Origin of the sequence: Paraburkholderia acidipaludis NBRC 101816 (assembly GCF_000684975.1) — a bacterium.
Classification (GTDB): domain Bacteria; phylum Pseudomonadota; class Gammaproteobacteria; order Burkholderiales; family Burkholderiaceae; genus Paraburkholderia; species Paraburkholderia acidipaludis.
Genome location: NZ_BAXZ01000003.1, coordinates 283,587 through 339,907 on the forward strand (window position 1 = coordinate 283,587; position 56,321 = coordinate 339,907).

Here is a 56,321-nt window from a genome sequence, read left to right on the forward strand (position 1 = left end):
CATCTGCTGAATCTGTGCGTTGCGCCGGCCGCGCAGGGAGCCGGCGCCGGGCTCACGCTCCTGCGCGAGGCCGTGCGGATTGCGCATGCGGAACGGCTGGAAGGACTGCTGCTCGAAGTGCGGCCTTCGAACTATCGGGCGATACGCCTCTACGAGCAATTCGGCTTCGTGACCATCGGGCGCCGCAAGAACTACTATCCGGCCTGGCATCACACCCGCGAGGACGCGATCGTGATGCGTTTTTCTTTTGCAGAGGAGGGTGCGGATGGCGCTCGATGAGTTCGCGCTGGCAGAACTGGGACTGTCGCCGCGCTGGGTGAGCAAGGGGGCGCGGGCGACGGCCGCCGGCGTGGTGCAGACCGGCGAAGAGACACAGGTGGCCGGGCCGGCTGGCGTGCCGGCGCAGCCGGAAGCGACGCTCGAACCGCCCGAACCGCTCGACCCGCCCGGCGCGGTGGAACCGAACGTCGTTGCGCCGGAGCCGTCCGAAAGCCGCACACCGGAGCGCGTGCCGCCGCGGGCTTCCGCTGCTGCGGTTCGCGACCCGGCCGCGCCTTCCGCCGAGGCTCACGCCGCGCCTGCCCCGCCGACGCTCGACGAACCGCCGCCGCTCACCGAGGACGACTTCGGGTGGTTCGACGCCGCGCCCGTACCGGCCGAGCCGTCCGTCCCGTCACCCGCACCTGGCAACGACGTAGCGACGCTGGACTGGGATACCCTGGCCGAACGCGTTGCGGGTTGCACGCGCTGCCGGCTGTGCGAGAAGCGCACGAACACGGTGTTCGGCGTCGGCAATCGCGAGGCCGACTGGATGGTGATAGGCGAAGCGCCGGGCGAGAACGAGGACCGTCAGGGCGAGCCGTTCGTCGGCCAGGCGGGCAAGCTGCTCGACAACATGCTGCGCGCGCTGTCGCTCTCGCGCGTCGAGAACGTCTACATCGCGAACGTGCTCAAGTGCCGTCCGCCCGGCAACCGCAATCCCGAGCCGGACGAAGTCGCGCGCTGCGAGCCGTACCTCAAGCGTCAGGTCGCGCTCGTCAAGCCGAAGATCATCATTGCCATGGGCCGTTTCGCCGCGCAGAGCCTGCTGAAGTCCGAGGGCAGCATTGCCTCGATGCGCGGGCGCGTGCACGAGTACGAAGGCGTGCCCGTGATCGTGACCTACCATCCCGCGTATCTGCTGCGCAGCCTGCAGGACAAGTCGAAGGCGTGGGCCGATCTCTGTCTCGCGCGCGATACCTGGCGCGCGGCCGGCGGCGGCCAATGAACGTTGCGCCGCTCGCGGACGGCCCCGGCAGCATCGTCGCCGGCCGTCTCGACGGGCTGACCGATCCGGCAGTGCGCGATCTTGCGTGGCTGCTCTTTAGTCCCGGTTTGCTGCGCGAACAGCTCCCGCTCGCACCGCTTGCCACGCCGTGGGCGCATGCCGACGAGGCGCTCGCGGCGGCGCACTGGCTCTCCCGGCTCGACCGCGACCCGGCGCCGTTGCGCGATGCGCTCGAGCGCACCCCTCTCACGCGTCTTGGCCGCTATGCCGAAGCCTTGCTCGGCTGGTTCCTGGCATTCGGCCCGGCAGCGCGGCTCGTCGCGGCAAGTGTGCCGTTGCGGCAAGCGGGGCGCACGCTTGGCGAGTGCGATTTTCTCCTCGAAAGTTCGGACGGACGGCGGCTGCACTGGGAACTGGCGGTCAAGTGCTACCTGCACGCCGGCGGCCCCGACGCGACGCTTGCCGATTTCGTCGGCCCCAATCTGCGCGACCGCTTCGATCGCAAGCGCGCGCATCTCGTGAACCACCAGATGCGGCTTAGCGCCAGCGAGGAATTTGCGTCGCTTGGGTATGCCGGGCCGTGGCTCGCGCAGATGTTCGTTAAAGGCTGGCTCTTCTATCGGGCGGATGTCGGAGCGCAGGTTTTGCAGGGCGAACCGCCCGAACTCGCGCCGGACCATACGCGCGGCTGGTGGGTCACTCGCGCGGACTGGCCGGCATTCGCAGCGCAACAGCGTGCCGTCGGCTGGAGCGTGTTGCCGCGCCTCGCGTGGCTGGCGCCAAGACGGCTTGCCGCGGAGCGGGCCGGGGTGGCGGAAGGAACCGGGGCAGTGCCGCCAGTGGACACGGCGACTGCCGGCTCGGGCGCGCGAGGTGCCATTGCGCCGCCGGTCGATCCGGACATCTTGTTCGACCACGTATTACGTCGCGACGAACCTGTGATGGTCGTCGCATTCGCCGCCGACGGAGCGCATGGCTATGCCGAGCAGTCGCGCGGTTTCATCGTCCCCGACGATTGGCCGGCGCGCGCTCAGGCCTTCGCGCGCGCCTGACGGGCGGCGCCTCGCGCGCCGCCGCTTACCACCAGCGATGGAAGTGATGCACGGGCCCGACGCCGTGGCCGACGTCGAGGCGCTTGCTCGCTTCGAGCGCGCCCGTGAGGTACTGCTTGGCGTCCGCGACGGCCTCGGCGAGGTTCGCGCGCTGCGGCCACAGGGCCGCGATCGCGGAAGACAGCGTGCAGCCGGTGCCGTGCGTATTGGTCACCGGCACGCGCCGGCCGGCAAGGCGCAGCGTGCCGCTCTCCTCGATGAGCCAGTCCGGGCTGTCCGCGCCGCCCAGATGGCCGCCCTTCATGAGCACGGCCCGCGCCCCGAGTGCGCGCAGGGCCTCGCCTTGCTCGACCATCGCCGCTTCGTCGGCGGCCGGCGCGACGCCCAGCAACGCCGCGGCCTCGGGCAGGTTCGGCGTAACGATGCCCGCGAGCGGCAGCAGTTCCTCGCGCAGCGCCGCGACGGCTTCAGGCGCGAGCAGCGCGTGGTTGCTCTTCGAAATCATGACCGTGTCGAGCACGACGCGGTGCGGCCGGTGGCGGCGCAGCGCGTCGGCCACGGCGCGCACGATCGGCGCGTTGGCCAGCATGCCGATCTTCACGGCGTCGATGCGGATGTCCTCGAAGACGGCGTCGAGCTGCGCCGTGACGAATGCCGGATCGGGCGCGTGGATTGCCGTGACGCCGCGCGTGTTCTGCGCGGTGAGCGCGGTGATGACGCTGGCGCCGTACGCGCCGAGCGCCGAGAACGCTTTGAGATCGGCCTGAATGCCGGCGCCGCCGCCCGAATCGGAGCCGGCGATCGTGAGGACGTTGGGAATCGATGAGGTCATGGCAGCGTGAAAGATGGGCACGGCGAGACGGGCACGGCGCGCACCGCGCACGCTCAGAATGGGCAGAGCAGACGAATCGGGGAGTCAGTGCCCGTGATTTTCGCCGATCAGCGCGACCGAGTCGAACGCGCGCTGATTGGCCTGGTGGCGGCGCATCACGAGCCACATCATGAGACAGACGAAGGTGCCGAACAGCACGATCACGATGGTCACCGGCACGTCGAGCCAGACGAGCACGGCATAGAGGCAGAGCATGACGAGCACCGAAAGGTTCTCGTTGAAATTCTGCACGGCGATGGAGTGGCCCGCGGAAAGCAGGACGTGACCGCGGTGCTGCAGGAGCGCATTCATCGGCACGACGAAATAGCCAGAGAGGCCGCCCACCACCATCAGGAAGAGATAGGCGAACAGCAGGTAGCCGGAGACGTGCAGATGGCCGAGACGCAGGCCCCAGTGCGGCGGAAACAGGTTGCGCGTGTAGAAGGCCATGAGCATGACGGCGATGCCCATGATGATGCCGACGGGCAGCACCGAAAGCGACTTCTTGAGCGGCACGCGGGCGGCGGCGATCACCGCTCCCACGGCGACGCCCGCGGCGACGACCGCCTGCAGGATCGCGCCTTCCGAGAGCGACATGCCGAGCGACACCTCGGCCCACTTGAGCACGATGAACTGCAGCGTGGCGCCTGCGCCCCAGAAGAGCGTCGTGACGGCGAGCGAGATCTGGCCGAGCTTGTCGCGCCAGAGGACCTGGAAGCAGTCGGCGAAATCGGTGATGAGGCGGATGGGGCCGTGTTCCTGGCGCGGATAGCGGGCGCCGGTGTCGGGAATGCGCAGATTGAAGAGGGCGGCGACGACGTAGATGCCCATGATGACGAGCATTGCGGCTTCGGCGGGGGTGTTGACCCAGGCGGGCGTATGTTTGATGACGTGCGAGGCGATGTGAGGGCTGATGAGTGCGCCGCCCAGAACCGTACCGAGGATGATCGAGCCGACTGTCGTGCCCTCGATCCAGCCGTTTGCGGCGACCAGCCGCTCCGGCGGTAGCAATTCCGTCAAGATTCCATATTTGGCCGGCGAATAGGCCGCGGCCCCGAAACCCACCACGCCGTAAGCGAACAGCGGATGCGTGCCGGCCAGCATCGTGGCGCAGCCGATTACCTTGATCGTGTTCGTGATGAACATCACGCGGCCCTTGGGGCGCGAATCAGCAAAGGCACCGACAAAAGCGGCTAGAACCACGTAGGAAAGAACGAAAAACAGCTTGAGCAGCGGCGTCATCCAGTTCGGGGCCTGGAGATCTTTCAGCAGTGCAATTGCAGCGATCAGGAGCGCATTGTCGGCCAACGACGAAAAAAACTGCGCGGCCATGATGGTGTAAAAGCCTTTTTTCATCTGATGCGATGCTGTCCTCGCTGCGGTCCGTCCGCCCCGGACGGGTGGGAGGCATCCGGGCTTATTACGTTCGAAATGGGTTGTGCGCAGGGCTTTATATCATGAAAATAGCTGGGTTCGGACTAGCAGATTCCTTGACGGCCCGGCGCGCCCGGCCTTCCAGGTGCTGAAAACGCACTGTAAGCTCCTGATTCGAAAGCGTCTTTACGAAAATCTCCCATGCCTCGCCCCCTTTCCGCCACGATTCACACCGCCGCACTCGCCAACAATCTCGCAGTCGTCCGCCGGTACGCTCCCAAGTCGAAAATCTGGGCCGTGGTCAAGGCCAATGCCTACGGCCACGGGCTCGCTCGCGCGTTCCCCGGCCTGCGCGCCACGGACGGCTTCGGCCTGCTGGACCTGGAAGAGGCGGTGAAGCTGCGCGAGCTGGGCTGGGCGGGGCCGATCCTGCTGCTGGAAGGCTTTTTCCGGCCTACCGATATCGACGTGATCGACCGCTACAGCCTCACCACGGTCGTGCATTCCGACGAGCAGATGCGCATGCTCGAAATGGCGCGCTTGTCGAAGCCGGTCAACGTCCAGCTCAAGATGAACAGCGGCATGAACCGGCTCGGCTATACGCCGGAGAAGTATCGCGCGGCATGGGAGCGGGCGCGCGCCTGTCCCGGCATCGGCCAGATCACGCTGATGACGCATTTCGCGGATGCCGACACGCCGCGCGGCGTCGGCGAGCAGATGGAGGCGTTCGAGCGCGGCGCGCAGGGCATTGCCGGCGCGCGCAGCCTGGCGAATTCGGCGGCGACGCTCTGGCATCCGGCCGCCCATTTCGACTGGGTGCGGCCCGGCATCGTTCTCTACGGCGCCTCGCCTTCGGGCGTGGCTTCCGCCGTCGACGGCGTCGGCCTGCAGCCGGCCATGACGCTTGCGTCCGAACTGATCGGCACGCAAAACGTCGCCGAGGGCCAGACGGTCGGGTACGGTTCGATTTTCACGGCGCGCAAGCCGATGCGCATCGGCGTCGTGGCGTGCGGCTACGCCGACGGCTATCCGCGCATCGCGCCCGAAGGCACGCCCGTGATCGTCGAGGGCGTGCGTACGCGGGTGGTCGGGCGCGTCTCCATGGACATGCTCACCGTCGACCTGACGCCGGTGCCGAACGCGGGCGTCGGCGCGCGCGTGGAGCTCTGGGGGGCGAACCTGCCGATCGACGACGTTGCGCAGGCCTGCGGCACCGTCGGCTACGAGCTGATGTGCGCAGTGGCGCCGCGCGTGCCGGTGCGGGCGGAATAAGCGTGGCGACCCGCAGCATGGCGAAGGTCAAGACACTGTATACGTGTACCGAGTGTGGCGGGCAGGTACCGAAATGGCAGGGGCAATGCCCCGCGTGCGGGGCCTGGAACACGCTCGTGGAGAGCATTGCCGAACCGGCGGGCGGGCATCGCTTCCAGTCGCTTGCGAAGAGCGCGCCGGTGCGCCGTCTCGCCGACATCGAGGCGTCCGACGTGCCGCGCTTCACCACCGGTGTGGGCGAGTTCGACCGCGTGTTGGGCGGGGGGCTCGTCGCGGGCGGCGTCGTGCTGATCGGCGGGGACCCCGGCATCGGCAAATCGACGCTGCTGCTGCAATCGCTGGCGCAGATCGCGGCCGAGCGCCGCGCGCTCTATGTGAGCGGCGAAGAATCGGCGGCGCAGATTGCGCTGCGTGCGCAACGGCTCGCGCTGCTCGATCCCGGTTCGAAGGCGAGCGAGCTGCAGCTGCTTGCCGAGATCCAGCTGGAAAAAATCCAGGCGACCATCGAGGGCGAGAAGCCCGACGTCGCCGTGATCGACTCGATCCAGACCATCTACTCCGAGGCGCTGACTTCGGCGCCCGGCTCCGTTGCGCAGGTGCGCGAGTGCGCGGCGCAGCTCACGCGCATCGCCAAGCAGTCGGGTACGGCCATCATCATGGTCGGGCACGTCACGAAGGAGGGCAACCTCGCCGGGCCGCGCGTGCTCGAACACATCGTGGACACCGTGCTGTACTTCGAAGGCGATACGCACTCGTCGTTCCGCCTCGTGCGGGCTTTCAAGAACCGCTTCGGCGCGGTCAACGAACTGGGCGTGTTCGCCATGACCGAGCGCGGCCTGCGCGGCGTCGCGAATCCTTCGGCGCTGTTTCTCTCGCAGCACGAACAGAGTGTGCCGGGGTCGTGCGTGCTCGTGACCCAGGAGGGCTCGCGGCCGCTGCTGGTCGAAGTGCAGGCGCTCGTGGATACCGCGCACGTGCCCAACCCGCGGCGTCTTGCGGTCGGGCTCGAGCAGAACCGGCTCGCGTTGCTGCTCGCCGTGCTGCATCGGCACGCGGGCATTGCCTGCTTCGATCAGGATGTGTTCCTCAATGCGGTGGGCGGCGTCAAGATCACCGAACCGGCCGCCGACCTCGCCGTGCTGCTGGCGATTCACTCGTCGATGCGTAACAAGCCGTTGCCCAAGGGCCTGATCGTTTTCGGCGAAGTTGGCCTCGCGGGCGAGATCCGACCCTCGCCGCGCGGGCAGGACCGTCTGAAGGAAGCGGCGAAGCTCGGTTTCTCATGCGCGCTGATTCCGCGCGCCAATGCGCCCAAGCAGCCGATCGACGGCTTGCAGGTGGTTGCCGTCGAGCGCATCGAAGAGGCGATCGACAAGGTCCGCACGCTGGAATGAACCGGGGGCGCAGCACGGCGGGAAAAGGCATTTTCCGCGAACTGGCGCGTAATGATTAGTAACAACCCTGGTACACACTGTAACCTGGTCGATTTCCGGATTGCCTATCCTTGGCCGCATGTTCAACCCGCGTCCAGCGGAAAGGATGGCGTCTTGAAACAGACTGAGATGTCCGCCGGCGATCATTCGATCGTCGTACGCGGCTGCCGGGTTTCCGAGCCGCTCATGCAACCTTGGGGCAGCACTTGCCGCATCGTCGAGTGGATCGACAGCGACGGGCGCATTTCGCGCCGCGTGGTGGCCGGCAACGTCACCGCGGCGCAGGTGCGCAGCACCATTGCGCATCACGTGGAAGGCCGCAAGCACGTGCTCTACGATGACGAACGCGCGCCGCGGCAAACACTGCCGCGCCGCTAGCCAAAAAAATGGGCGCCTTGTGCGTCCATTTTCATTTCCATTCCTTATCTTCGTCGGTAGGTCCGGCGTCTAGCCCCATGGGCCATAGGTGAACGGCTTGTTGCCGTCCGGGCTTCCCGCGCCTGCGCCCGACTGTCCCTGGGTGGCCCCCGTCGCTCTCTGGCCGGTATTGTCTTGCTGCGCTTTCGGCATGCCTGAGGGCGCCACGGCGTTCGCCGCCAGAGCCTGTTGCAGCACATGGGGATTGAAGAGCGGGTGCCTCGCCGCTTCGCCGGGCGTGAGAACCGGCGTGGCGCAGCAGTCGATCGGCTCGAGCCGGTCGATCCACACCTGCAACGGCTCCGCTTCGATGATTGCCGCGAGCTCGCGCGTGAGCGCCGCCGCGTCCGTGCCGCCGATCGCCTGCCCCAGGCTCCAGTGCCGCTCGAGCCAGTCCTCGCGCCCGAGTGCTTTGCAGAGCGCTTGCCAGAACTTCAGCTCAAGTGCGCCAATGGCGAGCCAGCGACCGTCACGGGTACGGTAGAGGTTGTAGCAGGGCACGCCGCCATTGAGCAGGCCGCCGCCGGGCTGAAGGGCGGCCGCATCGTCGTTGGCGAGCGCGACCTGGGCGACCACGTTGTATGCGTAGCTGGCGTGCGCCATCGAGACGTCGATGAAGCGGCCGGCGCCGCCCCGCGCGACCTGCCAGAGCGCCGCGAGAATCTGGGTGACCGCGCTGAGCGCGCCGCCCAGCAGGTCGGCGATCTGGAAGTTGGGCAGCGCGGGCGCACCATCGCGTCCCGCCAACTGGTCGAGCACGCCCGCATAGCCGATGTAGTTCAGATCGTGGCCGGCACGGTCGGAGAACGGGCTGTCGGCGCCATAGCCGCTGATCGCGCAATACACGAGCTTCGGGTTGATGGCGCTGAGCGCTTCGTAACCTGCGCCCAGCCGGGTCATCACGCCGGGCCGGAAGCTCTCGACGAGCACGTCGGCGTCGCGCGCCAGCGCGAGCAGCACCGCGCGCCCGGCTTCGGACTTCAGGTCGAGCCGGGTTTCGCGCTTGCCGCGATTGACGAGGCGGTAGAACGCACCGGGGCGCGCGGCCACTTCGTCGGCGGCGCTCTGCATCATCACGCGGGCGGCGTCGCCTGCGCCGGGCGGCTCGATCTTCAGCACGTCCGCGCCCATCTCGGCGAGCCGCAACGTGGCGACCGGACCAGGCAGCAGCATGGTCAGATCAAGGACGCGCAGGCCCTGCAATGCGGCGGGTGACGACACTCATTTCTCCTTGGCGGGGCGCACGCGCGCCGCGGCTAACCGATCTGCTCCAGCTCTTCGTGTGCGTCGAGCCATTCGGCTTCGAGCGTGTCGAGCCTCGATTGAACTTCGGCCTGACGGCGGATCGCTTCGGTCAGGCGCGTCTTCTGATTGGGCTCGTAGCTGGCGGGGTCGGCGACGAAGGTGTCCAGCGTACCCTTTTCCACGTTGAGCGCGTCCATTTCCTTCTCGATCTTGCCGATCTTCGCCTGTAACGGCTTCTTCAGGTGCGCAAGCTTCTGACGCGTTTCCGCTTCCTGGCGGCGTTGTTCTTTGCGGTTGACGCCCGCGTCCGCCGTGCTTTCGCCCGCTGCGTCCTGCTTGAGCGCCGCGCGTTGTTCGGCGGCATGCTGGAGCAGCCAGTCGCGGTAGTCGTCGAGATCGCCGTCGAAGGGCTGCAGGCGATGCTTCGCGACCAGCATGAACTGGTCCGTGGTGGCGCGCAACAGATGCCGGTCGTGCGAGACGAGGATCAGCGTGCCTTCGAACTGCGCGAGCGCCATCGTCAGCGCGTGGCGCGTTTCGAGGTCGAGGTGGTTGGTCGGTTCGTCGAGCAGCAGCAGATTCGGCTTCTGCCAGATGATCAGCGCGAGCGCGAGGCGCGCCTTTTCACCGCCTGAAAACGGCGCGATAGGCGCCGTTGCCATCTCGCCCGGGAAGTTGAAGCCGCCGAGAAAGTCGCGCAGTTCCTGCTCGCGCGTGTCGGGCGCAAGGCGCGCGAGATGCTGGAGCGGGGAGTCGTCCGGGCGCAGCGTTTCGAGCTGGTGCTGCGCGAAATAGCCGATCTGCAGACCCTTGCCCGTGCGCAGCTCACCCGAGAGCGACGCGAGCGTGCCGGCGAGCGTCTTGATGAGCGTGGATTTGCCCTGGCCGTTGGCGCCGAGGAGGCCGATGCGCTGGCCACTCTGGATCGACAGCGAGACCCGTTCGACTATGGGCGTTTCGCCGCCGTTTTCGGCGCGGTAGCCGCAGCGCACGTCTTCCATCACGAGCATCGGGTTCGGCGCGGAGTCGGGCGTGCGGAACTCGAAGGTGAACGGCGAGCTTGCGTGCGCCGGCGCGATCAGCTCCATCTTCTCCAGCGCCTTGACGCGGCTTTGCGCCTGGCGCGCCTTGGTGGCCTTCGCCTTGAAGCGGTCGATGAAGCTTTGCAGATGCGCGACGGTTCTCTGCTGCTTTTCGTAGGCGTTTTGCTGGAGCGCGAGCTGTTGCGCGCGCAGGATTTCGAATTGCGAGTAATTGCCGCCGTAACGCTTGATCTGCTGGTTCTCCAGATGGAGCGTTACGTTGCAGATCGAATCGAGAAATTCGCGGTCGTGCGAGATCACGACGAGCGTGCCCGGGTAGCGATGCAGCCAGTCTTCCAGCCAGACGATTGCGTCGAGGTCGAGGTGGTTCGTGGGTTCGTCGAGCAGCAGCAGGTCGGAGCGGCACATTAGCGCCTGAGCGAGGTTCAGGCGCATGCGCCAGCCGCCCGAGAAGCTCGCGACCGGCGCGCGCGTTTGTTCCAGCGTGAAGCCGAGGCCGAGCAGCAGCGCTTCAGCGCGCGCCGGGGCCGTATAGCCGTCGGCGTCGGCGAAGGCAGCGTGCGCTTCGGCTTCGGCTGCGCCGTCGTGCGCGGCAGCGGCCGAAGCGATGTGCGCTTCGATCTCGCGCAGCGCCGCGTCGCCGTCGAGCGTGTAGTCGAGCGCGCTGCGATCGACCGCGGGTGTTTCCTGCGCCACGTGCGCGATGCGCCAGGACGGCGGCAGCGAGAAGTCTCCCGCGTCGGCGTGCAACTCGCCGCGCAGCACGGCGAAAAGGGTCGATTTGCCCGCGCCGTTCGCGCCGACGAGACCGGCCTTTTCGCCGGGGTTCAGCGTGAACGAGGTCTGGTCGAAAAGCGGCTTGGTGCCGCGGGCAAGACTGAATTGATTGAAGCGGATCACAGCGGCGCCAGCATGGGGAAAACGCTATTTTAGACTGCACGGCCCGTGCGCCGGCATCTGCCGTCAGGCCAGGGTGTGTCGCGCTTTGTTTCTCACGTAGACTGGCGCTTTGCTACGGGAGACCACAGATGCCTTCGATCTATTCGTTTTCGGCCCAGCCCTTGGGCGGCGCCGCGCCGGTGAGCCTCGAAAGCTACGCGGGCAAGGTGCTGCTCATCGTCAACACGGCGAGCGAGTGCGGGTTCACGCCGCAATACACAGGGCTGCAGAAGCTGTACGACGACTACGCCACGCGCGGGCTCGCGGTGCTGGGCTTTCCCTGCAACCAGTTCGGCAAGCAGGAGCCGGGCGATTCGGCACAGATCGGCAGTTTCTGCGAGAAGAACTACGGCGTCACGTTTCCGATGTTCGACAAGATCGACGTGAACGGGGCGAACGCGCATCCGCTCTATCGCTGGCTCACGGGCGAGGCGCCGGGCCTGCTCGGACTCGAGGCGATCAAGTGGAACTTCACGAAATTCCTCGTGGACCGCAACGGCAAAGTGGTGAAGCGCTACGCGCCGGTCACGAAGCCCGAGGTAATCGCGGCAGACATCGAAAAGCTACTGTAGGGCGCGCGGCCGAAGCCGGCGCGGCTAGAGAATCGGCGCGAACAGGCGCGCGAGATGCATCGCGATCTTGCGCCACCAGGGCGCGTTGCGGTATTCGTTGCGGTCGATCTCGATCGTTTCCGCGAAGTCGCGCAGCAGCATCGATTCGACCTCGGCGGCAAAACCGCGGTGGACCGTGAGCACCATGATCTCGAAGTTCAGGCGGAACGAGCGGTTGTCGAGATTCGCGCTGCCGATCGCCGCGGCCATGTCGTCGATCAGCACGACCTTCTGGTGCAGGAAGCCCGGCTGGTAGCGGAAGATGCGGATGCCCGCGCGGATCGCGTCGAAAGCGTAGAGCGTCGAAGCTTCGAACACCACATAGTGGTCGCGCCGGCTCGGGATCATGATGCGCACGTCCACGCCACGCAGCGCGGCAAGCCGCAGCGCCGAGAGCACGGCTTCGTCGGGCACGAGGTAGGGCGTGGTGATCCACAGGCGCCGTTGCGCGGCGTTGATCGCCTCGACGAAAAAGAGCGAGCAGGTTTCCTGGCGGTCGGCCGGGCCGGTCGGCATGACGAGGCAAGGCATGTTGTCGTCCAGCGCCGCGACGCCGGGCGGCTCGCACCCCGGCAACTCCTGGGTGGCCCAGTACCAGTCTTCGGTGAAGACGAACTGGATGTTGGCCACGGCCGGACCGCGCACTTCGATGTGCGTGTCGCGCCACGGCGAGAGCGGCGGCTTCGCGCCCAGATACTCCACGCCCACGTTGTGCCCGCCCACGAACGCGCGCTCGCCGTCCACCACGACGATCTTGCGGTGATTGCGGAAGTTGAGCTGGAAACGGTTGACGAAGTGGCGCTTCGTCGAGAACGGATGCACGACCACACCGGCCGCGCGCAGCTCGTGCACGTAGCTGGCGGGCAGGTCGAAGCTGCCGATGCTGTCGTAGAGGAAGAAGGCGCGCACGCCGCGCGCCGTGCACTGGACGAGCGTGTCCTTCAGCATGTCGCCGAGCGCGTCGTCGCGCACGATGAAGAACTGCACGATGACGTAATGCTTTGCCTGTTCGATGGCGTCGAAGATCGCGCCGAACGTCGCTTCGCCGTTGACCAGCGTGCGCACCGAATTGCCGGGCACGAGCGGCATGCCGCCCAGGTGGGCCATCGTGCGGATCATGCGCGCGCCGGGCTCGTGGTCGGGCGAGGCGCCATCATGGCGCGGCTTGTCCCGCTCCGGGGTGTGGGCGCGCTCGCGCAGGTTCTCGTTGCGCAGCCGCCGCGCATCGACGTAACCCTCGAACTTGCTGCGCCCGAGAAACAGATACGGGATCAACGTGAAATACGGCATGGTCGCGAGCGAGACCGCCCACGCGATCGCACCCTGCGAGGTGCGCGTATTCATGATGGCGTGGCAAGCCGCGGCAAGTCCAAGCAGGTGGATGACCGCGAGCAGGGGGCCGAGTTGTGACCAGTCGAATCGCATAGGGACGCTTGACGGCGGGAAAGCCAGGAGCGCCGGAAGACGCTGAAGCGCGGTAGCGGGGAAACAATCATATTACCGAACCCGCTCGATGCGAGGCTAACGCGCGGCGTGGGACGCGCGCGTGCCGTCAATCCGCGATGGTCAGACCGGCAGATCGGCCGCCTGGATCAGGAATACCTGGTCGTCGCCCGCGCTCGTCGAGAGCCAGACGAGGTCGAGGCCGCCGAATGCCGCCTCGACGTTCGCCCGCTCGTTGCCGATCTCCACCACGAGCACGCCTTCGTCGGTCAGCCAGTTGCGCGCCTGCCCGATGATGCGGCGCACGATGTCCATGCCGTCCGCGCCGCCGGCCAGCGCCATTTCCGGCTCATGGCGGTATTCGGGCGGCAGCGCCTGCATCGACTCGGCGTTCACGTACGGGGGGTTCGTGACGATCACGTCGTAACGACGCTCGGGCAGCGGCGCGAAGAGGTCGCCTTCGAAGAGCGCGATCTGGTCGTCGAGGCCGTGCTCCTCGACGTTGCGACGCGCCACTTCGAGTGCGGGCGCCGACAGATCGACGGCGTCGATGTCGGCGTTCGGGAAGGCATGCGCGGCGAGAATCGCGAGGCTGGCCGACCCCGTGCATAGCTCGAGCACCGCGCCCACTTGTTCGGGGTCCTCGACATAGGGCTGCAGGCCGTCTTCGAGCAGTTCGCCGATGAACGAACGCGGCACGATCACGCGCTCATCCACATAGAAACGCAGGCCGTGCATCCAGGCTTCCTGCGTGATGTACGCGGCCGGCACGCGCTCGGTGGCGCGGCGCTCGATCACGGCGAGCACCGTATCGACTTCTTCGCTCGTCAGGCGGGCGTCGAGGAACGGGTCCAGCAGGTCGAGCGGCAGATGCAGCGTGTGCAGGACCAGGTAGGCCGCTTCGTCGTAGGCGTTGGTGGTGCCGTGGCCGAAGGCCAGCTGGGCGCTCGTGAAACGCGTGACAGCGTAGCGCAGCAGGTCGCGCACGGTCGAGAAGGTGGTCGTCAGCGGATGGGGCATGGTGGAGGGCTCCGGCGGGCGGTTTCAGGCGATCAGTTGTTCGAGCACGCGGCGGTAAACGTTCTTGAGCGGTTCGACATATTTCACTTCGATATGCTCATCGATCTTGTGGATGGTGCCGTTAGGCGGCCCGAACTCCACGACCTGCGGGCAGATGCGCGCGATGAAGCGGCCGTCGGAGGTGCCGCCCGTCGTCGAGAGCTCGGTCGTGACGCCGGTTTCGTCGAAGATCGCCTTTTCGAGCGCATTCGAGAGGTTGCCGCGCGGAGTGAGGAACGGCAGGCCGCTCACGCTCCAGTGCAGTTCGTAGTCGAGGCCGCGCTTGTCGAGGATCGCGTGCACGCGCTGCTGCAGGCCTTCCACCGTGCTCGCGGTCGAGAAGCGGAAGTTGAACTGCACGTCGGCGTGGCCCGGAATCACGTTGCTCGCGCCGGTGCCGCTGTGCAGGTTCGACACCTGCCATGTGGTGGGCGGGAAGTATTCGTTGCCGTCGTCCCATTTTTCGGCGACGAGTTCGGCCAGCGCCGGCGCCAGCAGGTGCACCGGGTTCTTCGCGAGATGCGGATAGGCGATGTGCCCCTGCACGCCCTTGACGATCAGCTTGCCCGACATCGAGCCGCGGCGGCCGTTTTTCACGCAGTCGCCGAGCACGTGAGTCGAGGTCGGTTCGCCGACGATGCAGTAGTCGAGCTTCTCGCCGCGTTGCTGCAGTGCTTCGACGACCTTCACGGTGCCGTCGGTGGCGGGGCCTTCTTCGTCGCTCGTGATCAGGAACGCGATCGCGCCGCGATGCTGCGGGTGGGCGGCGACGAACTCTTCGGTTGCCACGACGAAGGCGGCGAGCGAGGTTTTCATGTCGGCGGCGCCGCGCCCGTAGAGCTTGCCGCCGCGCTGCGTCGGCTCGAACGGCGGCGACCGCCATTGTTCGAGCGGGCCGGTCGGCACGACGTCGGTATGGCCCGCGAACGCGAGCAGCGAACCATCGGTGCCGTCGGTGCCGCGCTTGACGGCCCACAGGTTCGTCACGCCATGCGACTCGATCGTTTCGCACGTGAAACCGAGCGGCGCGAGGCGTTCGGTCATGATGCGCTGGCAGTGCTGGTCGTCGGGCGTCACGGACGCGCGGGCGATCAGGGCTTCGGTAAGGGCGAGGGTGCCGGACATGGTTGGGCCACTTTCAATAAAAATGCCGGCGCCGCTGACGAATCAGGGGCCGGCAACAGCTTGTGATGCCAGTTTGCGCCCGATCCGCGGCAAGCGTGTTTCGGGCGCGCCGCTTTCGGGCAAACAGCGTCAGGCAAACAGTGCTTCGTACTGGTCGGCGGAAAAGCCGAGTGTCTTCACGCGGCCGTTCACCACCACGACGGGGCGCTTGATGATCGAAGGCTTGTGGATCATCAGCGCGATGGCGCCCGCGGTCGTGTCGGCTTCGGCCTTGTGAACCTCGGAAAGCCCGCGCCAGGTCGTGCCGCGCTTGTTGATGAGCTGGTCGAGCGGCACGTCCTTCAGCCAGTCCTGGACCAGCGCATTCGAGACGCCCGCCTTCTTGAAGTCATGGAATTCGAACTCGACGCCGTGCTCCTCGAGCCACACGCGGGCCTTTTTCACGGTGTCGCAGTTCGGAATGCCGTATATGACGGTCTTCGCGGCCTTCGCCATCAGTCGCCTCGCAGCAGCTCGTTCAGGCCGACCTTCGCGCGCGTCTTCGCGTCGACCTTCTTGACGATCACGGCGCAGTAAAGGCTGTGCGAACCGTCCTTGGAGGGCAGGTTGCCCGCCACCACGACCGAGCCTGCCGGAATGCGGCCGTACGAGACTTCGCCGGTTTCGCGGTCGTAAATCTTGGTGCTCTGGCCGAGATACACGCCCATCGAGATGACCGAGTTCTCTTCCACGATCACGCCTTCCACGACTTCCGAGCGCGCGCCGATGAAGCAGTTGTCCTCGATGATGACCGGGTTGGCCTGCAGCGGCTCCAGCACGCCGCCGATGCCCACGCCGCCCGAAAGGTGCACGTTCTTGCCGATCTGCGCGCACGAGCCGACGGTGGCCCACGTGTCGACCATCGTGCCTTCGTCCACATAGGCGCCGATGTTGGTGTACGACGGCATCAGCACGACGTTCTTCGCGATGAACGAGCCGCGGCGCGCGATGGCGGGCGGCACGACGCGAAAGCCGCCCGCGGCGAAGTCTTCGGCCGTGTAGCTGGCGAACTTCGAGGGCACCTTGTCGTAGAACTGGCTGTAGCCGCCGGCCGCCATCGGCACGTTGTCTTCGAGGCGGAACGACAGCAGCACGGCCTTCTTGACCCACTGGTTGACGACCCAGCCGCCGTCCTTCTTTTCGGCGCAGCGCAGGGCGCCACGGTCCAGTTCCGCGATCACGTGGGCGACGGCTTCGCGCACGTCGTTCGGGGCGGACTTCGGCGAAAAGTCGGCCCGGTTTTCCCAGGCGGTGTCGATGATCTGCTGAAGTTGTTGCGACATGATGGTGGTTTCGTGTGAGTTCGGTAGAGGTTAGCGGCAGCACGCGCGACGCGCATGCTGCGATGATCTGGCTTACTGCTTGAGCGAGTGGCAGAAATCGACGATGCGTTGTGCGCCCTCGATGCACTCCTCGACGTCGGCGACGAGCGCCATGCGGATGAAATCCTTGCCCGGATTCGCGCCGTGCGCGGTGCGGGCCAGATACGAGCCCGGCAGAACCGTCACATTATAGTCGGCGTAGAGGCGCTGGGCGAACGCGGTATCCGTGAGGCCCGTGCGCGCGACGTTGGCCCAGAGGTAGAACGCGGCGTCGGGCAGGCGCACGTCGAGCACCTCGGCGAGCATGGGCGTGACTGTTGCAAATTTCCGCACGTATTTCGCGCGGTTTTCGCGCACGTGGGCCTCGTCGTTCCAGGCGGCGATGCTCGCGGCCTGCCAGACCGGCGACAGCGCCGAGCCGTGGTAGGTGCGGTAGAGCAGGAATTGCTTGAGGATCGCGGCGTCGCCCGCCACGAAGCCCGAGCGCATGCCGGGCGCATTCGAGCGCTTCGAGAGACTCGATAGCATGACGAGACGCGTGAAGTCGCGGCCGAGCTGGTGCGCCGCTTCGAGACCGCCTGGCGGCGGCTTCGCTTCGTCGAAATAGATCTCGGAGTAGCACTCGTCGGAGGCGATCACGAAGCCATAGCGGTCGGAGAGCGCGAAAAGCTCGCGCCAGTCGTCGAGCGTGAGCGCGGCGCCGGTCGGATTGCCGGGCGAGCACACGTAGAGCAGCTGCGTGCGCGCCCAGATGTCCTCGGGCACCTGCGAGTAGTCGCACGCGTAGTTGCGCGCCGGATCGCTGTTCACGAAGTACGGCTCGGCGCCCGCGAGCAGCGCGGCGCCTTCGTAGATCTGGTAGAACGGGTTCGGGCAGAGTACGATCGCCCGTCTGGCCGGGTCTTTCACGCCCGCGGCCGGGTCGAGCACCGCCTGGGCGAGCGCGAAGAGCGCCTCGCGCGAGCCGCAGACCGGCAGCACCTCGGTGTTCGCGTCGACGGCCGGCAGGCCGTAGCGCGCCTTCACCCAGTTCGCGATTGATTCGCGCAGCGCCGGGTTGCCGGCCGTCGCGGGATACACCGCAAGGCCGTCGAGCGAAGCCACGATCGCGTCTCGGATCAGCGCGGGCGTCGGGTGTTTCGGCTCGCCGATCCCGAAGCTGATGGGGCGCAGGCCGGCTTTCGGCGTGACGTCCTTGAAGAGGGCGCGCAGCTTTTCGAAGGGGTAGGGCTGGAGGGTATCGAGTAACGGATTCACTTGGCGTCGGACGGGCGTGAGCGAAGGACGGGCGGGCAAGCAGGCAGCGCGCGGGCGAGGCACGGTTCGCGCCGGAGGCGATCCGCCCGGCATGAGCGCCTCGGCGCCGCACGGCGGGCCTGCCGCAAGCGTTTGATTATAACGTGGCGACGTCTGCGCGGTGCCGAGGGGTGCGGCGGGCGTTGCGAGGCCGCGGGGTTCAAACGCCGGGTTCAAAAATAGAGAGACTGAGAGATGACGAATTCGACGTGTCCGGCGAGATGCCGGGCAAGGCGGCCCGGGTGCCGGAGGTCCGGCACATGATCCGGAGTCTGGAGAGTCTGCAAAAGGGCGGTCCGACGCTCGCGATCATGATCGGCGCGTCGGTCTGGGGCTTCGTCTGGTATCCGCTGCGCATGCTCGCGGCGCTAGGCGTGACGGGTACGGCCGCGAGCGCGGCGACGAGCGCCGCCGGTTGCGCCTTCGTCCTGCTCCTGCGCTGGCGCGCGATTGCGACGGTGCGCTGGCACCGGGTGCTGCCGATGCTGGGCCTCGCGGCCGGCGTGACGAATCTGGGCTTTGTCTGGGGCTCGATCCACGGCGAAGTGATGCGGGTGCTGTTGCTCTTCTATCTGACCCCAGCATGGACTGCACTGTTCGCCCACTTCATTCTGGGTGAGCGGTTGACCTGGCCGGGTGCGGCGCTCGCCGCGCTCTCGCTGGCGGGTGCAATGCTGATGCTGTGGTCGCCCGCGCTCGGCGTGCCGTTGCCGGGCAATGCGGCCGAATGGGCGGGGCTTGCGGGCGGCATGGGATTCGCGATGAGCAACGTGCTCGTGCTCAAGACGAGCCGCGTGCTGCCCGACATGAAGCCCGAAATGCGCACGGCCGTGATCTTCGGCGGCGCAGCCTTGTTCGGAGCGGCGGCGACGCTTTTCGAACCGATGACGGTCGTGCCCGCCGGCGGCCTGCTGGTTCGCGCGTTGCTGCTGGCGCTGGTGCTGGGTCTCGTACTCGCATCGAACAATATGCTCGTGCAGTACGGCCTCGCCCGCGTGCCCGCCAACCGGGCTTCGATCATCATGCTGTTCGAGATCGTCGTGACCGCCCTGAGTTCATGGGCGCTGGCAGGCGAGACACCGGGACCCCGCGAATGGGCGGGCGGCGGCTGCATCGTGCTGGCTTCGCTCCTGTCGAGCTGGATGCACCGCTCGCGCGACGTCGCCGAGCCGGCACGCGACGGCGCCGCACAATCCGACGCGTCCGACGAAGACGAAGACGAAGACGAGGGCGAGGGCGAGGGCGAGGACAAGGACGGCGGCGCCGGCGGCGGCTCGTGCGGCAAGCGGAATGCCGCTCGCGCGATGGTATGATTGCCGCTGATTCTCGCCTCACGGCGCACATGGAGAGTGTCGTGTGGCGAGCCGTGGCGGCTGCCTTGTGTGCCCCGCTGCCGTGCCGTACCGTGCGATGAAGCCGGCGCGCGGCATGCGCCACGGGCGGTCCCGTTCACTCTCCCTATTCCAACAGCGATATCGCCGTGCGTCTGACCTCGATTAAACTCGCTGGCTTCAAATCCTTCGTCGATCCCACGCATTTCCAGGTCCCGGGCCAGCTGGTTGGGGTGGTCGGGCCGAATGGCTGTGGCAAATCCAACATCATCGATGCAGTGCGCTGGGTGCTTGGCGAGTCCCGTGCCTCCGAGCTGCGCGGCGAGTCGATGCAGGATGTCATCTTCAACGGCTCGACGGCGCGCAAGCCGGGTAGCCGCGCGAGCGTCGAACTGGTGTTCGACAACGCGGACGGGCGGGCGGCCGGGCAGTGGGGGCAGTATGCCGAGATCGCGGTCAAGCGCGTGCTGACGCGCGACGGCACGTCGAGCTACTACATCAACAACCTGCCGGCGCGCCGCCGCGACATCCAGGACATCTTCCTCGGCACGGGCCTCGGGCCGCGCGCCTACGCGATCATCGGCCAGGGCATGATTGCGCGCATCATCGAAGCGAAGCCCGAAGAGCTGCGCGTGTTCCTCGAAGAGGCCGCAGGCGTTTCGAAGTACAAGGAGCGCCGCCGCGAGACCGAGAACCGCCTGCACGACACGCGCGAGAATCTCACGCGCGTGGAGGACATCGTGCGCGAGCTCTCGACGAACCTCGATAAGCTCGAAGGCCAGGCCGTCGTCGCAACGAAGTTTCGCGAGCTGCAAAGCGAAGGCGAAGAAAAGCAGCGTCTCCTGTGGCTCCTGCGCAAGAACGAGGCGGGGAGCGAGCAGGAGCGTCAGCAGCGCGCCATCGAGCAGGCCCAGATCGATCTCGAGCGCCACACCGCGCAACTGCGCGAAGTGGAGGCGCAGCTGGAAACGCTGCGCGTGGCGCACTATTCGGCGAGCGACGCGATGCAGGGCGCCCAGGGCGCGCTCTACGAAGCGAACGCCGAGGTGAGCCGGCTCGAAGCGGAGATCAAATTCATCGTCGAGTCGCGCAATCGCGTGCAGGCCCAGATCGCCGCGCTCACCGCGCAGCGCGAGCAGTGGCAGTCGCAGGCGCAGAAGGCCCAGGACGACCTCGAAGACGCCGAAGAGCAACTGGCCATCGCCGAGGAAAAGGCGGCCGTGGCCGAAGAAGAGGCGGCGGCGAAGCAGGAAGCGCTGCCGGCACTGGAGACGCGCTGGCGCGACGCGCAAGGCCAGCTCAACGAAGAGCGCGCGGGCATTGCCCGCACCGAGCAGGCGCTGAAGCTCGAGGCCGCGCATCAGCGCAACGCCGACCAGATGCTTCAGCAGCTCCAGCAGCGCGAGGAACGCCTGAAGGCAGAAAAGGGCGGACTCGACGCGCCGGACGAAGCGCAGCTCGAAGAGCAGCGCATGCAGCTCGCGGAACAGGAGGAAGTCCTGCGCGACGCGCAGGATCGTCTTGCCGAGGCTCAGGAGGCGCTGCCTCGTCTCGATGGCGAGCGCCGCGCCGCGCAGGAGCGCGTGCAGGCCGAGAGCGCGCAGATTCACCAGCTCGAAGCGCGCCTTGCAGCGCTCAAGCAGTTGCAGGAAAACGTTCAGACCGAAGGCAAGATCCAGCCGTGGCTCGACAAGCATGAACTCGGCGCGCTGCCGCGTTTGTGGAAGAAGCTGCATGTCGAGGCCGGTTGGGAGACCGCGCTCGAAGCGGTGCTGCGCGAGCGCCTCGCCGCGCTCGAAGTGTCGAACCTCGATTGGGTGAAGGCGTTCGCGAGCGACGCGCCGCCGGCCAAGCTCGCGTTCTACGCGCCGCCGGCTGCGGGCCAGACGGCACCGGTGCCGGCGGGCTTTACGTCGCTGCTTTCGCTCGTGCGTATCGACGATGCCGGCCTGCGCGCCGTGCTGACCGAATGGCTCGGCTCGATCTTCATCGCGACGGATCTGGCCGAGGCGCTGGCGCAGCGCGCGCAGTTGCCGTCGGGCGGCGTATTCGTCGTCAAATCCGGCCATATGGTGACGCGCGTAGGCGTTCAGCTCTATGCCGCCGACTCCGAACAGGCCGGCATGCTGGCGCGTCAACAGGAGATCGAGAACCTCGCACGCCAGGCGCGTGCGCAGGCGCTGCTCGCCGACGAAGCGCGCACTGCCGCCATTCGCGCAGAAGCGGCACATACGCAGGCGGCGCAGGTGCTCACAGAAGTGCGTCAGCAGGCCGAGCGCGCCACGCAGCGCGTGCACGCGCTGCAGATGGAGGTGCTGAAGCTCACGCAGGCGCATGAGCGCTATACGGCGCGCAGCACGCAGATTCGCGAGGAGCTCGAAGAGATCGCCGCGCAGATCGACGAGCAGCGGGCGCTGCGTGCGGATTCCGAAGCGAATTTCGAGCGCCACGATGTCGAGCTGGCCGAGCTGCAGGCGCGTTTCGAGGACAACCAGCTGGCGTTCGAGTCGCTCGACGAGGAGCTGGCCGCCGCGCGCAACGAAGCGCGCGACCTCGAACGCGCCGCGGGCGACGCGCGCTTTGCCGCGCGCAACATGGCCAACCGGATCGAAGAGCTGCGCCGCAATATCCAGGTGGCGCACGACCAGAGCGAGCGCGTGGCCGCGTCGCTCGAAGACGCGCGCGCGGAACTCGAAACGATCAACGAGCAGACGGCCCACACGGGGCTGCAGGATGCACTGGAAGTACGCGCGCAGAAGGAAATGCTGCTGCGTGCCGCACGCGCCGAACTGGACGACCTGAGCGCAAAGCTGCGCCAGGCGGACGAGACGCGTCTCACCGCCGAGCGCGCGCTGCAGCCGCTGCGCGACCGCATCACGGAACTGCAGCTGAAGGAGCAGGCCGCGCGCATCAACGGCGAGCAGTTCGTCGAACAGCTGCAGGCGGCGGGCGTCGACGAAGCGGAGCTGCAGGCCAAGCTCACGGCCGACATGAAGGCCCCGTATCTGCAGGGCGAAGTCACGCGCATCAACAACGCGATCGCGGCGCTCGGCCCGGTGAACATGGCCGCGCTCGACGAGCTGGCCGCGGCGAAGGAGCGCAAGACCTTCCTCGACGCGCAGTCCGCCGACCTCACGAGCGCCATCGAAACGCTCGAGGACGCGATCCGCAAGATCGACCAGGAAACGCGCACGCTGCTGCAGGGCACGTTCGACGAGGTGAACCGCCACTTCGGCGAGCTTTTCCCGCGCCTGTTCGGCGGCGGCCAGGCAAAGCTCATCATGACCGGCGACGAGATTCTCGATGCCGGCGTGCAGGTCATGGCACAGCCTCCCGGCAAGAAGAACTCGACGATTCACCTGCTCTCGGGCGGCGAGAAGGCGCTTACCGCGACGGCGCTCGTGTTCGCGATGTTCCAGTTGAATCCCGCGCCGTTCTGTTTGCTCGACGAGGTGGACGCGCCGCTCGACGACGCGAATACGGAGCGCTTCGCGAACCTCGTGCGGGCGATGTCGGACAAGACGCAGTTCCTGTTCATTTCGCACAACAAGATTGCGATGGAAATGGCCCAGCAACTGATCGGCGTGACGATGCAGGAGCAGGGTGTCTCGCGAATCGTCGCGGTCGACATGGAAACGGCCGCGGGATTCGCACAGAATACGGCTTGAACGAGGGCGCGCGACGCGCGGCCGGTGGCGCCGGAAAAGAGGGCAGCCGCGGCGCGCGTAACGAACGCAACGCATGCGGCGCACGCTTTGATCGCGCGCCGCTGAACAAGAATTGCTGATGGAGCATGCATGGACGAGTTGACTCTCGGGTTGATCGGCGCGGGTGCCGTGGTGGTCGGGGGCGTGGTGGTCTACAACGCGTGGCAGGGCGCGAGGGTGCGCCGGCGCATGCCGCGCCCGATGCCCGAGGAAACGGCCGATCTGCCGTCGCGTGATGATCTCGAGGAGCCTGGCCCGTTCATTGAACCGGCTCGTGCACCATCGCGGCGCGAACCTTCGCTCGCGGGCGGGGCGGCGGAGGAGCGCGTCGAACCGGGTTTCGGCACGGCCGCGCCGCTCGATACGCCGGCCGACATCCAGGCCGAAACCACGACGCCGAACGGCTTTCCTGAAGATCAGGCGCAATCCGGCGCTGAGGCTGCGGAGCCGGCCGCCGAGGGCGCAGGTGCCGACCGGACCGACGAGACCGAACGCGTCGAACCGGTGCTGCCCGCCGCGACGACGATCTCGGCGGCGCCGCCCGCGGTGGTCGATCGCCGTATCGACTGCATCGTGCCTGTTCGGCTTGGCGCGCCGCTGGCCGGCGAGCGTGTGATCCCGTATGCACAGCGCCTGCGCCGCGCGGGCAGCAAGCCCGTGCATATCGAAGGCAAGCCCGAAAACGGCGACGGCTGGGAACTGCTGCAAAACGGCGTGCGCTACGAAGAACTGCGTGCTGCGGCGCAGCTTGCCAATCGCAATGGTCCGCTCAACGAGCTGGAGTTTTCGGAGTTCGTGACAGGCGTGCAGCAGTTCGCCGACGCGATCGACGCCTCGCCCGAGTTCCCGGACATGATGGAGACCGTCGCGATGGCGCGCGAACTCGACGGCTTCGCCGCGCAATGCGACGCGCAGCTCTCGATCAACGTGTTGTCGGACGGTGCACCGTGGTCGGCGAACTACGTGCAGGCCGTGGCGGCGCAGGACGGCCTGCTGCTTTCGCGCGACGGCACGCGCTTCGTGAAGCTCGACGCCAAACAGAGCCCGGTGTTCATGCTGCAGTTCGGCGACACCAACTTCCTGCGCGACGACCTCACGTACAAGGGCGGTCAGATGATCACCCTCGTTCTCGACGTGCCGGTGGCTGACGAGGACATCCTGCCGTTCAGGCTCATGTGCGATTACGCGAAGTCGCTGGCCGAGCGTATTGGCGGGCGCGTGGTGGACGACCAGCGCCGCCCGCTGCCGGAAGCGGTGCTGCAGTCCATCGACAAGCAGCTCATGACCCTTTACGCGAAGCTCGAGGAGGCCGGCATTCCGGCAGGCTCCCCGGCCACGCGCCGGCTCTTCAGCCAGTAACGCGCGAGCGTGCCGCGCGGCGCCGCAAGGGTGTTGCGCGCGAAGTGCGGTGACGGAGCCGGCGCTTCGGCCGGTTTCGGTTCGGACTGGAAAATACATGGCGGGAATGCTTCGTGCGCAATCAGGACGCGTTCACGGTCGCATGCCCGCCAACTCACCGTCAACGCCGCGAGGCCAACGTTGGCCGTTCGGCCAGGATTGCTGGCCAGGCCGTGCGGCGGCGTACTAAGCTGGCCGTTCGGCCGATGTCACGCGCTGCGCTTCCTGCGATAATCTGACTCCGAATATTCCCGGATCCGCTCCAGCATGGCCCGAACGCCCGCCCGACATCCCGATGAATCGCCTGCGCCGCAACGTGCGGCGTGGTTGCGCGCTCAACTCGAACGCGCGAACCACGCCTACTACGTGCTCGACCAGCCGGAGCTGCCCGACGCGGAGTACGACCGGTTGTTCAAGGAGCTGCAGCAGCTCGAAGCCGATCATCCGGAACTCGTCAGCCCCGACTCGCCCACGCAGCGCGTAGGCGGCGAGGTGGCGACCGGGTTCGAGCCGGTCGTGCATGACGTGCCGATGCTGTCGCTGAACAACGGTTTCGAGGACGAAGACATCGTCGCGTTCGACAAGCGCGTGTCCGAAACGCTCGGCAAGGCGGACGTCGAATACGCATGCGAGCTCAAGTTCGACGGGCTTGCCATTTCCCTGCGCTACGTCGATGGCGCCTTTGTCCAGGCTTCCACGCGCGGCGACGGTACGACAGGCGAGAACGTCACGGAAAACGTCCGCACGATCCGCTCGCTGCCATTGCGCCTGAAGGGCCCGCGCGTGCCGAAGGTGCTGGACGTGCGCGGCGAGGTGCTGATGTTCCGCCGCGACTTCGAGCGCATGAACGAGCGGCAGCGCGAAGCGGGGCAGAAGGAGTTTGCCAACCCGCGCAACGCCGCGGCCGGCAGCCTGCGTCAACTCGACTCCCGAATCACCGCCCAGCGGCCGCTCTCGTTCTTCGCTTACGGCATCGGCGTGCTGGAAGGCGAGCCGATGCCGGCCACGCATAGCGAACTGCTCGACTGGTATGCCGAACTCGGGCTGCCCGTGAATAGCGAACGTGCCGTCGTGACCGGGGCACAGGGCCTGCTCGCGTTTTTCCGCGCCGTGGGCGAAAAGCGCGACAGCCTTCCGTACGACATCGACGGGGTGGTCTACAAGGTCAATCGGCGCGACGAACAGGACGCGCTCGGCTTCGTCTCGCGTGCGCCGCGCTTTGCGCTCGCCCACAAGTTTCCGGCCCAGGAAGCGCTCACGAAGCTCCTCGCGATCGAGGTTCAGGTGGGGCGCACCGGCGCCATCACGCCGGTCGCGCGCCTCGAACCCGTGTTCGTCGGTGGAGCCACCGTCACGAACGCCACGCTGCACAACGAGGACGAGGTCCGGCGCAAGGACATCCGTATCGGCGACACCGTGATCGTGCGTCGCGCGGGCGACGTGATTCCGGAAGTGGTGGGCGCGCTGATCGAGCGCCGCCCCGCCGACGCGCGTGAATTCGTGATGCCGACGCAGTGCCCGGTGTGCGGCTCGGGCATCGAGCGCCTGCCCGACGAAGCCATTGCGCGCTGCACGGGAGGGCTTTTCTGCCCCGCGCAGCGCAAGCAGGCGCTCTGGCATTTCGCCCAGCGCCGCGCGCTCGATATCGATGGTCTCGGCGAAAAGATCATCGACCAGCTCGTCGACCAGAACCTCGTGCGCACGCCCGCGGACCTCTTCAATCTCGGCTTCGGCACGCTGGCGGCGCTGGACCGCATGGCGGACAAGTCGGCGCAGAACCTGCTCGATTCGCTCGAAAAGGCCAAGTCGACCACGTTCGCGCGCTTCATCTATGCGCTGGGTATCCGCCATGTCGGAGAATCCACCGCGAAGGATCTCGCCAAGCACTTCGGCTCGCTCGATGCGTTGCTGGGCGCGTCGCTGGAGGAGCTGCTCGAGGTGAACGACGTAGGCCCCATCGTGGCCGAATCCATTCATCAGTTCTTTGCCGAAGAACATAACCGCACGGTGATCGAGCAACTGCGCGCCGCGGGCAAGGTCACATGGCCTGAAGGTCCTCCTGCGCCGAAGGCGCCGCAGGGCGTGCTGGCCGGCAAGACCGTGGTGCTCACCGGTACGCTGCCCACGCTCACGCGCGACGAGGCGAAGGAGCGGCTCGAGGCGGCCGGTGCGAAGGTGGCCGGCTCGGTGTCGAAAAAGACCGATTACGTGGTGGCGGGTGCCGAAGCGGGCAGCAAACTCGCGAAGGCCGAGGAACTCGGCGTGCCGGTACTCGACGAAGATGGAATGCTCAAGCTCCTGGAGGGCCACACGACATGATTCGCGAAATTCTCAGGATGGGCGATCCCCGGCTGCTTGGCATCGCGAGGCCGGTGGACCATTTCGATACGCCCGAATTGCACGAACTGATCGCCGACATGTTCGACACGATGCACGCGGCGAACGGTGCCGGCCTGGCGGCGCCGCAGATTGGCGTGGATCTGCAGGTCGTCATTTTCGGCTTCGAGCACAACGCGCGTTATCCCGAAGCGCCCGAAGTGCCGCAGACGGTGCTCATCAATCCGGTCATCCATCCGCTCTCGCACGACATGGAAGAGGGCTGGGAAGGCTGTCTTTCGGTGCCGGGCATGCGCGGCGCCGTCAGCCGCTATTCGATGATTCGCTACAACGGCTTCGATCAGTACGGCACGCCCATCGAACGTGTCGCCGAGGGCTTCCATGCCCGCGTGGTCCAGCACGAATGCGACCATCTGATCGGCAAACTCTATCCGATGCGGATCACCGATTTTTCGAAGTTCGGCTTTACCGAAGTCCTGTTCCCGGAACTCGATCCACGCAGCGACGAGTGAGGCGACGCGAAACCGGAAACGAAAAACGGGAGCCAGCAGCTCCCGTTTTTCGTTGGTGCGACGCGGTGGCGCGAGCGCACCGCCGTGCGTGAGCGGAACTGCGATCAGAACGTCTCGTCGGGCGTCAGATAGCGCCATTGACCCTGCGGGAGCGCCCCCAGCAGCACGCGGCCCATGCGCACGCGCTTCAGACCCACCACCTTCAGGCCGACCAGCTCGCACATGCGGCGGATCTGCCGCTTTTTGCCCTCGCGCAACACGAAACGCAGTTGCTCGCCGTTCTGCCAGCTCACCATCGCGGGCTTGAGCGGCACCTCGTCCAGCGACAGGCCATGACGCAGCTTCGCGAGCAGTTCGGCGGGGAAGTGCTGGTCGATGTCGGTCTCGTGATCGTCGTACGTCACGCGCACGAGGTATTCCTTGTCGACGTCCGATTGCTCGCCGATCAACTGCTTCGCCACACGGCCGTCCTGGGTCAGCACGAGAAGGCCAGTCGAATCGATGTCGAGGCGGCCTGCCGGCGCGAGCGTGCGCAGGTGCAGCGGCGAGAAGCGCATGCCCGAGCGGTCGCCTTCCCACTGATTTTCCGCCGTGACGAGCGTGGCGGCAGGCGCATAGCCGTCCTCGGCCTGGCCCGATACGTAGCCCACGGGCTTGTGCAGCAGGATCGTCACTTGCCGGGCCTGTGCGGCGCGCGCGGCCGGGTCGATCTCGATGCGCTGGTCGGGGGTGACTTTCGAACCAAGCGTATCGATGCGCTCGCCGTCGACGAACACCCAGCCCTTCTCGATCCACTCGTCGGCCTCGCGGCGCGAGCACAGGCCCAGCTCCGACATGCGCTTCGAGAGGCGCAGCGAGCCGGCGGCGTCTTCGCCCTCGTGGGCGGCGCGGCGCGGCGCCGGCTCCGCGGTGGCAGAATCGTGCGCCCGGGTATCCTGCTTGACGCGCGTCGCGATCTTGCGCACCGGTGCTTCTCCAGCGCTACGGCGCGGGCGCGGCGCTTCTTCAGCGCGATCGGCCGAGGTCCGGCGCCGGGTTGGAGCGGCGTTGCGCTCGTCGTGGGATGCTTTCGCCGGCCGAGCGTAGCTGCGCTCTTCCAGGGCCCGGCGCGGGCCTTGCGTCGGGCCACGGTCGTCGCGCGGACGGCGGCTCTCGGCGTTGCCGAATTCGCGGCGCGGGGCCGCACCGGCTGGCTTGCGGTCGCCGAACGAGCGCTTGCGGTCATCAGTGCCTTCACCACGCGGGCGCGCCGGGCGGCGTTCTTCGCCATAGCCCTCCGCGCGGGGCCGTGCGGGACGGCGTTCGTCGTCCTGGCCTGGTGGGCGGCTGCGCGGCGCGCGGCGCTCATCCCCGTAGCTTTCGCTGCGCGGGCGCGGAGGCCGGCGCTCGTCCCCATAGCCTTCGCTACGTGGGCGTACCGGGCGCCCCTCCGCGCGGCCGCTCTCGCTGCGCGAGCGCGGGCGTTGCTCGCCTTCGGCCCCTGCGCTGCGAGTACGAGCCGGACGTCGCTCGTCGTCGTAACCTTCGCGGCGCGCGCGGACAGGCCGGTCGTCATCACGTGGCCAGGCGCGCGTCTGCCGCGGCGCGTCGCCATCGCGTGCCGGAGCGGGCCGCCGGCGCTCGCCGGTCTGGCGGTCCATGTCGGCGCGCGGCGCCCGGGCGCCCGCCGGCTTGCCGCTGGACACGCCGCCACGGCGCTCTCCGTAGGCCGGCGCAGACGATCGCCCCTGACGCTCGCCCTGGGCGGCCCGCGGCGGCCGGCTTGCCGCGTCGCGTTCCCGCGGTGCCGCCGCCTGCGTGTTCGTGCTGCTGCGCGGCGAGCGCGCCGCGCCTTGCGCGCCGGCGGGCTTGGCCGCTTTCGCCGTCTTCGCTGCCGCGGGAGGTCCGGCAGGCTTGACGGGCTTGCGCGCAGTGGTGCTGCCGCGTCGGACAGGGGCGCGCTCGGGCGTGGCCGCTCGCGGATGCTTGGCTGTGAGTTTGGCTCGGGTAGACATGGTTATTTCACACTGCTATCGCGCGCAGCAATTCGGTCTCGACGCGGATCTGCAGCCGGTTATCGGACAAACCGGTGCCGTCGAGCAGGAATACGTCCTCGACGCGCTCGCCAAGCGTATTGATCCGCGCCGCGTGGACGCCGACCCGGTGCTCGGCCAGCACGCGCGCGATGGAATAAAGAAGGCCTGGCCGGTCGTTCGCCGACACGGACAGGATGTAGTACTGGCCGCGCTCGTCGGCCCGCAGGTCGACGCGCGGCGTTACCGGGAAGGTGCGCGAAAGGCGCGACAGACGGCCCTTTGCCGGCTCGGGCAACGGGCTGTCTGTGGCGGTGAGGCGCGCCGCGAGCTCCTGTTCGACGAGGTTCGCGATGTCCCGGTAATGCACGTCGCCCTCCGTGTGGGCGACGATGAAGTTGTCGAGCGCGTAGCCGTGGCGCGTCGTGCTCACGCGCGCGTCGAGCACCGAAAGGCCGCTGCGGTCGAAGTAGGCGCACATCGTCGCGAAAAGGTCGGGACGGTCTTTCGCGTAGACCAGCACCTGCAGCGCTTCGCCGATCGGCGAGGGACGCGCGCGCACGACGGGCGTCGGGGTCTGCACGTGCCGGTAGAGCACGCGCGTCTGCCAGGCGATGTCGGCGGCGTCGTGGCGCAGGAAGTAGCCGACATCGAGCTGTTCCCAGAGCGGGTCGTGCACGTGCTCGGGCACCGTTTCGAGGCGCAACAGCGCGAGCGCCTGTTCCTGGCGCGTTTTCAGCTCGGAATGCGTGTCGGGCCGCGCGCCGCCGAGTACGGCCAGCGTCGAGCGATAGAGGTCCTCCAGCAGCTTGCCCTTCCAGTTGTTCCACACCTTCGGGCTCGTGCCGCGGATATCGGCGACCGTCAGCAGGTACAGCGCGGTCAGACGCCGCTCGGTGCCGACGAGGTCGGCAAAGCGCTTGATGACTTCGGGGTCGCTCGTGTCCTGTTTTTGCGCGACCTGGCTCATCGTCAGGTGGTGCTGGACGAGCCAGACGACCAGCGCGGCATCGTCGCCTTCAATGCCATGCTCGCGGCAAAAGCGCCGCGCGTCGGCCATGCCGAGTTCCGAGTGATCGCCGCCGCGCCCCTTGGCGATGTCGTGAAACAGCGCCGCGACGTAGAGCACCCACGGGCGCTCGAAGTTGGCGATCAGCTGGCTGCAGAACGGGTATTCGTGCGCGTGCTCGGCCACGGCAAAGCGGCGCAGGTTGCGCAGCACCATCAGGATGTGCTGGTCGACCGTGTAGACGTGATAGAGGTCGTGCTGCATCTGCCCGACAATGCGCCGGAAATTCAGCAGATAGCGCCCGAGCACGCTGGTCTGGTTCATGAGGCGCAGTGCGTGCGTGATGCCGGCCGGCTGCTTCAGGATCTCCATGAAGAGACGCCGGTTTTCGGGATCGCGCCGCCAGTGCAGATCCATCTTTTCGCGCACGTTGTAGAGCGCGCGCAGCGTGCGTGCCGAGAGGCCCTTCACGCCCTGGACCTGCTCGTAGAGCAGGAAGGCCTCCATGATCGCGTGCGGTTCGCGCTCGAACACGTCGTCGCTCGCGATTTCGATCATGCCCTGTTTTTCTACGAAGTGATCCGAGAGCACGCGCGTGACGCCGCTCGTGCTTGGGAACAGTTGCGCCTCGATGTTCTGGATCAGGATCGTCGCGAGCTGCGTAACTGCCTTCGCTGCCCAGTAGTAGCGGCGCATGAGCTGCTCGCTCGCCCGGCGCGCGGCGTTCGCCGCGTAGCCGAAGCTCTCGGCCACCGCCGTCTGCAGATCGAACACGAGTATGTCCTGGCGCCGTCCCGCGATCACATGCAGGCGCGCGCGCAGCGCCTTGAGGAATGCCTCGTTGCGGCGCAGCTCGCGGGCTTCGCGGCCTGTGATCAGCCCGCGCTGCTCGAGCTCTTTCCAGCTGCTGCCGAACGCGGCCGCTTCGGTGATCCAGAGGATCAGTTGCAGGTCGCGCAGGCCGCCCGGGCTTTCCTTCACGTTCGGCTCGAGCGAATAGGGCGTGTCCTGAAACTTCGCGTGGCGCTGGCGCATTTCCAGCACCTTCGCCTGGAAGAAGGCGCGCGGGTCCATGGCGTCGCGATAGCGCTGCGTGAAGTCGCCGAAGAGTGTCGTGCCGCCGGTGATGCGGCGCGCTTCGAGCAGCGACGTGCGCACGGTGACGTCGTTCGCCGATTCTTCGAGGCACTGCGACACGCTGCGCACGCTGCTGCCGATCTCGAGCCCGAGATCCCAGGCGAGCCCGATGAAGCGCTCGATGCGCGCTTCGAGCGGCGCGAGCGGCTCGTCGTCGGGCAGCAGCACGAGGATATCGACGTCGGAGTACGGCGCCAGCTCGCCGCGGCCGAAGCCGCCCACGGCGACGAGCGCGAGCGAGGCCGGCAGCTCGCAGGCGTGCCAGGCGCGGCGCAGCGTGTCGTCGGTGATGCGGGCCAGTGCGCGCATCAGCGTGTCGACGTTGGCTGCGCTGCGAAAGCGCTCGAGCAGCTGGACTTTGGCGGCCTTGTAGTCGGACTTCAGCGACGACGTGTCGGGAACGGCAACGGCGGTCACGCTCATGGGCTCGGGTTATCCGTGCGCGGGTTGGAAACTGGCCGGCCGGGGCGGCGTCCGGGCCGGATCTGGCGGATCTGTGGGGCGCCTGCTGCGCGCGCCGCGGTCAAGCCGCCGTGCCTGCTGCCTGAGCGACGATGGCGGGCCTGGCCGGCGTGCCTGCGGAGACGGTCAGCACGTCGTAGCCGGTTTCGGTGACGAGCACCGTATGCTCCCACTGCGCCGAAAGGCTGCGGTCCTTGGTCTTGACGGTCCACTGGTCCGGCATCGTGCGGATCTCGCGGCGGCCGGCGTTGATCATCGGCTCGACCGTGAAGATCATGCCGGGCACGAGTTCGATGCCCGTGCCGGGGCGTCCGTAGTGCAGCACCTGCGGGTCTTCGTGGAACACGGTGCCGATGCCGTGGCCGCAGTATTCGCGCACGACGCTGTAGCCCTGCGCTTCGGCATAGCGCTGGATCGCGTGGCCGATGTCGCCTAGATGAGCGCCCGGGCGCACCTGGTCGATGCCGAGCCACATGCACTCGTAGGTGGTCTGGACGAGACGCTTCACGAGAATCGAGCCTTCGCCGACGACGAACATGCGGCTCGTGTCGCCGAAATAGCCGTTCTTGATGACGGTGATGTCGATATTGAGCGCGTCGCCGTTCTTGAGCGTCTTCTCGCCGGGAATGCCGTGGCAGATCACGTCGTTGACGGAGATGCAGGTGGCTTTCGGGTACGGCGGGTAGCCGGGCGGCTGGTAGTTCAGCGGTGCGGGGACCGTGCCCTGCACGTTGGTCATGTATTCGTGGCACAGGCGGTCGAGCTCGCCGGTGGTGACGCCGGCGGCGACAAACGGCGTGATGTAGTCGAGCACCTCGCTCGCCAGCCGGCAGGCGACGCGCATTTGCGCGACGTCGTCTTCGTTCTTGATCGAAATGGCCATATCTGTCCTCGCCCCTTGTCTGGCGGGGCTTTCCGGGCGATTGAGAGGTTGGTGATGCGGAAATTCCCGCATTCTTCCAACTGACGATGTGCTTCCGGAAAGCCGAATTCAAACGATCATTTTACTACCAAGGGGCTCTGATCATGGCCAGCTTCAAAGAGATACGTTGCACGCGGAAGGCGTGCGGGCAGGGGACTTGCAGGCCGAACGGGTGCATGGGCGGGGACGCGATGCGCTCGATGCGCTATTGGATCTTCGTTTGCTCGACCCTCAAGTAATCTACCTTACGATCGTTAATGGTGACGGAGCAAGTCCGCTTCGTATCTCGCGGACGTTATGGATCGTCCTTAAGCGACAGGTAGCGTATGTTTAAAAAGCTGGTTATTTCTCTCGCCGTTGGATTCTTTCCTGCGGGCACACGCCTGTACTGTCGATAACGTGATGTCGGACAGACTTCGCAGCATTGTTGCGGAAAATGGTGGCTTCCCGGTTTCGGATGAGCAGTGCTCCATCTTGCAAAAAAATCATCTTGCTATTTCGGTCGACGGCGCTGCGACTGTTTTGGGCGGCGTGAATATCGGTTGGGCGGCCGTGCATTTGCAGGATTCGAGGTCGAACATCATCAGCGACAAGACGGGTTCGGCGACCAACATCAACAAGGACGAAGGGAGCCAGGATACGGCCAACGTGCAATTTTACAAGTCCCTGGTCTCTGCCATTAACGCGCTAGACTGGAATGCGGCGTCGCAAGAAGTGACGAGATATCGCAGTATTGCCCGATAAATAAGATAACGAACGGAGCGGGCCGGGCATTACGCGGCAGCTTTGAGTGCTGCCGCCGAACCTAAATCTTCGCGTCTGTCCTCAGTCAGGCCGCCATCGGGCACATTCAGATACTGACGCCCGGTTTGTGCCGCGCCTTGCTCCGCATGCAATCAGGCGGGTGAAGCGCCGTCGGCCCCGTCAATCCCGCCGGTCTCCGCTGCCGGTCCTCCTCGGCCCCTGCGGCAACCATTCCCGAGGGTAATAGCTGGCTTGAGCAAGCTGCCGTCCACATGCTATACTCATCGGCTAAGTCGATCCCTGTATTCTTTCAAAAGCTGGAGGAATCGGGCGTTGGCTCAGTCCGCTTGCTGTCGCGGGCGTGGTGCCGGCAAAACGCCGGCAAGAAAGGTAGCAAATCAGGCAGCAAACGTAGGTAAGCAGCAGTAGGTAAGCAGCAAATCCGCGAGCCGGTGCATCCAGGGTGTCGTTCGCGCCAGATCCTTTCCCGGAAAACATGGAAGGGCTAAAGAGGGCGCAATCGATACGGCAGCCGGCTTCAGACCCCAACCCTCATGGAGAATTACATGGCAGTCACTATGCGTCAAATGCTGGAAGCCGGTGTCCACTTCGGTCACCAAACGCGCTTCTGGAACCCCAAGATGGCCCCCTTCATCTTCGGTCATCGCAACAAGATTCACATCATCAACCTCGAAAAGACGCTGCCGATGTACAACGACGCGCTGAAGTACGTGCGTCAGCTGGCAGCGAACCGTGGCACGATCCTGTTCGTCGGCACGAAGCGTCAATCGCGCGACACGATCTCCGAGGAAGCAAACCGCGCCGGCATGCCGTTCGTGAACGCGCGCTGGCTCGGCGGCATGCTGACCAACTTCAAGACGCTGAAGGTTTCGATCAAGCGCCTGAAGGACATGGAAGCGGCTGTTGAAGCGGGCGAACTCGAAAAGATGAGCAAGAAGGAAGCGCTCCTGTTCGAACGCGAAATCGCCAAGCTGCAAAAGTCGATCGGCGGCGTGAAGGACATGGGCGGCATTCCGGACGCGATCTTCGTGGTCGACGTCGGCTACCACAAGATTGCCGTGACGGAAGCCAACAAGCTGGGCATCCCCGTCATCGCCGTGGTCGACACGAACCACTCGCCGGAAGGCATCGACTACGTCATCCCGGGTAACGACGACGCCAGCAAGGCTGTCGCGCTGTACACGCAAGGCGTGGCCGACGCGATCCTCGAAGGCCGTGCGAACGCGGTGAACGAGGTTGTGGTGGCCGCTCGCGGCAACGACGGCGACGACGAGTTCGTCGAGGTCAATTCGGAGGCGTAAGCTGCCCCGTGTCGCGGCAACAAAAGGGGGCTTTCCATAGGCCCCTTTTTTTTAAGCCGTGGCTTTCGCTGCTGCGCCGTACGATTCGTGACGTTCGCGTCATACGGGCAGCACGGCGAGACTGTAAAAAAGCATGTCTCGCGGAAACGAATTCCTGCTGGCCGCATCGAAAGGCGGTCGGCGTGTACCAGACAGACTCAAGGAGCGAATGATGGCGGCAATTACCGCAAGCATGGTGGCAGAACTGCGCGCGAAGACCGACGCGCCGATGATGGAATGCAAGAAGGCGCTGACGGAAGCCGACGGCGACATGGCGCGCGCCGAAGAGCTGCTGCGCGTGAAGCTCGGCAACAAGGCGAGCAAGGCGGCATCGCGCGTCACGGCCGAAGGCGTCATCGCTTCGTTCATCGCCGGCAATGCGGGCGCCGTGGTCGAGCTGAACTGCGAAACCGACTTCGTCGCGAAGAACGACGACTTCCTCGCTTTCGCGAAGACGGTCGCCGAACTGATCGCCACGCAGAATCCGGCTGACGTCGCTGCCCTGTCGGCGCTGCCGCTGGACGGTTCGACCGTCGACGCCGTGCGCCTCGCGCTCGTCGGCAAGATCGGCGAAAACCTTTCGATCCGCCGCTTCTCGCGTTTCGAAACCTCGAACAAGCTGGCTGCGTACCTGCACGGCACGCGCATCGGCGTGCTGGTCGAGTACACGGGCGCCGAAGAGCAGGTCGGCAAGGACGTGGCAATGCACATCGCCGCCATGAAGCCGGTCTCGCTGTCGTCGGACGATGTGCCGGCCGAGCTGATCGCCAAGGAGCGCAGCATCGCCGAGCAAAAGGCCGCCGAATCGGGCAAGCCGGCCGAGATCGTCGCGAAGATGGTCGAAGGCTCGGTCCAGAAGTACCTGAAGGAAGTCTCGCTGCTGAACCAGCCGTTCGTGAAGAACGACAAGCAGACGATCGAGCAGATGCTGAAGGCCGCCGGTTCGTCGGTCCAGAAGTTCACCCTGTTCGTGGTCGGCGAAGGCATCGAGAAGCGCCAGGACGACTTCGCCGCCGAAGTGGCCGCGCAAGTCGCTGCTGCAAAGCAGCAATAAGGTCCGCGCGCAGCACAGTAAGGACAGCAGCACCGTAGTATCAGCAGCATTGCAGTAGCCGCGGCGGAGCTTTTCCGCCGCGGCGGGCAGCGCAGCGACGCCTGAGCGCGAGCCAGCCCACGCCGCGCGAAGTGGCGCTCTGTCGCCGCCATTTCCGGTGGCGCTTGCCCGAAGCCGTATTTCACCCCTACAGTTTCAAGTTATTGCCTTTCCGCGCGATCTGGATACCCCATGCCCACACCCGCCTATAAACGTGTCCTGCTCAAACTCTCCGGTGAAGCCCTGATGGGCGACGATGCCTTCGGCATCAATCGCGCCACGATCGAACGAATGGTGGCGGATGTGGCCGAGGTGGTGCGGCTCGGCACGCAGCTCGCGGTGGTGATCGGCGGCGGCAATATCTTCCGCGGCGTCGCGGGCGGCGCGGCCGGCATGGACCGCGCGACCGCCGACTACATGGGTATGCTCGCCACGATGATGAACGCGCTGGCCCTGCAGGACGCCATGCGTCACGCGGGCATCGAAGCGCGCGTGCAGTCCGCGCTGCGCATGGACCAGGTGGTCGAGCCGTATATCCGCCCCCGCGCGATCCGCCAGCTCGAAGAGGGCAGGGTCGTGATCTTCGCGGCCGGCACGGGCAATCCGTTCTTCACGACCGATACGGCCGCCGCGCTGCGCGGCTCGGAAGTGGGCGCGGAAGTCGTGCTGAAGGCGACCAAGGTGGATGGCGTCTACTCGGCGGACCCGAAGAAGGACCCGACGGCCACGCGCTACTCGACGATCAGCTTCGACGAGGCAATTGGCCGCAATCTGCAGGTGATGGACGCGACGGCATTCGCGCTGTGCCGCGACCAGAAGCTGCCGATCCGCGTGTTTTCGATCAACAAGCCGGGCGCGCTCAAGCGCATCGTTCAGGGCGAAGACGAGGGTACGCTCGTCCACGTGTAAACTCTCGGCTTACGAGAGGCTCGATTGCGGGCCGCGGCCCCGGGGTGTCCCGGAGGGCGAGGCGGCTCGTACCGTTCAAGGTTCGGAGGTTTCAAAATGGCTGTGGCTGACATCAAGAAGGGCGCCGAGCAGAAGATGCAGCGCTCGATCGAAGCGTTCAAGAGCGATCTGGCGAAGATCCGCACGGGCCGGGCGCACACCGGTCTGCTCGATCACATCCAGGTCGATTACTACGGCTCGCCCGTGCCCATCTCGCAGGTCGCCAACCTGACGCTCGTCGACGCGCGCACCATCGGCGTCCAGCCGTGGGAAAAGAAGATGGTCCAGATCATCGAAAAGGCGATCCGCGAGTCGGATCTGGGCCTGAACCCGGCCACGCACGGCGACCTGATCCGCGTGCCGATGCCTGCGCTGACCGAAGAGCGCCGCAAGGAGCTCACGAAGGTCGTCAAGAACGAAGGCGAGACGGCGAAAGTCGCAGTGCGCAACCTGCGCCGCGACGCCAACGAGCAGCTCAAGAAGCTCGTGAAGGACAAGGAAATCTCGGAAGACGACGAGCGCCGTGGCGGCGACGACGTCCAGAAGCTGACCGACCGCTTCGTGGCCGAGATCGACAAGCTCGTGCAGACCAAGGAAGCCGAAATCATGACGGTCTGAAGCCGCGAGGCCTTCAGTCCCGCCAGGGTTTCCCCTTCCTAATCGTAGTTTGAGTCCGACGGCCATGACCTATACCAGCTCAACCGTTCGCGTGCCTGACGTGGCGGCCGTGCCGCGCCATATCGCGATCATCATGGACGGCAATGGCCGTTGGGCGACGCAGCGCCGCTTGCCGCGCGTCGCGGGACATACGCGCGGCGTCGACGCCGTGCGCTCGGTCGTCGAGGCTTGTGTCGAGCGCGGCGTCGAGTATCTGACGCTGTTCGCGTTCAGTTCCGAAAACTGGCGCCGCCCGACCGACGAAGTGTCGTTCCTGATGCGGCTTTTCGTCACCGCGCTCGAGCGCGAAGTGGGGCGTCTGCATGCGAACGGCATCCGCCTGCGCGTGGTCGGCGATGTGTCGATGTTCAACGAACGCATTCAGGACCTGATTCGCCGCGCCGAGACCAAGACGGCGCGCAACACGCGGCTCACCCTGACGATCGCCGCGAACTATGGCGGCCGCTGGGACATTCTGCAGGCCACGCGCAAGCTGGTGGAGGAGAGCGCCCGTAGCGGCGAGCCCGTGCCGGTGACCGAGGACACGCTCGGCCAGCACCTGGCAATGGCCTATGCGCCCGAGCCGGATCTCTTCATCCGCACCGGCGGCGAGCAGCGCGTCAGCAATTTCCTGCTGTGGCAGCTCGCCTACGCCGAATTCTATTTCACCGATACCTGGTGGCCCGACTTCGACGCTACCGCCCTCGGCCGCGCCATCGATTCGTATGCCGAGCGCGAACGCCGTTTCGGCCGTACGAGCGCGCAGCTCGAAACCCGAACCCAGAACCAGAACGCCGACTCGCTTTCATGCTAAAGACCCGTGTCATCACGGCGATCGTCCTGCTGGCCGTCTTTCTGCCGGTCACGCTGTTCGCGCCGGTGACGGCGTTCGGCGCGCTGATCGGCGTCGTGGTCGTTTTCGGCGCCTGGGAATGGGCGAGGCTGCTCAAGGCCGGCACCGCAGGATCGATCGTCTATGCGGTCATCGCCGCGCTTGCCGTGGCGGCAAGCACCCGGCTCGACGCGCCGCGCCCGCTCTTTCAGGCGGCCGGCGTGTTCTGGATCGTCGTTGGCCCATATGTGCTGCTGCGCAAGCCGGTGCTCGCCGCGGGCGCCTGGCGCGTGTTCCTGCTCGCCGCGGGCCTCGTGACCTTTGCCGCATGCTGGCATGCGCTCGTGGCGGCACGCGCGGCGGGGGTTGCCTTCGTGCTCTCGCTGCTGCTCGTCGTCTGGCTTGCCGATATCGGCGCATACTTTGCGGGAAAGGCATTCGGGCGCCACAAGCTCGCCAGTGCCATCAGCCCGGGCAAGACCTGGGAGGGCGCGGTGGGCGGCTGGGCGGCCGTGATGGTGGTGTCGGTCGCAGCGATCGCGCTGCACGCGTTCGAGCCGACGCTGTATTCCGCGCTGGCGCTCGAGGCGGGCACGGGCCGCGCGCTCTTCATGCTTACCGTGCTGGTCGCTTTCAGCGTGGTCGGCGACCTGTTCGAGTCGATGCTGAAACGCCAGGCCGGCGTGAAGGATTCGAGCGGCCTGCTGCCGGGCCACGGCGGAGTGCTCGACCGCATCGACGCACTGCTGCCGGTGCTGCCGCTGGCGATGCTGCTGCTCGCCTAGAGAATTGAATATGCAAAAAAGACTGACATTACTCGGGTCGACGGGCTCGATCGGAGACAGCACGCTCGACGTCGTCGCGCGTCATCCGGAACGCTTCTCGGTGTACGCGCTCACCGCGCACCGCAACGGCGACAAACTCGTCGAACAATGCCTGCGTTTTAAGCCCGAAGTGGCTGTGGTCGGCGACGCCGATACGGCTGCGCGCGTCGAAAAGAAGCTGCGCGAGGCCGGGTGCCGTACCGCGGTCGCGTATGGGCCGCAGGCGCTCGCCGAGGTCTCGAAGAGCGACGGCTGCGACACCGTGGTGGCGGCGATCGTCGGCGCGGCGGGTCTCGCGCCCACGCTGGCGGCGGCGCAGGCCGGCAAGCGCATCCTGCTCGCGAACAAGGAAGCGCTCGTGATGTCGGGCGACATCTTCATGAACGCGGTGCACGACAATGGCGCGATCCTGCTGCCTGTGGACAGCGAGCACAACGCCATTTTCCAGTGCCTGCCGCGCGAAGCGTCGCCGCACGGCGGCGTTTCGAAGATCATCCTCACGGCCTCGGGCGGACCGTTCCGCACGCGCGAGCCGGCTACGCTCGTCGACGTGACGCCCGAGGAAGCCTGCAAGCATCCGAACTGGTCGATGGGGCGCAAGATCTCCGTCGATTCGGCCACGATGATGAACAAGGGCCTCGAAGTGATCGAGGCACACTATCTGTTCGATCTACCGGGCGAGCGCATCGACGTGCTGATCCATCCGCAAAGCGTGATCCATTCGATGGTTTCGTATGCCGATGGTTCGGTGCTCGCGCAACTGGGCAATCCCGACATGCGCACGCCGATCGCGCATGCATTGGCGTTTCCGGATCGCGTCGGCTCGGGCGTTGCGCAGCTCGATCTCACGCAGGTCGCGATGCTCACGTTCGAGAAGCCCGATTACCAGCGCTTCCCGTGCCTGGCGCTCGCCATGAAGGCGCTCGCGGAAGGCGGCGTCGCGAGCGCGACGCTCAACGCAGCGAATGAAGTCGCGGTGGAAGCGTTCCTGAACCGCCGCATCGGTTTCACGGCGATCGCGCAAACGGTGGACGCGGTGCTGGGCGCGCTCGACAACACGGGCGCGTCGAACCTCGAGGTCGTGATGGCAGCCGACGCTGCCGCGCGCCGCGCGGCGCACGCCGTCATAGACAGCCTGCCGGTGCCGGCCTGAGGTCGCTGCCAGGCCGCGCCCGCACTCGCACTGGACCACGCAGGAGGCGCATATGAACCTGCTCACCGAACTGGTGGCTTTCATCGTCGCGATCGGCGTGCTGGTCGTCGCGCACGAGTACGGGCATTACAGCGTCGCGCGTTTGTGCGGCGTGAAGGTTCTGCGCTTTTCGATCGGCTTCGGCAGACCACTCCTGCAGTGGGTCAGCAAGAAGAGCGGCACCGAATGGACGATCGCGGCGTTGCCGCTCGGCGGCTATGTCAAGATGCTCGACGAGCGCGAGTCGCCCGACAGCATAGCCGCAAGCGACCTTCCGCACGCCTTCAACCGGCAGTCGGTCGGCAAGCGCATTGCCATCGTGGCCGCCGGTCCCATCGCGAATTTCGTACTGGCCGTTGCCCTGCTTGCGGTGGTTTTCGCGACCGGCGTGAGCGAGCCGACGGCGATCGTCGCCGCGCCGCCTGCGCAATCTGCCGCGGCCAAGGCCGGCTTCCAGGGCGGCGAGAAGATCGTTTCGGTCAGCGACGCAAACGGCAACGACACCGAGCCCGTGCGTTCCTGGTCGGATCTGCGCTGGAAACTGCTCAGCGCGGCATTCGATCATGGCCGCGTCGTGCTGGCGGCACGCGACGGCAACAGCACGTACGACTTCCCGCTCGATCTTTCGCGGCTTTCCGGCACGGATCTCGACGACGACTTCATGTCGCGCCTCGGCCTCGAGCCGGGCGGCGGCGCGCTGCAGGTCGGCGGTGTCGAGCCGGGCAGCGCGGCGGAGCAGGCCGGGCTCCAGAAAGGCGACCGGCTGCGCGCCATCGACGGCCGTCCTGTGGACAGCGCGAATACGTTCATCACGTACGTGAAGTCGCACGCGGGCAAGCCGTTGCGGCTCGAAGTGCAGCGCGGCGAGGCGAACCAGGGTCAGGGGCAGGCGGTCACGCTCACGGTGGTGCCGCAACCCCAGCGCGACGACGAGACGGGTGAGGAGGTGGGACGCATCGGCGCGGCGCTTGAAGTGCAGGCGCCCTCGGTGGACGTGCGTTACGGGCCGATCGAGAGCCTGCAGCTGGGCGCCTGGCGCACGTGGGATATCGCGACGTACTCGCTGCGCATGTTCGGCCGCATGATCACGGGCGAAGCATCGCTCAAGAATCTGTCGGGTCCGGTAACGATTGCCGACTATGCGGGCAAGAGTGCGCGCCTTGGCCCATCGGCCTTTCTGTCGTTCCTCGCCCTTGTCAGCATTAGCCTCGGCGTACTCAATCTGCTCCCAATTCCGGTATTGGATGGGGGGCATCTGTTATATTATCTGGTTGAAGCCGTAACGGGCAAAGCCGTGTCGGACCGCTGGCAGCTCGTGCTGCAGCGTGCGGGGCTTGCCTGCATCGTCGCGCTGTCGGCGATCGCGTTATTCAACGATCTGGCTCGGTTAATTCATTTTTGAAGTGTCTGTCGGCGTTCGGGGGCGAGCCGCCCGACCCGATGCGGCGAGAGACTAGTTGCTTACGCAGCGAGTACGCCATCGGCGCGCCAATAGCGGTTCAGGCATGTCCGCCCGGGGGCCTGCAATACGTCGAGCCGGGCACCGTGTTCGCGTACCTCCCCATCAAGCAGGGCGAACCGCGCAGGTGCGCGAATCAAGCTGAACAACCGAGGTTGAACGGCGGGTGTTGAACAGCAGTTGCGGTGGACAGCAGGCAGTGAGCTGTACAGAAACGGGTTTCCAGAGAAACGAGAGGATGACTTTGCTAACGGGTATGTTTTCAAGACGGGTGATCGGGGCCATGGCGCTGTCGCTGGCGGTGTTCGCTTTCGGCGCGGGCGCGGCCCAAGCACAGGAAGCGAGAATCGCGGCGGTCAACTCCGACCGCATCCTGCGCGAATCTGCCCCGGCGAAGGCCGCGCAGACCAAGCTCGAAGCCGAATTCGCCAAGCGCGACAAGGATCTGCAGGACATGGCGCAGCGCCTGAAGGCGATGTCCGACGCGCTCGACAAGAATGGTCCGTCGATGTCGCCGAACGACCGCGCACAGAAGCAGCGCGATCTGTCGCAGCTCGATAGCGACTTCCAGCGCAAGCAGCGCGAATTCCGCGAAGATCTGAACCAGCGCCGCAACGAGGAACTCGCGGCGGTGCTGGACAAGGCGAACAAGGTGATCAAGCAGATCGCCGAACAGCAGCACTACGACCTGATCGTGCAGGAAGCGGTCTATGTGAGCCCGCGCATCGACATCACCGACCAGGTGCTGAAGGCGCTCGCGGCGGCGACCCCGGCCCTGGCGGCGTCGGGCGCAAGCGCCAACTGACGCCAATCGACGTAAGAAAAACAAGGCAGGAGCAGCACAAGCATGGCTTTTACGCTTGAGGAACTCGCCGGGCGTTTCGGCGGCGAAGTGGTGGGCGATCCGGCGCAGCGCGTCGGTTCGCTCGCGCCGCTCGACCAGGCCGGTCCGCAGCAGCTGGCGTTCCTCGCCAATCCGAAATACCTCGCGCAAGTCGAGACGACGCGTGCCGGGGCAGTGCTCATCAGCCCGGACGATCTCGCGAAGCTTGTTTCACGCGGCGCGCGCAATTTCATCGTCACACCCAACCCGTATGCTTATTTCGCGCGCGTAGCGCAGGCGTTCATCGACCTCGCCGCGCCGAAGCTTCAGCCCGGCGTGCATGCCCGCGCGAGTGTCGACCCCACGGCGAAAGTGGCCGCGACCGCGGTGATCGGCCCGAATGCGACCGTCGAGGCTGGCGCCGTGATCGGCGAGAATGTAAGGCTCGACGCCAACGTGTTCGTCGGCCGCGGCACGCGGATCGGCGCAGGCTCGCATCTGTATCCGGGCGTGGCCGTCTATCACGGCTGCCGTATCGGCGAGCGTGCGATCGTGCATGCGGGCGCCGTGATCGGTTCCGACGGTTTCGGGTTTGCCCCCGATTTCCAGGGCGAAGGCGATGCGCGTACCGGTAGCTGGGTGAAGATTCCGCAAGTGGGTGGTGTCGCGATCGGCGACGACGTGGAGATTGGCGCGAATACGACCATCGACCGCGGCGCGATGGCCGACACGGTTATCGAAACATGCGTGAAGATCGATAACCTCGTACAAATCGGACATAACTGCAGGATCGGTGCATACACCGTGATCGCCGGTTGTGCCGGTATCGCGGGCAGCACCACGATCGGCAAGCATTGCATGATCGGCGGCGCCGTGGGCATTGCCGGCCACGTGACGCTCGCCGACTACGTGATCGTCACGGCGAAGTCGGGCGTCTCGAAGTCGCTGACGAAGGCAGGCATCTACACGAGCGCGTTCCCTGCCGTCGATCATGCCGACTGGAACAAGAGCGCTGCGCTCCTGCGCAATATCGACAAGCTGCGCGACCGCATCCGGGCGCTCGAGGCCGCGCTCGACGAAAAGCCGCAAGGCACGTAAAGAACAGGGACAACAGGACACCTCCGGGGCGTCGGCGCGCACTGGTCGCCGCGCGCCCCGGGCAGATCCGCATGCCCGATTCCGTGTGCGTGGCGCATACTGCGCGTCAATGCGCGCCGTCGGCGTCGGTACTTGCAGTCATCTTCGCGCTATTCCGGCGTGAGCAGAAACACCATGAACATCGAAAAACTCAACTTCGACATCCACAAGATCCTCACGTTGCTGCCGCATCGCTACCCGTTCCTGATGGTCGACCGGGTTCTTGAGCTGGAGCCGCACAAGAGCATCAAGGCGTTGAAGAACGTGACCGTCAACGAGCCCTTTTTCACGGGCCATTTCCCCACGCGCCCGGTCATGCCCGGCGTGATGATTCTCGAGGCGCTCGCGCAGACCGCCGCGCTCCTCACGTTCTCGGAAGAGCAGCAGGACTTCACCAATACGCTCTACTACTTCGTCGGCATCGACGGGGCGCGCTTCAAGCGCGTGGTGGAGCCGGGCGACCAGCTGATCCTGAACGCCACGTTCGAGCGCTACATGCGCGGCATCTGGAAGTTCAAGGCGCATGCGGAAGTGGACGGTGTCGTTGCCTGCGAAGCAGAGTTGATGTGCACCGTGAAGAAGAACGACTCGGCCGCGTAATCACGCGCGCCGCGTAGTGCGGGCGCGCCAGGCGGCGCGAGCGCATGCAACTGAATTCGAAGCGAGGGCGAATGAGCAGGATTCATCCCACTGCGATCGTCGAACCGGGCGCGCAAATCGACGAGACTGCCGAGATCGGGCCGTATGCGATCGTCGGCGCACATGTGAGCGTCGGCGCGCGCACCGTCGTCGGCTCGCACAGCGTGCTCGAAGGACACACGACGATAGGCGTTGACAATCGCATCGGCCATTACGCGTCGATTGGCGGCCGTCCGCAGGACATGAAGTACAAGGACGAGCCGACGCGGCTCGTGATCGGCGACCGCAACACGATCCGCGAGTTCACGACGCTGCATACGGGCACCGTGCAGGACACCGGCGTCACGATCATCGGCAACGATAACTGGATCATGGCTTACGTGCATGTCGGCCACGATTGCCGTCTCGGCGACAATGTGATCATGTCGAGCAACGCGCAACTGGCGGGCCACGTGTTCGTGGAAGACTACGCGATTGTCGGCGGCATGACGGGTGTGCACCAGTACGTGCGCATCGGCGCGCACGCGATGGTGGGCGGTGCTTCCGCGCTCGTTCAGGACGTGCCGCCGTTCGTGATCGCGGCCGGCAACAAGGCCGTGCCGCACGGCATCAACGTCGAGGGCTTGCGCCGCCGCGGCTTTTCGGCCGACGCCATTTCGGCGCTGCGCGCGGCCTACCGCACGCTCTACAAGAACGGGCTCTCGCTCGAAGAGGCGAAGGGCCAGCTCGCGGAGCTGGCGAGCGCGGGCGGCGACGGTGACGTCCACGTGCAGGCGCTGATCGACTTCGTCGAGCAGTCGCAACGCGGCATCATCCGCTAACCGATGGCGATCTCGACCCGTCCCTTGCGCCTCGCGATGGTGGCCGGCGAGCCGTCCGGCGATCTGCTGGCGGCCTCGCTGCTCAACGGTCTTACGGGCCGTCTGGCCGATACTACGCAGTACTATGGAATTGGCGGCCCACGCATGGCGGCGGCCGGCTTCGACGCGCATTGGCCGATGGACAAGCTCACGGTGCGTGGCTACGTCGAGGCGTTGAGGCATATTCCCGAGATCCTGCGGATTCGCGGCGAGCTCAAGCATCAACTGCTCGCGGATCCGCCCGACGCGTTCATCGGCGTCGATGCGCCGGACTTCAACTTCGGCCTCGAGCATCCGCTGCGCACGGCCGGCATTCCGACGATCCATTTCGTCTGCCCTTCGATCTGGGCGTGGCGCGGCGGGCGCATCAAGAAGATCCACAAGTCGGTGGACCACATGCTCTGCGTCTTCCCGTTCGAGACCGCGATCCTGGAAAAGGCCGGTATCGCGGCGTCGTATGTCGGGCATCCGCTTGCCGACGAGATTCCGCTCGAGCCCGACGTACCGGGCGCGCGCCGCACGCTCGGCCTGCCCGAGAGCGGGCCGGTTATCGCGGTGCTGCCGGGCAGCCGCCGCTCCGAGATCAACCTGATCGGGCCGACATTCTTCGACGCGATGCAGCTCATGCAGCAGCGCGAGCCGGGCCTGCGCTTCGTGATGCCGGCGGCCACGCCCGCGATCCACGCGCAGTTGCAGGAGCTGGCGAACGCGCATCAAGGGCTCGCGCTGACGATCATCGACGGCCAGTCGCAACTCGCGATGACGGCCGCCGACGCCATCCTCGTGAAGAGCGGCACGGTCACGCTCGAAGCGGCGCTGCTCAAGAAGCCGATGGTCATTTCGTACAAGGTGCCCTGGCTCACGGGCCAGATCATGCGGCGCCAGGGTTATCTGCCGTACGTGGGGTTGCCGAACATTCTCGCCGGCCGCTTCGTCGTTCCCGAGATCCTGCAGCATTTCGCGACGCCCGAGGCGCTCGCCGACGCCACGCTCACGCAGTTGCGCGACGAAGCGAACCGGCGCACGCTGACGGAAGTCTTCACCGAAATGCATCTGGCGCTGCGCCAGAACACATCGCAGCGCGCCGCGGAGGTGGTGGCGGGCATCGTGGAAAGCCGCAGAGGGCGGGCATGACCGGAGCGTCGATCAAACGCGGGCGAGCGCCGGGGCCGAAGGCCGGATCCGCGGCCAGGGCGCCGTCGAAAGCGGCCGAGAAGCGCGCGGCGCGCCATGCGCTCGCGCAGCAGGCCGGTCTGCTGTTCGAATCACCCGATGACGTGATCTGCGGCGTGGACGAGGCCGGGCGCGGCCCGCTGGCCGGACCCGTGGTGGCGGCCGCCGTGATCCTCGATCCGGCGCGTCCCATCGCGGGCCTCGACGATTCGAAGGCGCTCACGGCAAAGGCACGCGACGCACTCTACGATCTGATCGTCGAGCGCTCGCTCGCGTGGAGCGTGGCGGCGGCGTCGGTCGATGAGATCGACACGCTCAATATCCTGCATGCGACGATGCTGGCGATGCGGCGTGCCGTGGAAGGCCTGACCGTGGTGCCGACCCTCGCGAAGATCGACGGCAACCGCTGCCCGGTGCTGCCGGTGCGCAGCGAGGCCGTGATCGGCGGCGACGCGCTGGTGCCGAGTATTTCGGCCGCATCGATCATCGCGAAGGTCACGCGCGACCGCATGCTGCTGGCGCTGCACGACGCTTTTCCCGTGTACGGTTTCGATGCGCACGCCGGTTACGGCACACCGCAGCACCTGAGCGCGCTGCGCGAACATGGTCCCTGCCGGCATCATCGGCGCTCGTTCGCGCCGGTGCGCGAGGCGTATGCGCTGCATGGCATCGCGGCGGCCGGCGCGATACCCGCTACGGATGGGCTCGACGGGTTCGAGTCCGACGACGCCTTCGCGCCGGTCTGACGCCTTTACCCCCGATTCCACCGCCAGGCCTGCCCGTGAAAGCCATTACCTCGCGCGACAATCCGCTCTACAAGCGCCTGAAGGCGCTGGCCGGCTCGACGCATCAACAGCGCAAGAGCGGCCAGGCGTTGCTCGAAGGCTTCCATCTCGCGAGTGCCTGGCTCGACGGCGGCGGCCAGCCCGAATACTGCATCGTTACCGATGGGGCGCTTGCGCACGAAGAGGCGCAGGCGATCGTTGCCCGCGTCGACGAGCGGCGCGTCCTGAGCCTGCCGGACGCACTCTTCGGCCAGCTCTCGAACGTCGTGCACGGGGTGGGCATGCTGCTGCTCGTCGCGACGCCGGAAGCCGCGCTGCCGCGCCGCGTGCAGTCCACCTGCCTCGTACTCGACGGCGTTCAGGACGCGGGCAATGTGGGCTCGATCCTGCGTAGCGCCGCCGCCGCTGGCATCGGCAAAGTGTTCTGCACGCCGGGAACGGCTTATGTCTGGTCGTCGAAAGTGCTGCGCTCGGCGATGGGCGCGCATTTCCTGCTGGAGGTGTTCGAGAACATCGAGCCGGAGACGTTGGCGGAGCTGCTCGCCGTGCCGGTCGTCATCACCGATTCGCACGGTGCGCAGGCGCTCGACGAATGCGATCTGACCGGGCAGGTCGCGTGGGTTTTCGGCAATGAAGGCGCGGGGGTGTCGCAGGTCTGGCGCGATAAGGCCGCGCATCGCGTGACGATCCCGCAGCCGGGCGGCATGGAATCGCTCAACGTCGCCGCGGCGGCGGCGGTGTGCCTGTTCGAGCAGTGTCGCCAGCAGCGCCGCGCGCGTTGAGTGTGCATTGAGTGCGCATGGATCAATTCACTGCCGCATAACGAAAAACGCCTGCTCGATGCAGGCGTTTTTGCTTTTCAGCCGCGCCTCAATAGGAGGATTTGTCGATGCGGATTTCCTGCAGGATCGTCGTGGCGATTTCCTCGATCGACTTGTGCGTCGACGAAAGCCACTTGATGCCTTCTCGGCGCATCATCGCTTCCGCCTCGTTCACCTCATAGCGGCAGTTTTCCAGTGCCGCATACTTGCTGCCGGGGCGCCGCTCATTACGGATTTCAGTGAGACGCTGCGGATCGATCGAGAGGCCGAAGATCTTCGAGCGGTGCGGCAGCAGCGAATTGGGCAGTTTGGCGCGCTCGAAGTCGTCGGGGATCAGCGGATAGTTCGCCGCCTTCACGCCGTACTGCATTGCGAGATACAGGCTCGTGGGCGTCTTGCCGCTGCGCGAGACGCCCACGAGAATCACGTCGGCGTCGGCGAGGTTGCGGTCCGACTGGCCGTCGTCGTGCGCGAGCGAGAAGTTGATGGCTTCGATGCGGTTCTTGTATTCGTCGGTGTCGGCGTTCTGGTGGCCGCGGCCCATCGCATGGCTCGACTTGAGCTCCAGTTCCTGCTCGAGCGGCTCGACGAAAGTCTGGAACATGTCCAGCACGAGCGCATTCGCACGCTTGACGATCTCATTCGAATTGCTGTCCACGAGCGTCGTGAAGACGATCGGGCGGCGGCCTTCGTGCACGGCGGCCTCGTTGATCTTCTCGGCCGTGGCATAAGCCTTGTCCGTCGAGTCGATGAACGGGACGCGCACGAGGCGGAATTTCTGGTCGAACTGGGAGAGGATCGAATGCGCGAAGGTTTCGGCAGTGATCCCGGTACCGTCGGAGACGATGAATACGGTGGGCGGCATCGATTGAAGCTGGGTACGTGCGCTGCTACAGGCGCTTGAAGACAGGCCGGGCGCCCGGCGCCTCCGTGTGGGGCTCGGGCAAACTAGGCGGGAACGCGATTCCTGCCGACTGACACGGGCTGGCACAAATTCCGGAGTCGGCACGGTAGAATAGCGGCAACCTGTTGGATAAGCAATTGCAGTGCAACCGCGCCAAACCGCAGTCCATCTGGGCTCATTCCGGCGTCAACTTGCAGCGATTTCGTCTAACTTTACGTAATCGTGCGCTTCTTCGTGCTTTTCCTTTCAATGGATGCAAGCCTCGAAGCTTTCGGCGATTGCTTCTCCAACAGGTTGCGCAAGACGCGAAGCCGTTTCCAATGAACGGCCCGCGTTCGAGCCCACTTGCGCAATCGTGAATTTTTTTCACACTTAGGGGCTTGTATGACTAACACCGTTGCCAAGGATCAGGCGTATGTAGTGCCTTTCGAGCAGTTGCGGATGACCGATGTCGAGATCGTGGGCGGCAAGAACGCCTCGCTCGGCGAGATGATCAGCCAGTTGGCTGAGGCCGGCGTGCGAGTGCCCACGGGTTTCGCGACGACCGCGCTCGCGTTCCGCGACTTCCTGAAACACAACAACCTGACCGAGCGGATCGCCGCCCGTCTGGAAACACTCGACGTCGACGACGTCAAGGCGCTGGCCGAAGCGGGCAAGGAAATCCGTCAATGGATCGTCGACGCGCCGCTGCAGCCCAAGCTCGAAGCGGATATCCGCGCGGGCTTCGAAACGCTGCAGAACGGTTCGCCGGCTGAGCTCTCGTTCGCCGTGCGTTCGTCGGCAACGGCGGAAGACCTGCCCGACGCTTCGTTTGCCGGCCAGCAGGAAAGCTACCTGAACGTGGTGGGCGTCGAGGACGTGCTCGACCGCCTCAAGCATGTGTTCGCGTCGCTCTACAACGACCGTGCCATTTCCTATCGCGTCCACAAGGGCTTCACGCACGCCGAAGTCGCGCTTTCGGCCGGCGTGCAGCGCATGGTCCGTTCGGACCGTGGCGCCGCGGGCGTGATGTTCACGCTCGACACGGAATCGGGCTTCAAGGACGCCGTGTTCATCACGTCGAGCTACGGTCTCGGCGAGACCGTGGTGCAGGGCGCCGTGAATCCGGACGAGTTCTACGTCTTCAAGACCACGCTCGCGCAGGGCAAGGCCCCCATCATTCGCCGCTCGATCGGCTCCAAGCTCATCAAGATGGAATTCACGCAGCCGGGGGAGCCCGGCCGCGTGAAGACGGTCGACGTTTCGCACGAACAGCGCAACCGCTTCTCGATCACCGACGAAGACGTGATCGAGCTCGCGAAGTACGCCGTCATCATTGAAAAGCACTACCAGCGTCCGATGGACATCGAGTGGGGCAAGGACGGCCTCGACGGCAAGATCTTCATTCTTCAGGCGCGTCCGGAAACGGTGAAGAGCCAGGCGCACGGCAAGGTCGAGCAGCGTTTCAAGCTCAAGGGCCAGTCGCAGGTGCTCGCAACGGGCCGCGCGATCGGCCAGAAGATCGGCGCGGGCCGCGTGAAGGTGATTCACGATCCGTCCGAAATGGAACGCGTGCAGCCGGGCGACGTGCTGGTGGCCGACATGACCGACCCGAACTGGGAGCCGGTGATGAAGCGCGCTTCGGCCATCGTCACGAACCGTGGCGGCCGGACCTGCCACGCGGCGATCATCGCGCGTGAACTGGGCGTGCCGGCCGTGGTGGGCTGCGGCGACGCGACCGACGTGCTGAAGGACGGCGCGCTCGTGACGGTGTCGTGCGCGGAAGGCGACGAAGGCCGCATCTATGACGGTCTGCTCGAAACCGAAGTCAGCGAAGTCCAGCGTGGCGAGCTGCCGCCGGTGCCGGTCAAGATCATGATGAACGTCGGCAACCCGCAGCTCGCGTTCGATTTCTCGCAACTGCCGAACGCCGGCGTGGGCCTCGCGCGGCTCGAATTCATCATCAACAACAACATCGGCGTGCACCCGAAGGCAATTCTCGAGTACCCGAACGTCGATGCGGATCTGAAGAAGGCCGTCGAGAGCGTCGCGCGCGGGCATGCCTCGCCGCGCGCGTTCTATGTCGACAAGCTGACCGAAGGGATCGCGACGATCGCGGCGGCGTTCTATCCGAAGCCCGTGATCGTGCGTCTGTCGGACTTCAAGTCGAACGAGTACAAGAAGCTGATTGGCGGTTCGCGTTACGAGCCGGACGAGGAAAACCCGATGCTCGGCTTCCGCGGCGCATCGCGCTACATCGCCGAGGACTTCGCGCAGGCCTTCGAGATGGAGTGCCTCGCGCTCAAGCGCGTGCGCGAGGACATGGGCCTCACGAACGTCGAGATCATGGTGCCGTTCGTGCGCACGCTGAAGCAGGCGGAACGCGTGGTGGGCCTGCTGGAGAAGTTCGGCCTGAAGCGCGGCGTGAACGACCTGCGCCTCATCATGATGTGCGAAGTGCCGTCGAACGCGATTCTTGCCGAAGAGTTCCTGCAGTTCTTCGACGGTTTCTCGATCGGCTCGAACGACCTCACGCAGCTCACGCTGGGTCTTGACCGCGACTCGGGCATGGAGCTTCTCGCAGTCGACTTCGACGAGCGCGATCCGGCCGTGAAGTTCATGCTCAAGCGCGCGATCGACACCTGCCGCCGCCTGAACAAGTACGTCGGCATCTGCGGCCAGGGCCCGTCCGATCACCCGGACTTCGCCCAATGGCTCGCAGAAGAGGGCATTGCTTCGATCTCGCTGAACCCGGACACGGTCATCGAGACGTGGCAGGCGCTGGCGCAGTCGCAGGCGAAATAAGCGCAGCGCATCGCCGCCTCGACGGCGTTCGAGGCGGCGCTTGCGGCTGCCTGCAAGTTGGCCCTCAACCTTGAGACGCCGCACGGAAAAAAGTGTCAGCTTCGTGCTATAACACCCCGGTCAAGCCGGGGTGTTGTGTTTTGGGAGACTGACGTGGGTCCACATGGTTTGTTCTGGTGGGTCGGCGCGGGCGTGCTGATCGTCGCCGAACTGATGACGGGCACGTTCTACCTGCTGATGATCGCGCTCGGCTTTCTCGCGGGGGCGCTCGCCTGGGAGTTTGGCGTGCCGCTCGATTTCCAGCTCGCCGTTGCCGCCGTGGTCGGCCTGGTTGCCGTGATCGCGCTGCGGCGCTCGCGCTTCGGGCGCCGCCGGCGCGGCACCGATCCTTCGCGCGATCCCGGCGTGAATCTCGACATCGGCGAATCGCTCAACGTCGCTTCGTGGCACGACCGCCGCGCCCGCGCGATGTACCGCGGCGCCGAATGGGACGTCGAACTGGCGCCCGACGAGCCCGAAGATGCGCGTCTCTACGAAATCAAGGCCGTTCGCGGCAGTTGCCTCATCGTCGGCGCGCACCACGACGCGGCGCCCGACGGCGCGCGTCATGCCTGAGTCCTGCCGCGCGGCGAACCACGTTGCCGTGGCCCCCATGCGCGGCTTTTGCACCGAGTACATCGAAGAGAAGGGAGGCTATCCATGCAAGTTCCAGTCGTGGGCGTGATTCTGTTTGTGATCGCTGTCGTGCTGATCGCCCAAACGATCAAGATCGTGCCGCAACAGCACGCGTGGGTTCTCGAGCGGCTCGGCCGCTATCACGCCACGCTCACGCCGGGGCTCTCGATCGTGCTGCCGTTCGTGGATCGCGTGGCCTACAAGCACGTGCTCAAGGAGATTCCGCTCGACGTGCCGAGCCAGGTCTGCATCACGCGCGACAACACCCAGTTGCAGGTGGACGGCGTGCTGTACTTCCAGGTTACCGACCCGATGAAGGCGTCCTACGGATCGAGCAACTACGTGTTCGCGATCACGCAGCTTTCGCAGACCACGCTGCGCTCCGTAATCGGCAAGCTCGAACTCGACAAGACCTTCGAAGAGCGCGACTTCATCAACCACAGCGTTGTTTCGTCGCTCGACGAGGCGGCCTCGAACTGGGGCGTGAAAGTGCTGCGCTACGAGATCAAGGACCTCACGCCGCCCAAGGAGATCCTGCACGCCATGCAGGCGCAGATCACCGCCGAGCGCGAGAAGCGTGCGCTGATCGCGGCTTCGGAAGGCCGCAAGCAGGAGCAGATCAATCTTGCCTCGGGCGCGCGCGAGGCGGCGATCCAGAAGTCGGAGGGCGAGAAGCAGGCAGCCATCAACCAGGCGCAGGGGCAGGCGGCGGCGATTCTCGCGGTGGCCGAGGCGAATGCCCAGGCCATTCAGAAGATCGGTTCGTCGATCCAGACCCAGGGCGGCATGGATGCCGTGAACCTCAAGGTCGCGGAGCAGTACGTCAACGCGTTCGCGAATCTCGCGAAGCAGGGCAATACGCTGATCGTGCCGGGCGACATGGGCGATCTTTCCACGATGATCGCTTCGGCGCTGACCATCGTGAATCGCAGCGGCATGCGCGAGCAGCAGGTGAAGGGCGCCTGACTCAAGTAGGCGTGCGCAGCAGGCGCGCCTTTTCGCGTTCCCAGTCGCGCTTTTTCTCGGTCTCGCGCTTGTCGTGCTGCTTCTTGCCCTTCGCGAGGCCGATCTCGCACTTTACGCGGCCGTCCTTGTAGTGGAAATTCAGCGGCACGAGCGTATAGCCGCGCTGCTCGACCTTGCCGATCAGCTTGTCGATCTGGTCGCGGTGCAGGAGCAGCTTGCGCGTGCGGACCGGGTCGGGATGGATGTGCGTCGACGCCTCCGGCAGCGGGCTGATGTGCGTGCCGATCAGGAACAGTTCGCCCTCCTTGATCACGACGTAACCTTCCTTGATCTGGCCGCGTCCCGCGCGCAGGGCCTTGACCTCCCATCCCTCGAGCACGAGCCCCGCCTCATGGCGTTCTTCGATGAAGTAGTCGAAGAATGCTTTTCTGTTGTCGATGATGCTCATAGGAAAATGGAAAAGGCCCAACTCGTTTAAAATCGCAATTTTAGCAAAGCGGGCCTGCGAATCAGCAAAGTCGCCCCGCGACTGCTTGCCCACCTTTGCCACGCGTTGCCACCCTATGGCGGATGTCCAGAAAACCGTGTTGATTCGCCATTCGGCGGAGCAGATGTTCGACCTCGTCACGGACGTGGCCGACTACCCCAACTTCCTGCCCTGGTGCGGTGGCGTCGAGATTCGGCGCCAGGACGAAAACGGCATGGAGGCGAAGATCGACATCCACTTCAAGGGCATCAAGCAGCACTTCGCCACGCGTAACACGCAAAAGCGCCCGGAGCGCATCGACATGGAGTTCGCCGACGGGCCGTTTCGCAAGTTCACGGGCTACTGGCGCTTCACGCCGCTCCGCGCGGATGCCTGCAAGATCGAGTTCGCGCTGCACTACGAGTTCACAAACATCATTCTGGAAAAGCTTATCGGGCCGGTGTTCCACCATATTGCGAACACTTTCGTCGATTCGTTCGTGAAGCGCGCCGACCAGCGCTACGGCAAGGCATGATGGCCGCGAAGCTCTCCATCGACGTCTGCTATGCGCTGCCCGATGCGCAGACGCTCGTTTCCGTCGAGCTGGCGCCGGGTGCGACGGTCCGGCAGGCCATCGACGCAAGCGGCATTCTCGAACGGCATCCCGAAATCGATCTCTCGAAGCTCAAGGTCGGTATCCACGGCAAGATCAAGCCGCTCGACGCGGTGCTGGCCGATCACGACCGCGTGGAGATCTATCGTCCGCTGATTGTGGACCCGAAGGCCGCGCGCCAGCGGCGCGTGGACAAGACCCGCAAGTCGGGGTCGATCGAAGGGCGCAAGTGGCTGCCCAAGGATTCGCGCTGACCCTGCGCTGCCCCCCTTATTGCGCCGCGGTCTTGCGCCGCTCGCTGGGACCATGGCTTGGGCCCTCGCTGCCGATGCCCGGCAGATCGCCTTCCGGCACGATGCCGTCGCCATGCGCCGTGTCTTCCGGCCCGCCCGAATGCTGACGGACCGACCAGCTGACGCCGGCCACGAGCAGCACGATGGCCGCGACTTCGAGCACGCGCGGCAGCCGGTGATCATAGATGAAGCCGTAGAGCAGGGCGAACAACGTCTCGAACACGATCATCTGGCCTGAGAGCGTGAGCGGCAGGCGCTTCGCCGCCGCGTTCCAGAGCCCGTTGCCGAGCCACGACGCCCCGATCGCGAGCACGAGGTTCAATTGCCAGAACGTCGTCCAGCGCGCGGCCGTGACGCTCTCCTGGACCATGCCGGCCGGCAGCGCGAGGATCGCGAGCCACAGCACGCCGCCGAGCGCCCCCGTCACCACGCCCCATAGCACCGACCATTCGTTGCCGCTGAAATGCGCGTTGCGACGCAGGTAGCGGGCGTTTTCGACGGCGAACCAGGTCCAGCAGACGAGTGCGCCCACGGCGCAGCCTATGCCCGCGATCTTCGTGAGCGTGCCGGCGCCGCCGTTGCTCGCGGCCGTGAAAACGTCGACGTTGATGCAGACGATGCCGGCCGCGATCATCGCGAGCGGCCAGACGAGGCGCGCGAGCGGCACGGCGCCGTGATCGCGCCGGCCGAGCAGCGTGACCGTCACGGGCAGCACGCCGACGATCAGCGAGGCGGGCGCGATGCCGACGAGGTGGATCGCCGTGGCGAGGAAGAGGTAGTAGAGCAGGTTGCCCATCAGCGCGAGCTTGACGAGCGCGACGAGGTCGGCGCGCGTGATGCGCGGCCACACGCGGCGTAGCATCGGCAGCAGCGCGGCCAGCGAGACGAGGCCGTACATCGCGTAGCGTCCCGCGCTCAGGAGCAGGGGCGAGAAGTCCGGCAGCTGGCGGGGCACGACGAACACGGTTCCCCATAACGCACCGGCGAGCACGCCGTACAACACACCACGCTGCATGTTCAAAAGCTCCGCTTCGATCTGACTGGCCGCGAGCTTAACCGGTGCGGCGGCCCGATGTCTTGTTCAATCCTGCAGCGGGACTCGTTTGCCGTCTGCGAGAGGGGGATGCCGCCGCGTGCAAAGAATAAAGGGGCGGATGATTCGGCGCCGGAATCCTGTCCGGAGAACCCGGTCGATTTTGTTGAAATCGTCGCTAAGCTACTGTTGATACTGATGATTTCCAGGGCACTATCCCGTATAATCTGCTTTTGCGCCTATAGGATTTGCCATGCGTCTGATCCAGAAAGCACTCACGTTCGATGACGTGCTCCTCGTTCCCGCCTTCTCCGACGTTCTCCCGCGCGACACCAGCCTGAAGACCCGGCTGACCCGCAATATCTCCCTGAACATTCCGCTCGTTTCGGCCGCGATGGATACCGTCACGGAAGGCCGTCTTGCGATCGCGATGGCGCAGCAGGGCGGCGTCGGCATCATCCACAAGAATCTCACGCCGGCCGAGCAGGCGCGCGAAGTGGCGAAGGTGAAGCGTTTCGAGTCGGGCGTGGTGCGCGATCCGATCACGATTCCGCCGCAGATGAAGGTGCGCGACGTGATCGCGCTGTCGCAGCAGCATGGCATT

At 66.0% G+C, this 56,321-nt stretch carries 51 protein-coding genes (2 of these 51 cut by a window edge); 34 read left to right on the forward strand and 17 right to left on the reverse strand.

Annotated elements, in window-relative coordinates; all coding sequences use genetic code 11:
- The 3 genes in view from rimI to BAC01S_RS03945 are tightly spaced (each overlapping or abutting the next) and all read left to right on the forward strand, a layout consistent with a single transcriptional unit that may run on beyond the window.
- Window positions 1-279 carry the 3' portion of a ribosomal protein S18-alanine N-acetyltransferase gene (gene rimI, locus BAC01S_RS03935; protein ID WP_027793587.1) on the forward strand. The gene continues 216 nt to the left of window position 1, outside the view, so the window shows 279 of its 495 coding nt (coding positions 217-495); its start codon lies off the left edge, out of view; the stop codon is at window positions 277-279.
- Window positions 266-1,267, forward strand: a complete 1,002-nt coding sequence (locus BAC01S_RS03940) for a uracil-DNA glycosylase (protein WP_027793588.1) — start codon at window positions 266-268, stop codon at window positions 1,265-1,267. The genes rimI and BAC01S_RS03940 overlap by 14 nt, the downstream gene beginning before the upstream one ends.
- Window positions 1,264-2,319, forward strand: a complete 1,056-nt coding sequence (locus BAC01S_RS03945; RefSeq protein WP_043201079.1) for a DUF1853 family protein — start codon at window positions 1,264-1,266, stop codon at window positions 2,317-2,319. Before BAC01S_RS03940 ends, BAC01S_RS03945 begins: the two co-directional genes overlap by 4 nt.
- Window positions 2,320-2,344: 25 nt before the next feature.
- On the opposite strand, the gene thiD is transcribed toward BAC01S_RS03945, so the two are convergent.
- Both thiD and lplT read right to left on the reverse strand, forming a co-directional pair.
- Window positions 2,345-3,151: a bifunctional hydroxymethylpyrimidine kinase/phosphomethylpyrimidine kinase gene (thiD, locus tag BAC01S_RS03950; protein WP_027793590.1), complete on the reverse strand. Its 807-nt coding sequence runs from the start codon at window positions 3,149-3,151 to the stop codon at window positions 2,345-2,347.
- Window positions 3,152-3,235: 84 nt separating this feature from the next.
- Window positions 3,236-4,546 carry a lysophospholipid transporter LplT gene (gene lplT, locus BAC01S_RS03955; RefSeq protein WP_027793591.1) on the reverse strand — a complete coding sequence of 437 codons (1,311 nt, stop codon included), beginning with the start codon at window positions 4,544-4,546 and terminating at the stop codon, window positions 3,236-3,238.
- Window positions 4,547-4,765: 219 nt separating this feature from the next.
- Between lplT and alr the strand changes: the two genes are divergently transcribed.
- From alr to BAC01S_RS03970, 3 genes are all read left to right on the forward strand, one after another.
- Window positions 4,766-5,836, forward strand: a complete 1,071-nt coding sequence (gene alr / locus BAC01S_RS03960; protein ID WP_027793592.1) for an alanine racemase — start codon at window positions 4,766-4,768, stop codon at window positions 5,834-5,836.
- Window positions 5,837-5,853: 17 nt separating this feature from the next.
- Window positions 5,854-7,230, forward strand: a complete 1,377-nt coding sequence (radA, locus tag BAC01S_RS03965) for a DNA repair protein RadA (RefSeq protein WP_027793593.1) — start codon at window positions 5,854-5,856, stop codon at window positions 7,228-7,230.
- A 168-nt stretch (window positions 7,231-7,398) separates the two neighbouring features.
- Complete coding sequence (locus BAC01S_RS03970; protein WP_156954313.1) at window positions 7,399-7,647, forward strand: DUF2866 domain-containing protein; 249 nt, start codon at window positions 7,399-7,401, stop codon at window positions 7,645-7,647.
- 69 nt (window positions 7,648-7,716) lie between these two features.
- On the opposite strand, the gene BAC01S_RS30225 is transcribed toward BAC01S_RS03970, so the two are convergent.
- Window positions 7,717-8,889 carry a CaiB/BaiF CoA transferase family protein gene (locus BAC01S_RS30225; RefSeq protein WP_084168170.1) on the reverse strand — a complete coding sequence of 391 codons (1,173 nt, stop codon included), beginning with the start codon at window positions 8,887-8,889 and terminating at the stop codon, window positions 7,717-7,719.
- A gap of 53 nt (window positions 8,890-8,942) precedes the next feature.
- On the reverse strand, window positions 8,943-10,874 hold the full coding sequence (locus BAC01S_RS03980; protein WP_027793595.1) for an ATP-binding cassette domain-containing protein: 1,932 nt from the start codon (window positions 10,872-10,874) through the stop codon (window positions 8,943-8,945).
- 128 nt (window positions 10,875-11,002) lie between these two features.
- On the opposite strand from BAC01S_RS03980, the gene BAC01S_RS03985 reads away from it, so the two are divergent.
- Window positions 11,003-11,485, forward strand: a complete 483-nt coding sequence (locus BAC01S_RS03985; RefSeq protein WP_027793596.1) for a glutathione peroxidase — start codon at window positions 11,003-11,005, stop codon at window positions 11,483-11,485.
- Window positions 11,486-11,509: 24 nt separating this feature from the next.
- Here BAC01S_RS03985 and cls read toward each other — a convergent pair whose 3' ends face one another.
- The 6 genes from cls to dapC all read right to left on the reverse strand — a co-directional run bounded on the left by cls (window position 11,510) and on the right by dapC (window position 17,769).
- Entirely contained in the window at window positions 11,510-12,949 is a 1,440-nt protein-coding gene (gene cls / locus BAC01S_RS03990) for a cardiolipin synthase (RefSeq protein ID WP_027793597.1), read from the reverse strand.
- 141 nt (window positions 12,950-13,090) lie between these two features.
- Window positions 13,091-13,975, reverse strand: coding sequence for a 50S ribosomal protein L3 N(5)-glutamine methyltransferase (gene prmB / locus BAC01S_RS03995; RefSeq protein ID WP_027793598.1), 885 nt, complete (start codon window positions 13,973-13,975; stop codon window positions 13,091-13,093).
- A gap of 36 nt (window positions 13,976-14,011) precedes the next feature.
- Window positions 14,012-15,151 carry a succinyl-diaminopimelate desuccinylase gene (gene dapE / locus BAC01S_RS04000; RefSeq protein ID WP_027793599.1) on the reverse strand — a complete coding sequence of 380 codons (1,140 nt, stop codon included), beginning with the start codon at window positions 15,149-15,151 and terminating at the stop codon, window positions 14,012-14,014.
- 129 nt (window positions 15,152-15,280) lie between these two features.
- Complete coding sequence (locus BAC01S_RS04005) at window positions 15,281-15,646, reverse strand: ArsC family reductase (protein WP_027793600.1); 366 nt, start codon at window positions 15,644-15,646, stop codon at window positions 15,281-15,283.
- A complete protein-coding gene (gene dapD, locus BAC01S_RS04010) occupies window positions 15,646-16,473 on the reverse strand; it encodes a 2,3,4,5-tetrahydropyridine-2,6-dicarboxylate N-succinyltransferase (RefSeq protein WP_027793601.1) in 828 nt (275 codons plus the stop codon). The genes BAC01S_RS04005 and dapD overlap by 1 nt, the downstream gene beginning before the upstream one ends.
- A gap of 72 nt (window positions 16,474-16,545) precedes the next feature.
- Window positions 16,546-17,769, reverse strand: coding sequence for a succinyldiaminopimelate transaminase (gene dapC, locus BAC01S_RS04015; protein WP_027793602.1), 1,224 nt, complete (start codon window positions 17,767-17,769; stop codon window positions 16,546-16,548).
- A gap of 299 nt (window positions 17,770-18,068) precedes the next feature.
- On the opposite strand from dapC, the gene BAC01S_RS04020 reads away from it, so the two are divergent.
- The 5 genes from BAC01S_RS04020 to def all read left to right on the forward strand — a co-directional run bounded on the left by BAC01S_RS04020 (window position 18,069) and on the right by def (window position 27,093).
- On the forward strand, window positions 18,069-19,121 hold the full coding sequence (locus BAC01S_RS04020; RefSeq protein WP_027793603.1) for a DMT family transporter: 1,053 nt from the start codon (window positions 18,069-18,071) through the stop codon (window positions 19,119-19,121).
- Between the two features lie 167 nt (window positions 19,122-19,288).
- A complete protein-coding gene (gene smc, locus BAC01S_RS04025) occupies window positions 19,289-22,807 on the forward strand; it encodes a chromosome segregation protein SMC (RefSeq protein WP_027793604.1) in 3,519 nt (1,172 codons plus the stop codon).
- 129 nt (window positions 22,808-22,936) lie between these two features.
- Window positions 22,937-24,205: a cell division protein ZipA C-terminal FtsZ-binding domain-containing protein gene (locus BAC01S_RS04035; protein WP_027793605.1), complete on the forward strand. Its 1,269-nt coding sequence runs from the start codon at window positions 22,937-22,939 to the stop codon at window positions 24,203-24,205.
- A 306-nt stretch (window positions 24,206-24,511) separates the two neighbouring features.
- Complete coding sequence (gene ligA, locus BAC01S_RS04040; RefSeq protein WP_027793606.1) at window positions 24,512-26,563, forward strand: NAD-dependent DNA ligase LigA; 2,052 nt, start codon at window positions 24,512-24,514, stop codon at window positions 26,561-26,563.
- Window positions 26,560-27,093 (forward strand): peptide deformylase, encoded by a 534-nt coding sequence (gene def, locus BAC01S_RS04045; protein ID WP_027793607.1) that lies wholly within the window; start codon window positions 26,560-26,562, stop codon window positions 27,091-27,093. The genes ligA and def overlap by 4 nt, the downstream gene beginning before the upstream one ends.
- A gap of 104 nt (window positions 27,094-27,197) precedes the next feature.
- Here the strand turns inward: def and BAC01S_RS33460 are convergent, their stop codons facing one another.
- From BAC01S_RS33460 to map, 3 genes are all read right to left on the reverse strand, one after another.
- Window positions 27,198-29,087 carry a pseudouridine synthase gene (locus BAC01S_RS33460; protein WP_062859417.1) on the reverse strand — a complete coding sequence of 630 codons (1,890 nt, stop codon included), beginning with the start codon at window positions 29,085-29,087 and terminating at the stop codon, window positions 27,198-27,200.
- 7 nt (window positions 29,088-29,094) lie between these two features.
- The gene (locus BAC01S_RS04055) at window positions 29,095-31,674 is read right to left on the reverse strand and encodes a [protein-PII] uridylyltransferase (RefSeq protein ID WP_027793609.1); all 2,580 of its coding nucleotides are present in this window, start codon (window positions 31,672-31,674) and stop codon (window positions 29,095-29,097) included.
- Between the two features lie 100 nt (window positions 31,675-31,774).
- A complete protein-coding gene (gene map, locus BAC01S_RS04060) occupies window positions 31,775-32,668 on the reverse strand; it encodes a type I methionyl aminopeptidase (RefSeq protein ID WP_281175874.1) in 894 nt (297 codons plus the stop codon).
- Between the two features lie 369 nt (window positions 32,669-33,037).
- On the opposite strand from map, the gene BAC01S_RS04070 reads away from it, so the two are divergent.
- From BAC01S_RS04070 to rseP, 9 genes are all read left to right on the forward strand, one after another.
- Complete coding sequence (locus BAC01S_RS04070; protein ID WP_027793612.1) at window positions 33,038-33,379, forward strand: hypothetical protein; 342 nt, start codon at window positions 33,038-33,040, stop codon at window positions 33,377-33,379.
- Between the two features lie 566 nt (window positions 33,380-33,945).
- Window positions 33,946-34,701 (forward strand): 30S ribosomal protein S2, encoded by a 756-nt coding sequence (rpsB, locus tag BAC01S_RS04075; protein WP_027793613.1) that lies wholly within the window; start codon window positions 33,946-33,948, stop codon window positions 34,699-34,701.
- 211 nt (window positions 34,702-34,912) lie between these two features.
- Window positions 34,913-35,794 carry a translation elongation factor Ts gene (gene tsf, locus BAC01S_RS04080; RefSeq protein WP_027793614.1) on the forward strand — a complete coding sequence of 294 codons (882 nt, stop codon included), beginning with the start codon at window positions 34,913-34,915 and terminating at the stop codon, window positions 35,792-35,794.
- Between the two features lie 231 nt (window positions 35,795-36,025).
- A complete protein-coding gene (pyrH, locus tag BAC01S_RS04085) occupies window positions 36,026-36,742 on the forward strand; it encodes a UMP kinase (RefSeq protein ID WP_027793615.1) in 717 nt (238 codons plus the stop codon).
- A gap of 96 nt (window positions 36,743-36,838) precedes the next feature.
- Window positions 36,839-37,399, forward strand: a complete 561-nt coding sequence (gene frr, locus BAC01S_RS04090; protein WP_027793616.1) for a ribosome recycling factor — start codon at window positions 36,839-36,841, stop codon at window positions 37,397-37,399.
- 64 nt (window positions 37,400-37,463) lie between these two features.
- Complete coding sequence (gene uppS / locus BAC01S_RS04095) at window positions 37,464-38,252, forward strand: polyprenyl diphosphate synthase (protein ID WP_027793617.1); 789 nt, start codon at window positions 37,464-37,466, stop codon at window positions 38,250-38,252.
- Window positions 38,246-39,055 carry a phosphatidate cytidylyltransferase gene (locus BAC01S_RS04100; protein WP_027793618.1) on the forward strand — a complete coding sequence of 270 codons (810 nt, stop codon included), beginning with the start codon at window positions 38,246-38,248 and terminating at the stop codon, window positions 39,053-39,055. Before uppS ends, BAC01S_RS04100 begins: the two co-directional genes overlap by 7 nt.
- A 10-nt stretch (window positions 39,056-39,065) precedes the next feature.
- Window positions 39,066-40,247 (forward strand): 1-deoxy-D-xylulose-5-phosphate reductoisomerase, encoded by a 1,182-nt coding sequence (locus BAC01S_RS04105; RefSeq protein ID WP_027793619.1) that lies wholly within the window; start codon window positions 39,066-39,068, stop codon window positions 40,245-40,247.
- Between the two features lie 52 nt (window positions 40,248-40,299).
- Window positions 40,300-41,688, forward strand: coding sequence for an RIP metalloprotease RseP (gene rseP, locus BAC01S_RS04110; protein WP_027793620.1), 1,389 nt, complete (start codon window positions 40,300-40,302; stop codon window positions 41,686-41,688).
- A gap of 162 nt (window positions 41,689-41,850) precedes the next feature.
- Here rseP and BAC01S_RS35010 read toward each other — a convergent pair whose 3' ends face one another.
- Window positions 41,851-42,030, reverse strand: a complete 180-nt coding sequence (locus tag BAC01S_RS35010) for a hypothetical protein (protein WP_169740095.1) — start codon at window positions 42,028-42,030, stop codon at window positions 41,851-41,853.
- Between BAC01S_RS35010 and BAC01S_RS04115 the strand changes: the two genes are divergently transcribed.
- From BAC01S_RS04115 to BAC01S_RS04145, 7 genes are all read left to right on the forward strand, one after another.
- Window positions 41,984-42,550, forward strand: a complete 567-nt coding sequence (locus BAC01S_RS04115; RefSeq protein WP_174442432.1) for an OmpH family outer membrane protein — start codon at window positions 41,984-41,986, stop codon at window positions 42,548-42,550. The two genes, BAC01S_RS35010 and BAC01S_RS04115, sit on opposite strands and share 47 nt — an antisense overlap.
- 42 nt (window positions 42,551-42,592) lie before the next feature.
- Window positions 42,593-43,666, forward strand: a complete 1,074-nt coding sequence (lpxD, locus tag BAC01S_RS04120) for a UDP-3-O-(3-hydroxymyristoyl)glucosamine N-acyltransferase (RefSeq protein ID WP_027793622.1) — start codon at window positions 42,593-42,595, stop codon at window positions 43,664-43,666.
- Between the two features lie 174 nt (window positions 43,667-43,840).
- Window positions 43,841-44,305 (forward strand): 3-hydroxyacyl-ACP dehydratase FabZ, encoded by a 465-nt coding sequence (fabZ, locus tag BAC01S_RS04125; protein ID WP_027793623.1) that lies wholly within the window; start codon window positions 43,841-43,843, stop codon window positions 44,303-44,305.
- A gap of 71 nt (window positions 44,306-44,376) precedes the next feature.
- Window positions 44,377-45,165, forward strand: a complete 789-nt coding sequence (lpxA, locus tag BAC01S_RS04130; protein WP_027793624.1) for an acyl-ACP--UDP-N-acetylglucosamine O-acyltransferase — start codon at window positions 44,377-44,379, stop codon at window positions 45,163-45,165.
- A 3-nt stretch (window positions 45,166-45,168) separates the two neighbouring features.
- Window positions 45,169-46,338, forward strand: coding sequence for a lipid-A-disaccharide synthase (gene lpxB, locus BAC01S_RS04135; RefSeq protein WP_027793625.1), 1,170 nt, complete (start codon window positions 45,169-45,171; stop codon window positions 46,336-46,338).
- Window positions 46,335-47,123: a ribonuclease HII gene (gene rnhB / locus BAC01S_RS30230; RefSeq protein WP_043201087.1), complete on the forward strand. Its 789-nt coding sequence runs from the start codon at window positions 46,335-46,337 to the stop codon at window positions 47,121-47,123. Before lpxB ends, rnhB begins: the two co-directional genes overlap by 4 nt.
- Before the next feature lie 35 nt (window positions 47,124-47,158).
- Window positions 47,159-47,944 (forward strand): TrmH family RNA methyltransferase, encoded by a 786-nt coding sequence (locus BAC01S_RS04145; protein WP_027793626.1) that lies wholly within the window; start codon window positions 47,159-47,161, stop codon window positions 47,942-47,944.
- Between the two features lie 88 nt (window positions 47,945-48,032).
- Here the strand turns inward: BAC01S_RS04145 and ppsR are convergent, their stop codons facing one another.
- Window positions 48,033-48,848 carry a posphoenolpyruvate synthetase regulatory kinase/phosphorylase PpsR gene (ppsR, locus tag BAC01S_RS04150; RefSeq protein WP_027793627.1) on the reverse strand — a complete coding sequence of 272 codons (816 nt, stop codon included), beginning with the start codon at window positions 48,846-48,848 and terminating at the stop codon, window positions 48,033-48,035.
- 423 nt (window positions 48,849-49,271) lie between these two features.
- Here ppsR and ppsA point away from each other — a divergent pair, with 423 nt between their 5' ends.
- From ppsA to BAC01S_RS04165, 3 genes are all read left to right on the forward strand, one after another.
- The gene (ppsA, locus tag BAC01S_RS04155) at window positions 49,272-51,671 is read left to right on the forward strand and encodes a phosphoenolpyruvate synthase (RefSeq protein WP_027793628.1); all 2,400 of its coding nucleotides are present in this window, start codon (window positions 49,272-49,274) and stop codon (window positions 51,669-51,671) included.
- Window positions 51,672-51,824: 153 nt separating this feature from the next.
- The gene (locus BAC01S_RS04160; protein WP_027793629.1) at window positions 51,825-52,286 is read left to right on the forward strand and encodes an NfeD family protein; all 462 of its coding nucleotides are present in this window, start codon (window positions 51,825-51,827) and stop codon (window positions 52,284-52,286) included.
- 84 nt (window positions 52,287-52,370) lie between these two features.
- Complete coding sequence (locus BAC01S_RS04165; protein WP_027793630.1) at window positions 52,371-53,312, forward strand: SPFH domain-containing protein; 942 nt, start codon at window positions 52,371-52,373, stop codon at window positions 53,310-53,312.
- Window position 53,313: 1 nt separating this feature from the next.
- Here BAC01S_RS04165 and smpB read toward each other — a convergent pair whose 3' ends face one another.
- Window positions 53,314-53,760: an SsrA-binding protein SmpB gene (smpB, locus tag BAC01S_RS04170; protein WP_027793631.1), complete on the reverse strand. Its 447-nt coding sequence runs from the start codon at window positions 53,758-53,760 to the stop codon at window positions 53,314-53,316.
- A gap of 115 nt (window positions 53,761-53,875) precedes the next feature.
- Here smpB and BAC01S_RS04175 point away from each other — a divergent pair, with 115 nt between their 5' ends.
- The gene (locus BAC01S_RS04175; protein ID WP_027793632.1) at window positions 53,876-54,313 is read left to right on the forward strand and encodes a type II toxin-antitoxin system RatA family toxin; all 438 of its coding nucleotides are present in this window, start codon (window positions 53,876-53,878) and stop codon (window positions 54,311-54,313) included.
- Complete coding sequence (locus tag BAC01S_RS04180) at window positions 54,313-54,645, forward strand: RnfH family protein (RefSeq protein ID WP_027793633.1); 333 nt, start codon at window positions 54,313-54,315, stop codon at window positions 54,643-54,645. Before BAC01S_RS04175 ends, BAC01S_RS04180 begins: the two co-directional genes overlap by 1 nt.
- Window positions 54,646-54,661: 16 nt before the next feature.
- On the opposite strand, the gene BAC01S_RS30235 is transcribed toward BAC01S_RS04180, so the two are convergent.
- Window positions 54,662-55,699, reverse strand: a complete 1,038-nt coding sequence (locus BAC01S_RS30235) for a DMT family transporter (RefSeq protein ID WP_084168236.1) — start codon at window positions 55,697-55,699, stop codon at window positions 54,662-54,664.
- A 271-nt stretch (window positions 55,700-55,970) separates the two neighbouring features.
- Between BAC01S_RS30235 and guaB the strand changes: the two genes are divergently transcribed.
- Window positions 55,971-56,321, forward strand: partial view of an IMP dehydrogenase gene (gene guaB / locus BAC01S_RS04190; protein ID WP_027793634.1) — the 5' portion only. It continues 1,110 nt past the right edge of the window; 351 of the gene's 1,461 nt are visible here — the first part of the coding sequence; it begins with the start codon at window positions 55,971-55,973; the stop codon falls past the right edge of the window.

Bases quoted from the DNA above. Each gene is read 5' to 3' on its own strand.
- BAC01S_RS03940 (WP_027793588.1), top strand. From the start codon at position 266: ATGGCGCTCGATGAGTTCGCGCTGGCAGAACTGGGACTGTCGCCGCGC.
- BAC01S_RS03945 (WP_043201079.1), top strand. From the start codon at position 1,264: ATGAACGTTGCGCCGCTCGCGGACGGCCCCGGCAGCATCGTCGCCGGC.
- thiD (WP_027793590.1), bottom strand. From the start codon at position 3,151: ATGACCTCATCGATTCCCAACGTCCTCACGATCGCCGGCTCCGATTCG.
- lplT (WP_027793591.1), bottom strand. From the start codon at position 4,546: ATGAAAAAAGGCTTTTACACCATCATGGCCGCGCAGTTTTTTTCGTCG.
- alr (WP_027793592.1), top strand. From the start codon at position 4,766: ATGCCTCGCCCCCTTTCCGCCACGATTCACACCGCCGCACTCGCCAAC.
- radA (WP_027793593.1), top strand. From the start codon at position 5,854: ATGGCGAAGGTCAAGACACTGTATACGTGTACCGAGTGTGGCGGGCAG.
- BAC01S_RS03970 (WP_156954313.1), top strand. From the start codon at position 7,399: ATGTCCGCCGGCGATCATTCGATCGTCGTACGCGGCTGCCGGGTTTCC.
- BAC01S_RS03985 (WP_027793596.1), top strand. From the start codon at position 11,003: ATGCCTTCGATCTATTCGTTTTCGGCCCAGCCCTTGGGCGGCGCCGCG.
- cls (WP_027793597.1), bottom strand. From the start codon at position 12,949: ATGCGATTCGACTGGTCACAACTCGGCCCCCTGCTCGCGGTCATCCAC.
- dapE (WP_027793599.1), bottom strand. From the start codon at position 15,151: ATGTCCGGCACCCTCGCCCTTACCGAAGCCCTGATCGCCCGCGCGTCC.
- BAC01S_RS04005 (WP_027793600.1), bottom strand. From the start codon at position 15,646: ATGGCGAAGGCCGCGAAGACCGTCATATACGGCATTCCGAACTGCGAC.
- dapD (WP_027793601.1), bottom strand. From the start codon at position 16,473: ATGTCGCAACAACTTCAGCAGATCATCGACACCGCCTGGGAAAACCGG.
- BAC01S_RS04020 (WP_027793603.1), top strand. From the start codon at position 18,069: ATGATCCGGAGTCTGGAGAGTCTGCAAAAGGGCGGTCCGACGCTCGCG.
- BAC01S_RS04035 (WP_027793605.1), top strand. From the start codon at position 22,937: ATGGACGAGTTGACTCTCGGGTTGATCGGCGCGGGTGCCGTGGTGGTC.
- ligA (WP_027793606.1), top strand. From the start codon at position 24,512: ATGGCCCGAACGCCCGCCCGACATCCCGATGAATCGCCTGCGCCGCAA.
- def (WP_027793607.1), top strand. From the start codon at position 26,560: ATGATTCGCGAAATTCTCAGGATGGGCGATCCCCGGCTGCTTGGCATC.
- BAC01S_RS33460 (WP_062859417.1), bottom strand. From the start codon at position 29,087: ATGTCTACCCGAGCCAAACTCACAGCCAAGCATCCGCGAGCGGCCACG.
- BAC01S_RS04055 (WP_027793609.1), bottom strand. From the start codon at position 31,674: ATGAGCGTGACCGCCGTTGCCGTTCCCGACACGTCGTCGCTGAAGTCC.
- map (WP_281175874.1), bottom strand. From the start codon at position 32,668: ATGCGGGAATTTCCGCATCACCAACCTCTCAATCGCCCGGAAAGCCCC.
- BAC01S_RS04070 (WP_027793612.1), top strand. From the start codon at position 33,038: ATGTCGGACAGACTTCGCAGCATTGTTGCGGAAAATGGTGGCTTCCCG.
- rpsB (WP_027793613.1), top strand. From the start codon at position 33,946: ATGGCAGTCACTATGCGTCAAATGCTGGAAGCCGGTGTCCACTTCGGT.
- tsf (WP_027793614.1), top strand. From the start codon at position 34,913: ATGGCGGCAATTACCGCAAGCATGGTGGCAGAACTGCGCGCGAAGACC.
- pyrH (WP_027793615.1), top strand. From the start codon at position 36,026: ATGCCCACACCCGCCTATAAACGTGTCCTGCTCAAACTCTCCGGTGAA.
- frr (WP_027793616.1), top strand. From the start codon at position 36,839: ATGGCTGTGGCTGACATCAAGAAGGGCGCCGAGCAGAAGATGCAGCGC.
- uppS (WP_027793617.1), top strand. From the start codon at position 37,464: ATGACCTATACCAGCTCAACCGTTCGCGTGCCTGACGTGGCGGCCGTG.
- BAC01S_RS04100 (WP_027793618.1), top strand. From the start codon at position 38,246: ATGCTAAAGACCCGTGTCATCACGGCGATCGTCCTGCTGGCCGTCTTT.
- BAC01S_RS04105 (WP_027793619.1), top strand. From the start codon at position 39,066: ATGCAAAAAAGACTGACATTACTCGGGTCGACGGGCTCGATCGGAGAC.
- rseP (WP_027793620.1), top strand. From the start codon at position 40,300: ATGAACCTGCTCACCGAACTGGTGGCTTTCATCGTCGCGATCGGCGTG.
- BAC01S_RS04115 (WP_174442432.1), top strand. From the start codon at position 41,984: ATGACTTTGCTAACGGGTATGTTTTCAAGACGGGTGATCGGGGCCATG.
- BAC01S_RS35010 (WP_169740095.1), bottom strand. From the start codon at position 42,030: ATGGCCCCGATCACCCGTCTTGAAAACATACCCGTTAGCAAAGTCATC.
- lpxD (WP_027793622.1), top strand. From the start codon at position 42,593: ATGGCTTTTACGCTTGAGGAACTCGCCGGGCGTTTCGGCGGCGAAGTG.
- fabZ (WP_027793623.1), top strand. From the start codon at position 43,841: ATGAACATCGAAAAACTCAACTTCGACATCCACAAGATCCTCACGTTG.
- lpxA (WP_027793624.1), top strand. From the start codon at position 44,377: ATGAGCAGGATTCATCCCACTGCGATCGTCGAACCGGGCGCGCAAATC.
- lpxB (WP_027793625.1), top strand. From the start codon at position 45,169: ATGGCGATCTCGACCCGTCCCTTGCGCCTCGCGATGGTGGCCGGCGAG.
- rnhB (WP_043201087.1), top strand. From the start codon at position 46,335: ATGACCGGAGCGTCGATCAAACGCGGGCGAGCGCCGGGGCCGAAGGCC.
- ppsR (WP_027793627.1), bottom strand. From the start codon at position 48,848: ATGCCGCCCACCGTATTCATCGTCTCCGACGGTACCGGGATCACTGCC.
- ppsA (WP_027793628.1), top strand. From the start codon at position 49,272: ATGACTAACACCGTTGCCAAGGATCAGGCGTATGTAGTGCCTTTCGAG.
- BAC01S_RS04165 (WP_027793630.1), top strand. From the start codon at position 52,371: ATGCAAGTTCCAGTCGTGGGCGTGATTCTGTTTGTGATCGCTGTCGTG.
- smpB (WP_027793631.1), bottom strand. From the start codon at position 53,760: ATGAGCATCATCGACAACAGAAAAGCATTCTTCGACTACTTCATCGAA.
- BAC01S_RS04175 (WP_027793632.1), top strand. From the start codon at position 53,876: ATGGCGGATGTCCAGAAAACCGTGTTGATTCGCCATTCGGCGGAGCAG.
- BAC01S_RS04180 (WP_027793633.1), top strand. From the start codon at position 54,313: ATGGCCGCGAAGCTCTCCATCGACGTCTGCTATGCGCTGCCCGATGCG.
- BAC01S_RS30235 (WP_084168236.1), bottom strand. From the start codon at position 55,699: ATGCAGCGTGGTGTGTTGTACGGCGTGCTCGCCGGTGCGTTATGGGGA.